Below are 57671 nucleotides of genomic sequence, written 5' to 3'. Positions count from 1 at the left end.
AAAGCGAGATCGGTAGACCGATCAGCGTCATCTGGCGCTGGACCTGAATGAGAACAGCACTGGCGGCTTTCATTTGAGAACCCCCAGAAGACCCGAAGCAATGGCCGGTCCTGCAGTGACCAGGATGCCACCAATCACCATCATGATGCCGCGTTGTGGATCGAGCCTGCCTGTGAAGGCTCCCCAACCACCATAGACGACCAAACCAAGACCAAGCGCGATGGCGAAGATCTTGCCAAAGCCTTCGGCCAGAAGTTCGAGGAAGGAGACAACCGGATCCCACCAGTTGCCACCTGTAGTGTCTTGCGCAAAAGCGGGTTCGGTCATGGCCAATGTGGCAAGGCCAGCGATGACAGCGATTTTGAGAAGGTTGCGTTTATCCATGTTCTGTTTTCCTTGTCGTCAAATCGTCAAATCGTCAAAACGGTGAGGACGCCCAGCGTGAAGACGACGGCGACCAGATTGAGAGCGGTGAGGATGGAGATCAGCTTGACCATCTTGCGAAAGCGGTCCTGCGCCATATCAGCAAGGCGGGCGGCTTCCTGCATGGCAGACAGACGTTCCCGCACGGCATCAGTCAGGGCTTCATTCTTGAAGTCCTCGATGGCGGCAGTGACTTCGTTGGTGAAGGTTTCTGCCTGTGCCTGGATGATCCCGGACAGGGTGCGGTTATGCTGATCGATCAGGCGGCGATGCTCGTCGAGCACGACCTTGTGGATGGTGTAGATCATGAGCACCGGGTCACCGTCCTCGACGGTGACCTGATGAACTTTCCACAAATGGGTGCGCAGCTCTTCGATGCTGTCCATGGTCAGGGGCGGCGGAGGAGCCTCATCAAGAACGCTGGCCATTACAGCACCGCCTGTTCCATGGAGGCCCCAATGCTACGCCAGGTCATCATCAGGCGCTGGCGCGACATCAAGGGGAAGTCTGCGTGGCTGCCTGCTTCATCGAAGGTCAGGCGGGCACGCATCATCTGTTCAATGTCATGGCCAAAGGTTTCTTTGCGAACCTCGGGTAAACGGACCAGCGCGTGAATGCGGTTCTTGTTTTTCTTGTAAAGTCCGGAATGCTCGAAGCTCTCGACTTCGCCAGATGCGTTCTTGCGTTCGATCCGCCCGAAATATTCATTGAGCCAGACGACGACCGGAATATCGGGAACGCTCTGCAAGACCTGATGCAGCCCTTGCATGGTATCATTAAGCGCCTGGCCACCTGTCAGGATCGTATGAAGCCGGACTTCATGACCGGCATCGGCCAGCATTTGCAGGGCCTGTGCTTCAACCATATAGCCAAGCAGCGGCAGGAAGGTGCTGGCCCCGTTATCGATCACCACAACCCCGTCTTCCGGGCCGATCATGATCTGTTCGATCAGGGCATCGAAATAGCGCGGGTTGATCTCGTCAGGACGTTCGCCCAGGCGAATGGTTTCGACGGGGAATGCCTTGTATCCGGCAAAGGTCTGGTTGACCGGATCGGTATCATAGCAATGAAGCGGGGTGTCGCGTTTGAGGTAATGCTGCGCGAGAAGGCTTGCGACAAACGACTTGCCGACCCCGCCCTTGCCCTGAAGGGTAAGATTAATCAACGCCATCGGCGATAACTCCATCTGAAATAATAATTTTGATGCCCAGCACAGTGGCGAGGCGGAACATGTGGGCTGCTGACAGATCCGTCCTGCCAGCCTCAAAGTCTCGATAGGTGCGTTCGCACACGCCGATACATTCACCTGCACCAGCTTGGGTGAGGTGTTTGCTCTCGCGGGCTTGCCGCAGGCGGGTGTGAAGAGTGAGGTAATCTGATTTCCAGGAGTTCACGGAGTTTCCTCCGTGTTGTCCGAGGACCCTTCCCACAAGCGATCAAGCTCTTCTTGCTCTTCGGCCTTGAGGCTTGGGAGCAAATTGCTTGTGGCTGGCTTCGACTTCTCAGTGAGGTAGTTCTGGATTGGTTTGCTGGTGCGCCCAGTGGATTGCGCAGAGGTATTGCGTGTGGACTTCGAGGCTTCAGTACGCAGTCGTTTAACGCGGTCATAGAATGACCTGCGAGACATTGTGATACGTCCCGATGCGCTCAGTTCTTCGTAGATTGTTCTGACCAGAATGCCTTGCTCAAGCTTGCCGAGAATTTCATCTCGCAAAGCAAGGATTTCGATCTTCGCCTGACCCCATTCGGCTGGCATTGTAGGACCCCCATCATGCCGTTAACGACTTGACAAGGATCGGAAATGTATGGTCTCAATTCTCTACCGAGTGCACCAAAATCTGATGTTTCTCGGGGAAAAGAATTGGGCAAACAGGTATGCCCCCGCAACCAACATCAAAAAAGCTCGCCCTTGTGGCGGGCTTTTTTAATGTTCGATTGCCGGGTGCAAATGGATTGGAACATCGCAAACAGGCCAATGCCTGTTTGCAGGTTCTTTGCGAAGGCCACAGGCCGGAGCTGAGCGAGCAAAGCGAGCGCTAATCCTGCCCCCGCAACCAATAAAAAGACCCTGTCACCTTCGGTGGCAGGGTCTTTTATTACCCGCAGGAACAGTCTTTGAACCTTCGATCTTCCTGCGTTCTGAGCCTTCTCATAATTGGTGGTTTCGAAGGAACGGTGCACCCAGTGGGTGCACGTAAGTCCTGAGAAAGGCCGCATATAAAAGTGCCAATGGAATAATCTTACAAAAAACTTATATTGTGCAATTAAGGCAATATTAGTACATAGCAGACAGTTATCAGAGACCATGAGGAAATCATCTTTTCACGAGGTGCTCGATAGCTCAATATAGACCTATTCAGTTTATCGAGTAGTCATTAGACAGAATTTTTCTGCGCTGAACCACAAACGACCATTGTTGATGGTCAAGCAAAAAAGAACCTGATAAATGAAAGTGTTGTTTGATCATCAGATTTTTGGATGGCAGGAGTACGGTGGTATCGGAAGATACGCAGTTGAGTTGGCCTCAAGCCTTTCTGTAGTAACAGACTGCAAGGTGTCTATCATCGCCCCCCTCTATATTAATAAATACTTAGCTGAAGCACCGAGTACATTACAAATTCACGGTGTTTCAGTTCCGTCATTTCATAGGTGTGGTCGAATTTATCGATTTTTAAATTTTTGGATGTCGCGTGTTTTCATACGGCGATTTAGGCCAGATATTGTTCACGAGACATACTATTCGAAATTTGCTACGTCTTCTGGCTCTTCGAAGACTGTCCTGACTGTCTATGATATGATCCACGAAAAATTTCAGGAAAATTTTTCTCTAGCCGACCCGACTATTCGCGAAAAAGAAGCTGCAATACGTAGGGCCGACCATATTATTTGTATATCCGACAACACTAAGAAAGATTTAATGGATATATATTCTGTGTCCTCAGAGAATATTTCTGTCGTTTATCCTGGAATAAGTCAATCAAACGAAGTTACGGTGAAAGAAACCTGTGACAATCAGGTCAGACCGTTTTTATTTTATGTAGGAAGTCGCGCTGGATACAAAAATTTTTCCTCCTTCATAACTGCTGTGGCAGGATCGGCAGCACTGATAGAGAAATACGATATAGTTTGTTTCGGTGGTGGTGCTTTTTCACATGCGGAGCTTGAGAAGATAAGAGCGCTCGGTTTTTCTGCAGGGCAAGTCAAGCAAGTTTCTGGTTCTGATGAAATGCTGATACGTTTATATGCAAATGCAACTGCGTTTATTTACCCATCAATATATGAGGGTTTTGGGATTCCCCCACTTGAAGCAATGCGTGAAGGTTGTCCCGTCGTATGTAGTTGCACAAGCTCCTTACCGGAGGTGGTTGGTGATGCTGCTGAAATGTTTGATCCTTACAGTACTTCGGACATAAGAAAATCTATTGAGCGAGTGCTCGATAGCGAAGATTTGAGGCGCGTATTGATTGCAAGAGGGAAAGAGCGTGCTAGGCAGTTCAGTACTGCTAAATGTGCACAAGACACGTTGAGCGTGTATCGCGCTGTTCTGCAAAAATAAGTCTTCAGCTGGGTTAATTGAGCAATAATATTCGGGCTGAAGTAATGTGGCTGTCCGAGAAAAATGTTCTTGAGAAATATGATGCAGGCAGACTGAACAAGATCCAAAGCAAAAAGGAACCAGCATCCGGATCCATTGTCATTTTGGCTCAAGTTTTCTCACGTCTGGTAGTTTTGCTTCGCCGCATTCGATGTAATTTTCAGCCATATGCCAATCGTATTGGGAATTTATGTCAAATCCTTCAAGGTCGCAGCTTACAAATGGAACTATGACTTCCCCAGCAATAGATCCATTTTGCAAGGCAACACGGCTCCACGCAATTTCAAGACTAGCGTTCTGTACATAGATTGGTGGTAATGACGCGTATTGACTGCTGTGCCAAGGCGTATCCCCATTTTTGAATGGAAGAACTGGTTTCATATATTGCCCGTCTATGATCCACATTTTTCCTGGGTGCTGGGAGCACTTTTCAACTGCTCGGATTGAGCAAGCGTGTGGATGGGTGGTGAAAGTAGCCCATGCCCTAGAAATTGTTTGGGGCAGGCGAAATGGGCTGGTTGGGCGTAATATACTAAACGCATCATATTCGCGGCCCATGTTCTTTAGTGCTGTGAGCATCATTACCACCCAATCGATATCGGGAGATTTATCGCCCGATATTGACGGCGGCCTTAAAACAGGAACTTCTGCTCCGTATTCGCGCGCGATTTGTGCATACTGCTCGTTATCGGTTGCGCAGATAACAGCGTCAAAGACACCACTGTCTATTGCTGCGCATATGCTGTATGCCAACAAAGGGTGGCCGTTTAATTCCTTTATATTCTTTCCTGGAACCCTTTTAGATCCGGAGCGGGCTGGGATGAATGCGACTGCACTTGGTTTCATAAAGCTAGATCCTGTCGGTGCGGGTCAGGAATGTAATGTTTTTTAATTCGGAATATACGTCTAAAGCCTCAACTCCGGGTTCTCGGGTTCCGTTGCTGGAGGACCCAAATCCGCCGAATGGCATGTGTGGCTCACTTCCGTAAGTGCCGAGATTTACATTGGCAACCCCAGCCTTAACGCGCTGCGCGAACCACATTGCCCGGTCAACATTTGAAGTGTGAATAGACGAAGTTAGTCCATATTCACTATCGTTTGCTAACTTTAGCGCTTCTTCCATAGTGTTTACTGGTAGGAGTATCGCCACGGGGCCAAATATCTCGTGGCGGCATAGATCACTCGATGGCGCAAGCCCTTCAATAACAGTTGGCTCAATATAGTATCCTTCTGAGAGACCTATGTTCTCAGGGGCTTTGCCTCCGCACAAGACGGTTCCGCCATCCTCAATAGCCTTAGATATTGCGCCAATTATGGATAGGTGCTGACGTTTGTTTATTACAGGACCAAGGTCATCTCCCGGTGCAACACCAAGTTTTAGTAATTTAGCTTTGGCGACCAGTTTGTTACGAAATTCCTCATAGACATCATTGAAAACAATAAGCCTGCTGCCAGCAGCACAACGCTGACCTGCATTGCTGAAAGCCGAAAGAGCTGCCCAATGTACCGCCTTCTCGATATCTGCATCGTCGCAAACTACAAACGGGTTCTTGCCACCAAGCTCAAGGGAGACACGGGCCAGTCGCTTTCCAGCAGTTGCAGCGATGCTGCGTCCCACAATTGTCGAGCCGGTAAAGCTTATGATTGAGATATTAGGGTTCTCGACAATAGCAGTACCCGCGTTTGCGCCTGACCCTTGAATCACATTCATTACACCGTCGGGTAGGCCCGCTTCCTTGGCAATTTCGGCAAAAATAATTGCGATTTGAGGGGAATCCTCTGCTGCTTTGATTACAATAGTATTGCCACATATAAGAGCTGGGAAGGTTTTCCAGGCCAAATTTGCAATTGGTGTATTTGCTGGGACGATAAGGCCGGCGATTCCTCGAGGTTGGCGAACTGTATGGCTATACTTCCCCGGTACGGCAGAGGTAAGTGAGCGTCCGTGAAGACGCATGCCTTCGCCAGCAAAGTACTCACCTTGCAAAATTGCACCCGCTACTTCACCTTGAGCGTCTTGAGGTGGCTTTCCAGTTTCAACCGCGATGCAAGCTGCCATTTCACCAGCTCGTTGCTTCATTCTAGCGACTATGTCGAGGAGGATTTGCCCTCTCCGCACAGGCGTGGTTTCCGACCATTCACAGAACGACTTCCGTGCTGCATCAACTGCATTGTCGACATCTTCTTTAGATGATGCGGCGACCTTGCTCATCAATCGACCGTTATGCGGGTTGTGCTTGTCCAACCACTCGCCGTTGGTCGAAGCTACTTTCTTTCCACTAATCCAGTTTGGGATATATATCAATTTATCACTCATTTTATTATATTGCAGTCCATCCACCATCGATTATCAGATTTGATCCCGTCATGTAGCTTGAAGCTTCGCTCGCCAAGAATAGCATCGGGCCATTATATTCGTCGCGATTTGCCATACGCCCAATTGGAATTCTGTCACAGTAAGCAGTGAGGAAATCCTTTTCTTGGTTATTAAAAACCCCGGCGATAGTTAACGAGTTTACCCTGACGCCAGATTTAGCCCAATAAGCAGCGAGATAGCGTGTGAGATTAATGACACCGGACTTTGAAGCGGAGTAGGCGACTGGTTTGAAAAAAACCTCTCCGCGTTTGCGGCGGAAATCATAAATGCTCTGGTCGGGGGAAACAATTCCATAAATGGATGAAACATTTATGATAGAGCCTTTTCCAGCCTTGGCCATTGCTGACCCAAAAACCTGGCAAGAAAGGTATGTTCCTTTGAGATTTACATCAATAACCTGATCCCAAGAGTCTTCGGGGTACTCTTCAAATGGACCATTTTCCTCTGGCGGTGAAGATGGAGGTGAATCAATAGCCGCATTGTTGATTAAAACGGTTGGCACTCCAAAACGTTCTGTGATTTGCGCGAGGGCTTTCGAGAGCATCCTTTTGTTAGTCACGTCGCTCTTACAGAACCAGTATGTGTCGGGGTATTGCAACTGAAGAGAGTTACATTTAGCCGTAGAGAGTACATCAAGTCCTATTACTTTGGCGCCATTCATCAGGAAAGCTGAAGCGTATTCGTTTCCAAGTTGACCAGAAGTTCCGGTTATCAGGACAATATCATTGCTGACATCGAAAGTGTTTTTAGCGAGCATTTAGAACATACCTAACGTTTGCCTGTTAAGCGCTTATGTTGATTTTTTTTGAATGATATAACATATCGCATATTTCGCGAACTGCGCCAAAACCTCCGGACTTCTCCGTTCTAAACAGTATGTGCGGATCAATCTCATCGTAAGAATCCGCAACACCAACACCAGCAGCGACAAGGTCAAATGCAGGTATGTCGTTTATATCATTGCCAACGAACATTGTTTCCTGTGGAGTGACATTCAGTTCATCGCAAATCTCAAGAACACATGCCGCTTTGTCTGCAACTGACTGCCTACAAGCTATCTTAAGTTTGTTTGCTCTTTGTGTCACAACAGGGTTGGTTTCGGTCGATACTATGTATGCTTTGATGCCTACTTCATGAATACGAGATAAGCCAAGCCCATCGCTTCTCCAGCATGCAACTGACTCACTGCCATTTTGATCAACAAAAACCCTGTTGTCAGTAAAGACTCCGTCAAAATCGAAAACAACCAGTTGGATCGATGCCAACAAGTTTTGGTTCGTCATAACGTTGTATTTCATCACCAATTTTCTATATCAGAGGGTTTAATAGCTGATCCCTTGACGATATCATTTTTAGCGATACGTCCGATAACTCTGTTGGATTCACGAACAGGTATATGTTGATCTTTGAAAATCCTGCCCGACAGCGAGTCCATATCTATAACTTCTCCTGCCTTAATATCGCGATAGGCGGTCAGTGACTTCCCAAGTTTCTTGAAAACATACTCCGATCCCAGTTCTTCTACGGGCTTTGGTGGCATCATTTGTGGGGTGCGTCTGATGTCACGAACAAATTTTCTGAACCCCTCATTTTCAAGCGCAAAGCTGTGATCTGTACCTTTCCAAGCTCGGTTAAGAGTTACATGTTTTTCAAACACTCTCGCCCCCTTCATGAATGCAAGAGGTCCAGGCAGAATTCCGTTAAAATGATCAGAATATCCAATTGTGCATTGGGGGAAGTTTTCTATCAGGCTGTCGATATTGTTTAGGCCAAGCCGATCGTGGTCACACGGGTACTCAGACACACAGTGCAAAATTGCGATGTCATCATGGTGAGACAGCAATGCCTCAACGCTGGCGCGAATCTGATCAGTCTTGCCGCCGCCGATGCTCATGGCGACGGGCTTTTTGGTTTTTCCTATTTTGTGAATCAGGGGAAGATTGCCAATATCAAACGATGCGATTTTAATGGCATCGGCATTGACATCGTCGCTGCACAAAACATCGAGACTTGGCTCGTCAAACGGAGTTGACATAAATTTGACGCCATGCTGTTCACAGTCTTCTTTGAGTATTGGGAGCCACTTCGGATCCAATTCAAGCTTTTCACGGTGATGCCCGTAGACGTCTGCAAAAGCGTTCTCGCTGTCGTAGTGGGATTCATACGCTTCTTTGGAAAAAAGGTATTTATTATTGCGAGTCTGGAATTTTATTACGTCAGCCCCAGCTGCAGAAAAAACCTTTATGTATTCACGCGCAAGATCGATATCGCCTTGGTGATTCTGCCCTACCTCTGCAATGATAATTGCGTTGTCACCAATCTCTTCTTTTCGAAACATTAGGTATCACCATTCTTGAGATTTAATAAGTGGGAGTTGTAGCTGGTTTTTTACGACAAATGCAATACTCCACGTTCTCGGGGAATGCGTCGTAAAGCTTTTTGTAACCGAGGTGTTTTCTTCTGGGAGTGTTGGTTTCTAGGTTGACGTAACTTAATGAATATCGTTGCGGATGTCGTTTGTGAAGTTAGTGTTTTCAATGTGTTACGGCGTAATGCATCATTTCTACTTTGGATCCGCACGCTCAATAATTAAGCATGCAAATTACGTGGCCGTGTATTCAAGCTGATGATGCATACAATTTGCAACGATATTGAAGTTGCCCATAGATGTAAAATGTATCGGCTTCTTGCTCTGTTTGGGTTGGGGCTTAATTTGGAATTGATGTTTCCACCTGGGCTGCTTGATTTACGTAGGGTCACGCCAAACGTAAGTCCGTACACAAAGTTTCAAACCTTAACTTTCTATCTTCTGCTATGCCGAGCACGTAATATCAAGGCCGACAAGCTGGATACTTGTACCTACATAGAGCGGATTTCAATGGATGCACTTCTAATTGACGGCTTATCGCGGATTGAGGTCCTTTTACAGCATGATGCTCGAGTTTCAGCTATCTCTAGAAGGCCTCGAAACGCTTTTTAAATCTTTAAATAACCGCAACTCCGTCACTATACCTCAAAATGGAACATTCAAGGCGCTGCAATTAACGCGTGAAGCTAAAGGGTACTATAGTGGCTTTGTAATAGTCCGAAATTTAACAGTTTATCCGATGTTGTAATCTGGCGCGTGAACTGCAAATTTGGACTTTACGGTGGTATATCGCTGCTTTAAAAATCGTTGATAAATTCATTCAAAAAACAAGGTCATTGCTTCGAGGGTTATATAAAAGAAATCAATAAAAATGGAGGTTTCTCTCAAATTTGTTAATTTGGAATCTTGATGTGGGAGATTGTTCATTTGTACGGAAGCCGGATAATTTTGTTGTCGTCAAGTAATAGTTTCGTTGATTGTAGTAATGACAAAAAGGAGGGGCTCTTATGAAGGCGGTTATTCTTGCTGGTGGGTTTGGAACCAGGATTTCTGAGGAGACCTTTGCAAAGCCAAAGCCAATGATTGAGATTGGTGATAGACCCATCATTTGGCACATAATGCAAAACTATTCTGCTCATGGCGTTAATGAGTTCATTGTCTGTTGCGGTTACAAAGGTTACGTAATCAAAGAATATTTTGCCAATTACTTCCTGCACATGTCCGATATTACATTTCATATGGACGAAAACAGGATGGAGGTGCATGAAAAACATGCTGAACCTTGGAAAGTCACATTAGTTGATACTGGGGACAATGTGATGACTGGCGGGCGGGTTAAGCGGGTTGCAGATTACCTAGTAGATGAAGAAGTGTTCTGTTTGACCTACGGTGACGGGGTTAGTGACATCAACATCAAGGAGTCCATTAAGTTTCACAATGATCACGGAAAGCTTGCCACGGTTGCGGCCGTAAGGCCGCCGGGGCGCTACGGTGCTCTTGAGTGTGACGGGGACCTGATCAAAGGTTATACGGAAAAGCCACGCGGCGATGGTGGGCTCATCAACGGTGGCTTCTTTGTGCTGTCACCAAAATGTATTGATTTAATTGATGGCGATAGCACCAGCTGGGAGGGGGAGCCTATGACTAGGCTCGCTGAAATGGGGCAAATCATGGCTTACAGGCACTTTGGTTTTTGGCATGCGATGGATACTTTGCGAGACAAAAATTACCTTGAAGGCTTGTGGAGAAGCGGGCAAGCGCCTTGGAAAAACTGGAAATGATTCATAATCAAAATCCTAACAAGGAGTTCTGGCGTGCGAAGCGGGTTCTGGTAACGGGTCATACCGGATTCAAAGGTGGGTGGCTCACCATTTGGCTAAATCGTCTCGGTGCGAATGTAACCGCAGTCAGTCTTCCTCCATCCACAACACCAAGTTTGTTTGACCTAGCAGATGTGTCGGCTTTATGTGAAAGCCATTTTTGTAACGTGAATGACGCCGAAAAGGTGAAATCACTAGTTAAGCAGGCAAAGCCTCAAATTGTGTTTCACATGGCTGCGCAAGCTCTTGTGCGGGCTGGCTACGAAGATCCACTTGAAACGTTTGCGACGAATGTTCAGGGAACAGCAAATGTTCTTGATGCACTGCGCCAATGTCAGGACGTGCGTTGTGTTGTGGCTATAACTACGGACAAGGTTTATCAGAACCTTGAGCATCCTTTTCCGTATCGCGAAACGGATCGGCTTGGTGGGCACGATCCATACAGTGCAAGCAAAGCCGCTTGCGAAATGATAATTAACAGCTACCGTGATTCATTTTTGGCAGAACAAAATGTTGCAGTTGCCAGTGCTCGTGCCGGAAATGTTATTGGTGGTGGCGATTGGTCATCAGATCGACTTATTCCTGACTTGGTTCGTGCATGGGGTTCCGGGGGGCAAGTAAGTATTCGCAGGCCGCAGGCAGTTCGTCCTTGGCAACATGTGTTGGAGCCGCTTGCTGGGTACCTAAGACTTGCTGAGAAAATGTGGCATCATCCGAATCTCGCCTCTTCATATAATTTTGGCCCAAATACGCATGAGGCTGCAACAGTGAAGGAGGTTGTTGATATGGCAAAGACTGCCTTCGGAGATGGTGCGGATGTTTATTGGGGAGATGGTGACGAGGGCCCGCATGAGGCTGGCTGGTTGGCGCTTGAAGTGGCGAAAGCAAGGAGCGTTCTTGGCGTAAAATCTAGATGGACACTAGAGCAATCGGTAATGCGCACTGTCAAATGGTACATTGATTGCGAAAACGGAAGCAATGCTAGGGCGGCATGTCAGAATGACATTGATGCCTACGAATCTTTGTAGGATGGGACGTATATTGCAAAATCTTGTATTCGAAGACACCTGTCTAACTGGTCTAAAAACAGTTGAGCGAAAAATGCGCAGTGACACGCGAGGATTCTTGTCGCGCCTTTTCTGTGCAGAGGAACTATTGTACGCTGGGTGGCGGAAGCCAATAGCACAAGTAAATCATGTAAGAACCAAAAAAAAGGGGGCGATACGGGGAATGCACTTTCAGTTTCCCCCCCATGCTGAAATGAAGCTGGTAACTTGTGTTAAAGGAGCTGTTGTTGATGTTGCTGTTGATTTACGTGCAGGTTCACCAACTTTCTTAAAATGGTACATGGAAAAGCTATCTGCAGTTAACGGGCGTGCATTATTGATCCCGGAAGGATTTGCTCATGGATATCAAACCATTGATGTTGAATGTGAACTTGTATATTTGCATAGTGCCGGTTATGAACCCGCTGCGGAAGGAGGGGTTAACCCGTTTGATCCTACCCTGTCGATTTCTTGGCCATTGCAAATCAGCGAAATATCAGAGCGCGATAGGAACCACACAATGATTGACGAGTCATTTAAGGGCATACAGCTATGAATTGCCGTCATTGCAAAAACACAATAAAGCATGGATTTCTTGACCTTGGTTTTGCTCCACCCTCAAATGAATATTTAAATGAAAAAGACTTGTTTCGTGTTGAGAGGTATTTTCCTTTACGTCTGAGTGTTTGCGAAAAATGTTGGCTGGTTCAAACTGAAGATTATGCCAAAGCAGATGAATTATTTGATGCGGATTACGCTTATTTTTCGAGTACCTCGCGCAGCTGGTTAGCGCACGCAAAGCAGTATTCGGAAGACATTACAAATAAACTCAACCTTTCTGGGGATAGTTTTGTAATAGAAATCGCTTCAAATGATGGATATCTTCTTAAAAATTTTGTTGATGCTGGGGTCCCTTGTCTTGGGATTGAGCCAACATCAAGTACTGCTGTTGCCGCGGAAAAAATCGGCATCCCAGTTTTGCAAGAATTTTTTGGCGAGAGACTTGGTGCGCGGCTTGCTCAAGAGGGCCGCCAAGCAGATCTTATTTGCGGAAACAATGTATACGCGCACGTTCCAGATATAAATGATTTCACACTAGGGTTAAAAAGAGCCTTAAAACCTGACGGGACTATAACACTTGAGTTCCCGCATTTGATGCAGATGATTGCACAAGCGCAATTTGATACCGCGTACCATGAGCATTTCTCGTATTTGTCTCTTTCCACTGTAGAGAGCATTTTCAATACAGCAGGATTAAGTATATGGGATGTTGAGGAGTTGCAAACTCACGGTGGAAGTCTCAGGGTTTATGGCCAGCACATTGATGGTGGGCGGGAACAAACTGCGGCAGTTTCCGAGCTGTTGCATGAGGAGGACCGTTTTGGGCTCAGGAAAATTGAAACTTACGCGGACTTCCAGGCACGTGCCGACACCGTCAAGGACGATCTGATTTTGTTTTTAATTGAACAAAAGCGCACAGGAAAAAAGGTGGTAGGATATGGAGCGGCGGCAAAAGGCAACACCATTCTTAATTACGCAGGAATCAAGACTGATTTATTGCCTTTTATTTGTGATGCTGCCGCTTCAAAGCAGGGTAAGTTTATGCCTGGTAGTCATATACCTATTTATCCCCCGTCTGCTCTTGAAGAGTATGAACCGGACTACGTTTTGGTTTTACCTTGGAACATCGCAGCGGAGGTAAAAGAACAAAATAAGCATCTATCCAAGTTCAACACAAAGTTTGTTACGGCTGTGCCAAAGCTGGAAATTAAATGAAAAGTCGCATACTTTATACAAAACCATCAATTACGGATCTTGAGGTTAGTTACGCAACTGATGCTGCGGCTAACGGATGGGGTGACAAATGTTACGACTACATCAACCGATTTGAGAGAGAGTTTAGTGCGTTTCTTGGGGTTGATTTTGCCGTTGCAACCTCAAGCTGCACTGGGGCCCTCCATATGGGAATGGCGGCTTTGGGAGTTGGCCCAGGTGATGAAGTAATTCTCGCTGATACAAACTGGATCGCAACTGCATCTCCCATTGTTAATCTGGGTGCTACGCCGGTCTTTGTTGATGTCCTTCCTGACAGCTGGTGCATTAATCCATCTCTTATTGAAAACGCAATTACAGAGCGCACAAAGGCAATTGTTGCAACCCATATTTATGGGAATCTATGCGATACGGATGCGCTTCTCGCAATCGGAGAAAAGTACTCATTACCTGTCATTGAAGATTCTGCGGAAGCACTAGGGTCTGTTTACAAAGGCAAACGCGCCGGGTCTATGGGGGCATTTGGAACATTTTCATTTCATGGGACAAAAACCATAACAACCGGAGAGGGTGGCATTTTTGTCACAAATGACAGTAGCCTATATGAAAATGTTTTGACTCTGAGCAACCACGGTCGAGCGAAGGGGCAAGTTAAACAATTTTGGCCAGACATGGTCGGATTTAAGTACAAAATGTCCAATATTCAGGCGGCTATCGGCTGTGCGCAATTGGAACGAATACAAGAGCTATGTGAGCGCAAGCGCGAGATCCTTACCTATTACAAGCACGGCCTAGCCGATATTCATTCCGTTTCCATGAATCCTGAGCCGGAAGGCACAGTGAACGGAGCGTGGATGCCAACCGTAGTTTTTGAAGCGGTAACAGGAATTACCCGCGAGAATCTTCAAAGTGCATTTGCTCGTGAAAATATTGATGCGCGTGTGTTTTTCTATCCGCTATCTGGGATGCCGATGTTTAGTAAAAATCCCGAAAATGTGGTTTCCTACGACATCCCGGAGCGGGCGATCAATCTGCCTAGTTATCATGATATCACAAATGAAGAACAGGACCGTGTTATCGATGTTATTCGGAAGTTGATAAATGGCTGATGGCGTGAGCTATGTGTTGTGGGGAAGCGCTGGACATGCAAAAGTTCTTGCTAGCCTGATTGCTCTCCGTGGGGGGAGGGTCATCGCTTTATTTGACAACAATCCAAATGCGAAAAGTTCCATTGAAGGTGTGCCATTAGTTGGTGGCCATGATAATTTTGTAACATGGGCACAAGGCGGCAGTCTGAATAGCGGTCTTCGTGGCCTAGTAGCAATCGGAGGTCACACGGGACTCGCTCGTGTGAATATTCAGAAACTTTTTCTTGATCATGGTGTGCTTGTCGAACCGATTGTTCATCCAGATGCAACGTTGTGCGCGACCGCGTCTTTAGGGGCTGGAACACAGGTTCTTGCGCGGGCTACTGTGGCATCTGAGGCCACCTTGGGTGACGGATGTATCGTCAACCATGGCGCAGTGGTTGACCACGAATGTGTAATTGGTGATGGGGTTCATATTGCGCCCGGGGCAACGCTTTGTGGATGTATCACTGTTGAGAGAAATGTAATGATTGGGGCAGGAAGTGTTGTATTGCCTAGGGTTGTTATTGGTGCTAGCTCTGTAATCGGTGCTGGAGCTGTCGTTACAAAAGACGTTCCTGCAGGGACTACAGTCGTTGGCAATCCAGCACGCATCATCAGGCAATTTAAGTCATAACGTACGCTTTACCAGGGTTTTAGCTGTGAACGAATACGAAAAATTCAAGAACGAATGCGCTGCAGAAGTAGAGTTTCAGGGCGCAAGCAAAGATGCTTGGCGCGCAGCTAGAAACTTTATGGATACCGTTGATCCCCTAAAATACTCATACCATTTCGAATGGCTCGGTCGGCCAATTATTCAATACCCTCAAGATATGGCTGCGATGCAGGAGATCATATGGTCAGCGCAGCCCGATTTAATTATTGAGACCGGGATTGCCCATGGCGGTTCACTTATTTTTTTCGCTGCAATGCTTGAACTCAATGCCGCCTGCGGGGGGGATAACGACGCAGAAGTTCTTGGAATCGATATTGATATTAGGGCTCATAATCGCGCCGCTATTGAGGCACATCCAATGTCGCGTCGAATTACTATGTTTGAAGGTTCGTCCATCAGTAGTGACATGATTGCCAAAGTTCATGAATTCGCCAAGGACAAAAAGCGAATACTTTTGGTTCTGGATTCAAATCATACCCATGATCATGTTGCTGCTGAGCTAAATGCATATTCGGACTTGGTAAAAAAAGGCAGCTACCTTGTGGTGTTTGACACTGTTGTTGAAGACATGCCAGAGGATGCTTTTCCAAATCGCCCATGGGGAAAGGGAGATAATCCCAAAACGGCCGTATGGGAATTTCTTGAGTCAACCGACAGATTTGAGATTGATAAAAGTATCCAGAATAAGCTGCTGTTGACCGTGGCACCCGATGGCTATCTGCGGTGTGTTAAAGACTAGGGTTCAACATGTCAGGACTTCTTAGAATTCTCAAGAATTTGATCAGGCCTTATTTTGAAGTGGCGCAAGTCAAGGTCGGCAAAAGAAAGCCCAAGGCAGCTTTACCCAATTGGGAAAGCATAATTGGATCAGATAGCGAACTGTGGAATGCATCATTACAAAGCTCCGCTGATGGGAAACGTGTGTTGATGGCCAGTGCCATAGGTGGTCACCCGCAGTTTACGGTGCTGGAGAGCTCACTAAATGCCGCATTGGTACTTCGAGGAGCTAATGTGGACGTAATGCTGTGCGATGCTGCGATGCCAGCGTGTCAGCGTGCAAAAGTTGCGTCTATAAAACCGTCTGACATGATTGACGGGAAATTGAAAGATGTATTCTGTTCAGGGTGTGTGGCGACTGGGAACGCGGTTTTCTCTGCCCCCGGGATTCCCAGAATAAAAATGAGTGACTGGATAAGTGACGCAGAACGAGAAGAGGCAAAAACGCTCTGTTCGAATATCGACGTTGCAGATATCCCTGGCTATGTTCATGATGGTCTACCTATCGGCGAGCATGCTCTTGCAGGGGCGCTGAGGTACTACGGAGTTGGCGATTTATCTGAAGAGCCCGAAGGTGAGGAGGTTTTGCGGCTATACCTTGAGGCTTCCCTGCTCACCGCGTTTTGTACAAAGAGCCTCATCAAAGCTAAAAACTATGACGTTGTTGTGAACAACCACGGGATATACGTGCCGCATGGTATCGTTAGTGCAGTTTGCCGCAAAGAAAACGTGCGGACTGCGTCGTGGAATCTTGCTTACCGCAAACAGTGTGCAATTTTCAGTCATAACGACACCTATCATCACACCTTAATGGACGAGCCCACAACCGATTGGGAAAATATGAACTGGTCGGAAAAGCAGGATAGGGAGATATCAGAATATCTCGAAAGCAGGCGGAAAGGTAGTCGCGACTGGATTTGGTTCAACCGAGATGCCGATAATGATATCGATGGCTTTGCTTCTCGTGTTGGGCTGGACTGGAGCCGTCCAGTAATCGGAATGTTGACGAATGTTGTATGGGACGCACAACTGCATTACCCGGCCAATGCCTTTCCGGGCATGGTTGACTGGGTGTTGCGTACGGTTGAATACTTTAAAGAACGCTCTGACCTGCAATTGTTAATTAGAGTTCATCCTGGGGAACTTGCTCCACCTGGTGGGTCTACAGTTTCAAGGCAGCCTATTGCCGAAGAAATCCGTAGTGTTTTTGGCAACTTACCTGAAAACGTATTTATTATCGGTCCTGAAAGTAGTGTAAGTACATACGCGGCCATGGATCGGTGTGACAGTGTTCTTATTTACGGTACTAAAACAGGAGTTGAACTGACCAGTGTTGGGATACCGGTTGTTGTCGGCGGTGAGGCGTGGATTCGCAACAAGGGGCTGACCATGGATGCTACCAGCGCCGAGAACTATTTTTCCCATCTAGACAAATTACCGTTACGTAAGAGGATGGAAGAAAAGGATATAGTTAGGGCCAAGAAATACGCATATCATTTCTTTTTCCGTCGGATGATTCCTCTCCCGTTTCTCAAACCTACACCTCAAGCATGGCCTCCTTTTGAACTATCTTTGGGTGATATCAGTGAGTTGAAGGAACAGAAGCACAAGGGGCTGGATGTTATATGCGATGGCATTCTATATGGCTCACCATTTATATATCAGGCAGAACATTTAGGTTTACATGATGAGTAATGAGATAACAGTTTCACGCGTCGCTCGCGCGTTCAAAAAAGTTTTTGGTGGTGGAAATCCCATAGAAAATATGAAGACCCTCGGCTCTTCACTAAACTTAATCGAGCAATACAAGAAAAACGGTCAAATTCCTTGGTCGCCTGGGTATTCCAAATTTAAGAACATGTCGATGGTTGAGGCGATCAACGATCGAAACTTGATGGATGTGCTTAAGAATGGCAAGCCACTTCCCAAGGGTTACGGTTACCGCATAGATGAGCGCCTGCTTGAGTGCCCGTGGGCGCTTTCGAAAATCACGCCTGGAGAAGGAATGGTGCTCGATGCCGGATCTGTGCTTAACGAACCGATGTTTCTTGACTCTCCCCAAATCCGGGAAAAGACAGTTTTTGTTTATTCACTTGAAATGGACAAGGTCATCCTTGATCCCCGCCTATCTTATATTCATGGCGATTTTCGAAATCCTGTCTTAAGAGAAGGGTTGTTTGATGAAATCGTATGTATAAGCACGGTTGAGCATATCGGAATGTGGCCAATTCCGAAGCCCCCATATGCAGAAAACCTAAAAAAGCTGCAACCAGAAAAAGATCTTTATGCCTATCGCGGTGTAATGAAAACTTTTCATGACCTTCTTAAGCCCGGTGGCAGATTGCTGTTAACTGTTCCGTACGGAAAGCATGAGGACCAGGATTGGCTTCAGGTTTTTGGTTCAGAACAAGTTGAGGATGTTAAGAAGTCGTTTGGTGGCAACTGTGTTTCCGAGACATATTATCGTTATGCGAGCGATGGTTGGCACACAGCTAATGCCGATGAATGTTCGGAACTTGAATTCTTTAATATTGTCCGAACTCCCGAATTCGGTTCAGACTTTGCCGCTGCCGCCCGTTCGATAGCTTGTCTTGAGCTCGCGAGAGAAAAATGAGTGCTCAAGAGCAAGAAAAGATCACCGTTGCCATTGACGCTCAGATATCGGCAACGGCGTCTGGTGGTACAGAAACAGCGCTTTTGTCGTTAATTTCTGCCCTTGGCAGTAATGATATAAGTGACAGGTTTATTCTTCTGGGACTTAAAGGTCATCACCGTGAGCTTGAGCCCTTTATGCCCAATGGCATGGGGAAAATTGTATGGCCGGGGAGCTATCGGTGGTTCGATCCATCCAAGGACAACTCAGGTCGCGCTGCGTCACCGATTAAAGAACATTCAAGTGAAGGGCTCGCTAGGGCGATAGCTTCTTATATCAATCGCTACAGAGCAGTTGGGCTACCGATGGGCGCAAGGGCGAAAAGGGTATCCAGATTTATGGGCCCATTCCGGCGTTTTGCTCCCTATGCTTATAGCTTGTATCGCGGATTGCGTGATAAGACATCGCGGCCATTGACGAGAGAGCTTGCTGATTCAGTTCTTGCAGAAAACGATGTACGCGTGGTGCATTTTCCCTATCCGTTGCACTTCGAGACCAAGTTGCCATTTGTTTATGAACCTTGGGGACTACCACACCATCACCAGCCAGATTACTTTCGCCCCGGTGAAGCGGAGTGGATGGATGCTCTGTTTGAGGATGGCTGCAGCAAAGCTGCGATGGTTGTTACTGCCACTCGTTGGGTGAAGGCAGATATTATTGAGAAATATGGGGTTCACCCCGACAAGATAGCGGTGATACCGCGCCAACCAAGATTCGATCATGCGAACAATTTTATGGACAAACAGCAAGCTCTGGTTGGAGTGCCCGAAAAATTTGCACTCTTTCCGTCAGCCGCTTGGACTACCAAAAACCATATCCGCCTAATTCGAGCTATCTCTATGTTAAGAAACGAATACGGGATTAGCCTGAATTTGGTGTGTACCGGTAGGACGGACACCCCAGATTTTGAAAAAATTAGGGAACTCATTCGTGATCAAGAATTGGAAGACCAAGTAGTATTCTTGGGGGTTGTCCCTGTTGAGCGACTAAACACTCTATATAAATGCGCCCAGTTTTTGGTCCACCCTTCAATCTTCGAAGGATTGGGGCTTCCACTGCTTGAAGCGTTCCACAACGGGCTCCCGGTAGTAGCGTCCAATGCAGCATGCATTCCAGAAGTCGTTGGTGAAGGCGCATTGTTATTTGATCCCTTTGACGAGCGCGATATCGTCCGGGCTCTGCTAGAGGTAATGGAAAAACCTGAAAAACTTGCTGACTTAAGAACTAAGGGTGCTCATCAACTCATTGAGGGTTTTCCAAGTCACGCAAAAATGGCAATGATGTTCGACACGGTTTATCGGCATGCGTGCAATGCGCCCTTGGACCGTCATCAGAAGTCACTGCTTGCCGAAATGCTATCTTAAAAATACATACTTTGTAGGATTACAGATGAATACTGGGCTCCTCCCAGAAGACAACGGCGATGCATCTAGTGCAGTTAGCGACAAAGACCTGCGGTCGCACGCCTTTGGACCGATAAAAATAGCTCCCGAAAGTGATGTGCTTATTATTAAGCCCAGCAATCTTATTGGCCGACTTGGCATACCACAAGTATGGGAATACAAGCACCTCCTTAAGTACTTTGTTCTTCGCTCAATTCGTGGGCGCTATCGGGCGACTTCATTGGGATATGGCTGGATATTGTTCCGGCCAATACTGCTTTGTTTGGTCTATGTTTTGATCTTCGGATACTTGGTGGGGATCGAAACCGGGGCAACCCCATACCCGCTTTTCGTGTTTGTGGGAATAAGCCTCTACTTGTTTTTTTCAGGTATTGTGTCTGACACAGCGGCATCCCTGACCAACAATGCATCAATCATGAGTAAGGTTTATTATCCGCGGTTGATTGCACCCCTTACTTCATTGTTTGTTAACTTTACCGACGTAGCGGCGTCCTTCGTGGTCATTGGTGCACTTATGGTATTCTACCAAGTATTGCCCGGTTCCAATGTCATATTCTTTCCTCTTTATATGCTAGGGCTCGCCGTGGCTTCATTTGCCCTTGGTCTCGTGCTTGCGGCACATTCGATCAAGCGCCGTGACATAATGATGGGGCTCCCGGTTATTTTGAGGGTAATGGTTTACGCTATGCCGTGTGTGTACCCCATCACAATGGTCCCGGAATCGCTTTTGAATTTTTATTACATGAATCCAATGGCTTCCCTGATCCAAGGTATCCGCTGGTCATTGTTTGGTGACTTACCGCCACCTGCTTGGTCTGTGATATCAGCAGTAATTTTTATATTTGCTCTGATGTATTATGGGCTAGCCGCATTTACTCGCGCAGAGCGCACCATGGTAGATAGTCTCTAGATAAGGCGATTTAATGAGTGATACTGTCATAAGCGTCCGGGGTCTCGGTAAAAGTTATGCTGTAGATGGAGGCGTCCATTGGGCGTTGCGTGACGTCAACTTTGACGTGCAGCGAGGAGATGTTGTTGGGATAGTTGGACGCAATGGAGCTGGTAAAACGACGCTTCTTCGCGTCTTATCGCGCATTACCGATCCGACGGAGGGCGAAGCAAGAGTAAAGGGTAGAGTGGGTACGCTTCTGGAGACTGGCACGGGATTCCACCCAGACCTCACAGGCCGTGAGAACATTTTCATGAATGGCGCAATTTTGGGGATGAAGTCTGCAGAAATAAAAGCGAAGCTTGAGGAAATTGTAAGCTTTGCGGGCATTGGAAAATTTATCAATGCGAGAGTTAAATCCTATTCATCCGGAATGCGTTCCCGGTTGACATTTTCCATTGCGGCCCATTTAGAAACAGAAATTCTGATGGTTGATGAGGTGTTGGCAGTCGGGGACATCGCGTTCCAGGAAAAATGTCTCAACAAGATGGACCAGTTGACCAATCATCAGGAGCGAACAATCCTATTCGTGAGCCACAGCATGGGGGCAGTGCAGTCATTGTGTAACCGCGGTATCCTAATTGAAAACAGTTCCGTCTATCTCGACGGCGACACGGAGACCATCGTTAAGGGCTACAGTTCGCTGCTTTTAGGTGCAGGTGGGCAAGCCGACCTCAGCAACTATTCAGGCCGCCCGGGCTCTGGTACGATCAGGTTTACTAGAATGACTGTCGAAAACCTTGACGGAAAAACCGTCAACAGCATTCCTGCTGGAGATGGAGCACGCATTGTTTTTGACTATGTTAGTAACTTGGATAGTGATACAGACGACGTAATCATAACACTCGTGGTTTCTGGTAGCAAAGGCGCCAGACTATTTGGCTTGCCAAGCGATATTATCCGTTCGGAGTTAAGCGTGGGCAAAGAAAGCGGAAAATTCGTTTGCACAATACCTAACCTACCGCTGCTTCCAGGAAATTACGATATTATCGCTAGTTGTATCGTTAATCGCGATTTGGCAGACAAAATAACGAATGTCTGCCATGTGACTGTCTCAGAGAGCGATTTTTACGGAACAGGCCGGCTGCAGCAAAGTAGTTTTGGTGACATCCTTACTGACTTTAAGTGGCAAGTAGAAAATTAAAGCACTTCGTCAAGAACTATCATGCTTCTTTGGGATAACTTTAGAATAGCGGGGCGGTCATATGTATAGTGGTGGTTTCTCCATATATAGGGAGACCTTCCCTTTGTTGCAAAAGTTTCTGGATGCCTATCATTCTGATTTTACTCCTGCACCGCAAACTTTGATATTTGGCGACTCTGTAGCGTTAAGGGTCGCCAAGGATGACAGCGACCAGCGATCCCTTGAGACAATGGTAGCGGACCTTGTTGGCGAAGAGAAAGTCTGTTTTATTTCGCATTCTGCGTACAACTCTCTAGTTTACAGTCAGTTTTGCAACGCTATAGCTTCGCTCCCCAGCAAGCCACTCAGCGTTGTCGTTCCCATAAATCTGAGGTCTTTTTCTCCCTCATGGGATCTCGATCCAAAATATCAGTTTGTTTGGGAGGCTGCAGTATTGGCCGATCTTGCCAACAATAAACAAGAACCTAGGCCTTTCATTAACAGCACCCCAGTGGCGGATGCAATTTATCAATCTATTCCTGTGCATTTATTTGAGCCAGAGCCGCGTACAATCAGGTCATATTTGGATGTAATTGAAGCAAAAATAGGTCCTGGTAGTAAAATGGAGTGGAGAATTAGGTTAAAAGATATTTTCGAGCTGTTTTACTGTCATCAAATTTATCAAAAACACAGAAAGCTGAAATATCTTAGATGGATATATAAAACACTAACTAGGATGAATATTGGTGTTGGTTTCTACATTACTCCAATCAATTACTGCGCAGGAGAAAAATATGCTGGAAACCGGTTTGTCCGAAGGGTTAAACGCAACATCGAAGTAATTAAGAATGATCTTCGAAGCATCGGTGTAGATATTGTCGAAGAAAAAGATCTAATAAGACTAGAGCGCGGAAAACCTACTTCAATACTTGTTGATAAGGCGTTTGATTGCGATCAGGAAAACTTTTTTTCTCCACATAACGCGACTGAACACATTAAATCCAATGCCAGACGTGATCTCGCGGAAGTAATAGTAAAAATCTCTCGTGTTGTCGCAGCAAGAGCGTAATGAACGCTTTTTTTATTTTTTGTTGTAAAGTTTTGTAGAATCAAATGACACCCAAAAACGAAAACACACTGATATCGATTGGATTACCTGTTTATAATGGGGCGGATACCGTTGAGAGAGCCCTTGCCTCGCTGGTAGATCAAAAATACTCGAATGTGCAAATAATAATTTCCGATAACGCGTCAACCGACAATACGCTCGAAATATGTGAGCGATTTGCAAATATCGACTCAAGAATAACCATTATAAAAAAATATAGTAATGAAGGGGCGTTGGAAAATTTTAAGACAGTACTGAAGGCTGCTGATGGTGAGTTCTTCATGTGGGCCGCAGCAGATGATTGCTGGGACGAAAATTTTGTTGTTAGGCTGCTTCCTATATTGCAAGCGGACCCGGAATGCGGAGTAGCAATGTGTGCAGTGCGATTGGTTAACCCGCATAGGAAACTGATCAACCATGTCCGCTTTGACGGGGACCTCGATCCAGCAAACTTAAGTCCCTACTCGCTGTCATCGAAAATGGCACTGGGAGCGAAGTACAATCTGTTTATATACGGCTTGTTCAGGCGTGAGATTCTAGCGGAATCAATTGATGATTTTCCTGATGTTCTCGGAGGGGATCGTCAGTACATTATTTTTCTCTCAATGATAACAAAATTTGCGTACCTTGACGAAGTTTTACTTGAACGGACTCATCAAGAAAAGAACGCAGAAAAATATATTAGTGAGTTTTCCCGGATTTTAACTCCGTTTAACCAGATTAGATCTTTTGTTAAAATAACAGCGAAATCGTTAAAGATTTGCCGGAGTCAGAGGTATGAGATTCCGCTAATTTGCTTTTCCTATATTCTCTTCATTTTAAAACAGTACTTTATTACTGTATTACTACCACAGGCTAACAAGGATATTAAAATAATGACCATGCGCATTATAAGCAAAAAGGGGTTGGCGACAATACTTCTGTTTCTCGCCTTAGGTGGGGTCGCGTCAGTGTATTCTGGCGTATTCGATAAGCAGGTGGCTGCAGTTGCCTTTGGCTCCGCTGCTTTGTTTTTAATTCAGCTGGCGGCCATCAAGCGCTGGTTTATATCGTATAACAATGCCGCCCTCCGAAAGCTTGATGAAAACGTGTTCTCGGAATCCCGTGGTTTCTCCGCGCGAGACTCGCTCTTTCTTGCGAAGGAGATGAGATATCTGACTGATACGCTCATTCATGCGAGGCTCGTACCAGCAGAAAATGAGACAAACAGCGAAATGCCAGTTTACGCCACCCAACAACTGGATCGACAGCGTAAAATGCTGGAGTTCACTAGAAATTTGGAACAAAGCAAAATCAGGGAAGTCTATTTGGCTGAACTGTTCGCTGGTATCGAAAAGACGTCGGTCCCGATTGGGGTCATAAATGAGTTGTCTGGACATCCGAATAAGGCCGACATGCTCTATGTCGCATCAGTAGCCAAGCATACAGGGGCGAAAAAGATCTTTGAGTTCGGCACCTATATGGGCCGGACCACTTTTGCATTTGCTCACAACAACCCTGAAGCTGAGGTTGTGACATTGAACTTACCGGCCAAGGATGATCCAAACTACGCACCCTACATTGGTGTACTCCTCAAAGGGACCGAAGAAGAGAAAAGAGTTACAAGAATAGAAGTGGACTCGCAGTCATTTGATACTGCCCCTCATAGCAAGAAATATGACTTTATTTTCGTCGATGCGGGACACACTTACGACTTGGTGAAAAACGACACTGAGAAAGCCTTTGAGCTTTTGAAGCCAGGTGGAATTATAATGTGGCACGACTATGCTCCGAAATCGGATGGATTGGTGAGGTACTTCAAGGAGCTGACACAAGATTGCCCGCTGTTCCGGATTAGGTCGACTTGCCTGTTGGTGTATGTCGATGGCATTGATGTGTTTGATCATGAATTGCACAAAATGCCAGAGACATTGGAATCAGCATACAGGAAAAACAATCCCCTCATTCCGGAATCTCTGTATCATTTACAGTAGGTAACGTAGCCCAGTGGATATTATTCGGCTTCCGCTGGATATATAAACTGGGCTCCGCTCTCTATGCCTTCGCATATAACATCCAGGCCCTTGTACCTTCCTGGCCGCAGGTCGTCCATCGACGATAGGTTCACTCTGTAGGGGGGCCAGCCGGAGAGGGGCTCCATAAAATCAAGCGGAATCATACGCCTGAAAAAGAAATGAAAAGCGTACTTAAAGCCGCGGTGAATAGTATCTTTGTCAAGCTCGCCGGAGTAGGGCAGCTCGTTCAGGAATTCAAAATATTCCTCTGGCGAGCTGGCATCCTTTGTTAACTGTTTCCCGCGTATCCACGCTTCCCCCGCTACAATAACTGGTTTTCCCATGCATGTTATTTCAATGCCGGTCTTCGTTCCATAAATCAGTGCGGCATTGAAATGGGGAATAATTGCATATGTGCTAACCGGGTTTGCTGAGCCTATTACAAATACGTTGTCGGGCAACTTCGGGAATGCTCTTGTGATAATTTCCTCGACCGTCTCACGTGATTTGATTGCCCCTGTTCGCTCGGCAGGGTGTACTCGGATAACCAGCTGCATTTCCGGCCTATTGGCAAAATACTCTATGCTATCTAGCAACCAATTGGTCATTGTTGGGAAGGCATTTGGGCGGTAGTGCAGCTGTGCGTCCCATATCACATTTGTAAGCAACCCAATCACGGGTAATTCAGATTTAACCCCAAGCTCGCGAAGTGCCTGCCCACCGGAAAATTCAGGTCGGTCATGAAACCATATCCAGTCGTCTTTTCCGATAGCTCGGCCGGCTAGGTAAGATCGGGTTTTCTCAAGTAACTCGGGGGTCAAGTGTACCCCTTCCCAGAGCGATACCGGTTCATCCATCATGGTATGATGGTATGTGGTGTCGTGGCTAAAAATAAAACATTTCTTGCGATATGCCGGGTTCCAAGTGACAACCCGCACGCCCATAGATCGCGCCGTTTCGGCGATAATACCCTGCGGGACATATATTCCATGATGCGCTACGACCACGTCAATATTTAGGTCGCTTAAAATCTTCTTCGTGGCTCTCAGGGTTAGTATTGCTGCTTCAAAATAGCGACGTAAAATGGCTTCTGCATGTGGCTCATCTTCAAGTGAGCCTTTTGCAAAATAGCGGAGAGCCCCCGCCATTGCATGCTCGCCTAATGCTATGCCGTCGTCCTTGAACGATGATATACAATCAAACGGCAAGGATTCTGCTATAGATGTTGCGTCCTTACGGTCTTTCTCGTTGAGCATTTGACCATAGCTACGCACTGGAATGCCGAGTGTATCGAACATTCGTGCAGAGGGCTTAAAGCAACCAATACACACAGATTTGCTCGGCCCGCGCTGTGCAAATTCACCATCGTTGGAGTACCAGCCGGCTTCACAAGCAAGGCAGGCGGGAAGATCTCTGTCGCAAAGCAGTGCGTGGACGTTGTTGCCGCGCAACGTGAGAGCTGCGGCGATGCAGCTGTCAACTGCATTCACTGCCAAGTGTGAACCGACGCTGGTTGCCATCAAAATGTTTTTCCCCGAACCCTCTATAGAGGGTTCGGGCGGCCAGTCATCTGGCGTATTCTCAATGAAATCATTCCAGCGCGGATAACCTCGGGTGCTTGCACGCAGTACGCGATATGCAATACGCAGTGAACGCATATAGGTGCTGTTCTTCATTCTATTGAGTTTCCGCCAAGCGATCATTGTTGATTGTCTTCTGTCATTATCTCAGGAGAGAATATCTTTGATCCTAGCGGCAATTGTCTTAGCATTCAGGCCGTGGGATTCCAGAACCTCATCGTTTGTTCCAAATGAGGGTACATCTTCTATTCCAAGCTGATGGCAAGACAGTTTTCTGTCTGTACTAGCGATTGCAAGCTGCGCGAGAACCCGTTCCCCTTGCCCACCAGAAATATAGTGGTTATCAAGTGTGATGACATGATTTATCGGCCCTAATTCGTGCAGAAGCCAGTCGCCGTCGATGCGATTGAGCCAAGGTAGGTTGATTACCTTCAGACTTATACCTTCCGTTTCTAGCAATTTGGCAGCAATTACGGCCTGTGACAGCATAACTGGCCCGTACGAGATTATTGCCGCATCGGTCCCATTAGTCAGAGACACACCCTGCCCTTCGTTGAGGGAATAATCTGCCGGTAGTTCAAACGGTATTTCGCAGGGGATGGAAACAAGCCTCAGGAAGGAACTGTCCTGATTCTTATTGACACAGTAATCAACCGCCATTTCAACTTCTATCTCATTGCAGGGTTCAATCATTACTAGACCGGGTACCCCGCCAAGAGCAGAGATATCGCGTACTGACTGATGTGAGTGCCCGGGGCCTCCTGGAAGGACGCCGGATAGAGAGCCTACATAAACAACTTTGGTTTTTTCGGTAGCGTTGTTGTAAATTTGTTCATTTGGGCGGGTTGAAAGAAAGCATGAAAAGGAATGGCAAATCGGCAGGGCACCATTTAGGGCTAGTCCGCCTGCTTGAGAAACCATATCCATTTCTGCAATACCGCATTCAATGAATCTGTCGGGGAACCTGTCTTTAAACGGCATCAGACCGGTATCCAAGATAAGGTCTGCATCCAACGCAACTATTTTGGAGTTCTGCTCGGCTTGCTTTAGCAGTGCATTACTGTAGGCGGGAATGAGCTTCTGAGTATTTGTGCTGCTACTGATAGCGGCGGGTTGCTCGTAAGTCAGAACTTCGATACCGTTGGCCCCTAGGGAATCGAGCTGTTCATTAATGGTATCAAGAAGTTCTTGGGCTCCGCGTGTATAGTCGCTCCCTCCGGGAGCGCCTGAATGGAAACGATACATTTCTGCGTCTGATTCCATTGCAGTGTGTTCCATGAAAGAAATGCCTTTACCTTTTATGGTATCAGCAATGAAAACCTTTGGTTGATCTGTTATATCCCTAGCTTTTTCCAGTGCGGTTGAAAATGAGCGGAAATCGTGGCCGTCAACACGCGAAACATGCCAGCCAAAGGAGGCAAACTTGGACTCTAGGTCTCCAAGGTCACTGGTTTGTGTAAGTAGCTTATCTGATTGTAATTTGTTGTGATCAACAATAACATGCAACTCGCTGGTTTTGTCATTCGCAGCTGACACAAGGGACTCCCAAATCTGTCCCTCTTGTAGTTCTCCATCCCCAGTCATTACAAAAGCGCGGCCGGAAACACCATTCATCCGATTAGCAAATATCATCCCCTTGGCCTTGGAAATGCCCATACCCAGCGAACCGGTGTTAGTAATCATGTTGGGAGTACGTATATCAGGATGACCAGGCAACCCGTTTTTGCGCCGAAGGCTATGAATAAGTTCAAAGTCAAGTTCCCCTAGCCCGATTAGCAGTGAATACAAGCCTGGAGCATCGTGGCCTTTAGAGGAGAAGAATATATCCCCATTGTCGCCTCTTTTCCTCCGTAATGTCATCTCGTTAAGATATAGCCACGAAATGATATCTAAGGATGAAAAGCTTGAGCCTATGTGACCAGAACCTGCTCGGGCGATCATATACAATGTGTTGAGACGGCACATGTTTGCAAACAGGGAGGTCCGAATACTTAAATCAGGACTAATATTAAGTGCTCGATTAAACTCTTCCTTAGGAATAAAATAAAGGGTGCCTTCTACTGCACTGCCAATTAAGTCGCCCAACGAACAATCCTTCCTGTTCTTGTTTATGCAATGTGGAATTAAAATCAGGAGGCTCTTAAGTAACCGCCAAAGGTTAAAGTTCTAGTCCTGCTTTTGTGGTAATCTTTGCCTGGTGAAGCAATCGGGCTTGCTCTGCGCATTCTCCGGAATTGGCCGAAGCGTTCTTAGGGAGCATTGCAGATGCTTCCGATAATAAACGCTGTAGCACTCGCGTTATAATGTTAACCAACACAATCTAGCTTGTCATTTGTTCAAGTACTTATCTAGCAAAAAAGTTTCTACTAATCCGAAGGATCAGGGGAGACGAGAACACTTCACTAAATTAATGACCGCCCAATGACGGGCGGCAATATAATGTCGTTACCAATTCCCGAGCAAAGTGCATCAAATGTTGATTTTTTTCAATAGCATTATCAATAATTTTTGGTTTATTCAGCGCACTCAATGTGTGACAATCTCCCCAGTTGGCGGCAAAGATTTTATGTCAATATTGATCGGTAATTAAGTTGTCTTGAATGTCACGGCTTCTGCAGGAAAGAAGCCGGTTAATATGAATGAGGTGATATGAAGCGTGCTTTAATTTTTGGTGTATCAGGTCAGGATGGCTCATATTTATCTCGGCTATTATTAAACAAGGGTTATGAAGTTCATGGAACTTCGCGTGATGCTACTGTTAGCTCTTTTGTAAATTTATCTAAACTGAAAATCAAAGAGCATGTTCATCTTCACTCAATGAGTCCGGTTGATTTTAGAAGTGTTCTTCAGACCATTGAGATTGTTGAACCCGACGAAATATACAACCTTGCCGGACAGAGTTCTGTCGGTCTTTCATTTGAGCAGCCTGTCGAGACTTTGGAAAGTGTTGCGATGGGAACTCTGAACATGCTGGAGGCTATAAGGTTTCTTGGTTCAAAATGCAGATTTTACAACGCATCATCTTCGGAATGTTTTGGTGAAGCTGAAACTGGAGGGAGCTCGGAGAGCTCCCCGTTTAGACCAAGGAGTCCCTATGCTGTCGCAAAAGCTACTGCATTTTGGGAGGTAAGTAGTTACCGAGAAGCATACGACCTTTTTGCGTGCTCGGGAATACTGTTTAACCATGAGTCAAGTCTCCGTCCTGAGCGGTTTGTAACAAAAAAAATTATCAAGGGTGCCCTTGATGTTAAAAAGGGAAAGATAGAGTCAATATCTCTTGGTGACTTGTCGGTTGAGCGTGATTGGGGCTGGGCACCAGAATACGTGGAAGCAATGTGGTTAATGTTGCAGCAGCAGCAGCCAGACGACTTTGTAATCGGGACAGGCGTCTCTAATTCGATACAGGAGTTTGTGGAGCTTGCATTTGATCATCTTGGCCTTAATTGGAAAGACCATGTGAAGCTGAGTGATGGATTTAAGCGTCCATCAGACATTAGGGTAAGTCGTGCAAACCCAGAGAAGGCGTTCAATGTTCTGGGTTGGAAATCGACTATCGACTTGGACGGTATCGTAAAAAAAATGTTAGAAAATGAGTGTTGATCTACTTACGGCTGCCAATTTTTGATGCGGTGAATCTTTAATGAAGTTTTAGCTATGAAGATATCAATTATTACAGTTTCGTATAACTCTGTTGGGACGATAGAGGAAACCATAAAATCCGTTATTTCTCAACAAGGCGTTGATCTTGAGTATATAGTGATTGACGGAGGGTCGACAGACGGAACTTTGGGGGTAATCGATAAGTATCGAGACAGAATCACCAGCGTGGTCTCCGAGGCCGATGAAGGCATCTACGATGCTATGAATAAAGGAATCCTGATGGCTAAAGGTCACGTAGTAGGATTGCTGAATTCTGATGACACGTATTCGGACAGTTTTGTGCTGTTTAAAGTTATTGATAAATTCAAGAGTGAAAAAATAGATTGCTGTTATGGCGATATAGTTTGTGTCAACAAAGACAATACACAGCAGGTAACCAGGTACTGGAAATCCGGAGAATTTAGCTCGCGTCTGCGATTGATAGGATGGTATCCGCCCCACCCAGCCTTCTTTTCCACCAAGGATATGTACGATAATTTTGGAAGATTTAATACCGGTTATAAGATTGCTGCAGATGCTGATTTAATGTTTAGATTTATATTCAAGCATAAAGCAAAGGTAGAATATATACCTGAGGTGCTTGTTAGAATGAAGAATGGAGGCGTGTCAGATGGGGGTGTCGGTTCTATTGTAAGGCAAAATATTGAAATAATAGAATCAATAAAAAATCTTGAAATTGGTTCTTCTATATTTATGTTCTTATTATATAAAATTTTTTCTCGAATCTCCCAATTTTTAAACATACGCCGTGTTTCTTAGTTTATTTTTTTTCTTTTTCTATATCGAATTTTTCTCGGAGTAACGGAAAACAAAAAGAAGTTCTTCCGGTTCCACTTAGCCCCTGCTTTGATTCGACGGATGGTGCTGGCAAAGCTGGTATGAATTAGAGCTACTGCAATCCATTTTCCACCTTAAGATGAATCACACTAATAGGTTCGTTATAAAGCCGATGTCGAAAAAGTATCCGCGTTGCTGATGGAGGCTGCATATTTAATCAGTGATCTGATCCCACTGATATTGGTCACTCCGGCAACTGCCAAAGAGTGTTGGCCCGATGGGGGCCGGTGTGACATCCAGAGAGAGGTTGTTATCAATAGGGCGGGGAAATCCCCGCCCTTTGAGTCTACGCATTTGTGGGAAATTAGCTGCGTGGCTTGAGGTTTTCCGGATCATAGATCGGTTTGTAGCCGATGCCATATACTTCGACCGGATAGATCTCGTCCATATAAGATACGATCAGTTTGCGACCTTCCTGGCAGTAATCCCATGGCAGGTAGGCAAGGGCGATGTTTTTGCCAACACTTGGGCCAAAGGCGATCGAGGTGGTGTAGGAACGACGGCCCAACTCATCAATCAGGGTTTTGCCAGTTTCCGGATCCATCACCGGCAGACGTCCGACCGGATAACGGGCAACACCATTGGCATCGACATTATCGGTCATGATCAGCGTGCAGAGCATGGCCGGTTGATGATCGCGTTCGCGATATTCAACGTGCTTTGCCTTACCGCGGAAGTCGGCTTCCTTGACCTTCGGGCGGGCCAGATCGGCTTCCAGCAGGTTGTACTGGGTGTGCAAATCTGCGTTCTGCAGGCGCAGTGACTTTTCCAGACGGCGTGAGTTGGCATAGGTTTCAACGCCCACTGCCAGAACGCCAATGCCGCGCAACGCATCCCAGACAGCCAGGCCGTCTTCATAACGCATGTGAAGTTCCCAGCCCTGTTCACCGACATAGGAAATGCGGAAGGCCGAGACAGTCTTGCCGGCAATCTTGATCTGACGGATGGCGGCAAACGGGAAGTTTTCCACATTGAGCGCCTCGGGGTCTTCGACAACCTTTTTAAGGTTTTCACGCGCGTTCGGGCCCCAGATGCCGATGGTGGTGAAATCTTCGGTCACATCGGTGATGGTGACATCCCAACCTTTGTCCTGGGCGGTGCGGCGCATATAGGTCAGGTCACGCGGGCCGGCATCAGCACCGTTTACCAGACGGCAGCGGTCCTCCATGCGGAAGACGGTGAAGTCGGCACGCACCATGCCTTCGTCATCAAGCATGTGGGTATAGATACCCTTGCCGATGTTGGCATCCCCACCGATCTTCGCAGCACAGAGCCATTCCATCAGTTCGACGTGGTCGGGGCCGGAAATGTCGGTCATGTGGAAGTGCGACAGGTTGATGATGCCGCAATCGTCACTCATTGCCAGCTGTTCTGCGTTGGACACACGCCAGAAGTGGCGGTTGTCCCATTCATGTTCACGGACCGGAACGCGGTCGGCGTATTTTTCAAGAAGGTGCTCGTTGGCGGCATAGCCATGTGCACGTTCCCAGCCGCCCAGTTCCATGAAGTAACCGCCAAGTTCCACTTCGCGTTCGTAGAACGGTGAACGACGGATGCCGCGCGCATTGGCGAACGGCTCGCGCGGGTGGACCGGCGGGTTGTAGATCTTTTTCGCCGTTTCGTAGCAACGGTCGTGGATATACTGTTCGTTCAGCTGGAACTTGTTAAAGCGCGAGAAATCGACCGAGGCGTGGTCGATATGCGTGCGGCCATGGGTCATCCAGTCAGCAATCAGTTTGCCCATGCCGGGCCCGTCTTTAATCCAGATGCCTACTGCGTACCAAAGGCCGCGCAGGTTCTGGCTTTCACCCATCGATGGGCCACCGTCGGCCGAGGACTGCAACAGGCCGTTGAACGAGTGGCTTTCGTTAAAGCCAAGCTCGGTCAGGATCGGTGTCAGTTCCATGGCGCGTTCAAGCGGTTCCATGACGTCTTCGAGTTCAAGGTCGCGCTGCGACGGGGACAGGCGTGCCTGATCCTTTTCAAGGATGTCGCGCGGATGGACCAGACGCGGGTTTTCCTCGTAATAGTAGCCCCATTCGATCTGGCCACCCTCAGTGCTTTTGGGGTCGCCGGTGTCGCGCATATAGGCCGAGTTGCCCTGGTCACGCAGAAGCGGATAACCGATTTCAACACCGGTACCTTCGAACTGGTTGTACGGCCCGAAGAAGGTCAGCGGATGGTCAACCGGCATGACGGGAAGGTCTTCGCCGGCCATTTCAGCAATCAGACGGCCCCAGAGACCGGCACAGACAACAACATAGTCGGCATGGATCGTACCGCGTTCGGTGACCACACCCTTGATGCGGCCATCTTCGGTGATCAGTTCAAGGGCCGAGGTGTTGGAAAATATCTTGAGCTTGCCAGATGCAACGCCCTGATCGATCAGTTTGCCAGCAACGGTTTGGGAGCGCGGAATAACAAGACCGGCATCCGGGTCCCACATTGCACCCATGATCTGGTCTTCTTCGAGAAGCGGGAATTTTTCCTTGGCTTCAGCGGACGAGATAATTTTGACGTTGGTGCCAAATGCCTTGCCGGAATCAACGCGGCGTTTGAGTTCGCCCATGCGTTCATGGTCACCGACACGTGCGACTTCCAGACCACCGATGCGCGCGTAATGGCCCATCTTTTCATAGAAATCCATGGAATACATGGTGGTCCAGGTGGTCAGCTGATCATGGCTGGTGGCATAGCAGAAGTCGGATGCGTGGGCGGTCGAGCCGATATCGGTCGGAATGCCCGATTTGTCGATGCCAACAATGTCATCCCAGCCGTTTTCGATCAGGTGATGCGCCACCGAGGAACCAACAATACCCCCGAGACCGACGATGACGACTTTGGCCTTGCTTGGAAATGCGCTCATTTCTCTCAATCCTTCTTTCCGAGATGTTTGTCAGTGCTCGGCATGGCGAAAACGCGTCAGGGACCGGTCAAAGCCGGCCCCTTTGCGAAGTTTACTACAAAGTGAAGACAACCGTTCGGTGATCGTTAAGCATCACCCTGCCTTCAAGATGGTATTTGACGGCGCGGGCGAGAACCCGGGATTCGATATCGCGACCAGCCGCGACGAAATCATCTGCGGACATGGCGTGGTTCACGCGTTCGGTTTCCTGTTCAATGATCGGGCCTTCATCGAGATCCGGCGTGACATAGTGTGCAGTTGCCCCGATCAGTTTCACCCCGCGCTCGTAAGCCTGATGATAGGGCTTTGCGCCCTTGAAGCTTGGCAGGAACGAGTGGTGAATGTTGATGATCATGCCATAGAACTGGCTGGAAAGCTCGTTGGTCAGGACTTGCATGTAACGCGCAAGGACGACCAGTTCAGACTTGGTTTCCTTGATCAGGTCGGCAAGCTTGGCTTCCTGTTCAGCCTTGTTTTCCTTGTTCACTGGCCAGTGGTAGAAGGGAATGCCCTCCTGATCGGCGACCTTGCGGGCATCTTCGTGGTTCGAAACGATGGCCGCCACTTCGGCGTCGAGCCAGCCCACCTTGATTTGGTAAAGAAGGTGCAGCATCGCATGGTCGAATTTCGAAACCATGATGATGATTCTCGGACGGCGTGCAACTTCATCAATCTTGAGCTTCAGGTTAAAGCGATCCACCGCCGGGTTCAGCGACAGGGCAACAGATTCCTTGTCGATATCTGCCGGTGTGATAATCGCAACACGCAGGAAGAACTTGTTGGTGTGGCGGTCCCAGAACTGGTTGGACTCGGCGATATTGGCGCCGCGCGTGGCCAGAGCAGAGGTAACTGTCGCAACGATGCCCGGCTGATCATCACAGGCAACACGAAGGATATAAGAGGTATCATTCACTGGTTTGGTTCCGTCTTGATGTCTCGTGTTGAATGTTAAAGCTGGTTTTCCAGCTGCGGCAGGATTTCAAACAGATCACCGACAATGCCGTAATCTGCGACCTGGAAGATCGGCGCTTCTTCATCGGTATTGATGGCAACGATAATCTTGGAATCCTTCATACCTGCCAGATGCTGGATCGCGCCGGAAATACCACATGCGATATATAGGTCGGGTGCAACGACTTTACCCGTCTGACCAACCTGAAGATCGTTGGGGGCATAGCCCGCATCGACAGCCGCACGCGATGCGCCAACGGCGGCGCCAAGTTTGTCTGCCAGTGGCGTGATAACGGATTTGAACTTGTCTTCCGAACCAAGGGCACGGCCACCGGAAACAATAATCTTGGCAGAACCCAGTTCCGGCCGATCATTTTCCGACAGAATGTTTTCAAGGAAGGAAGATTTCCTGCTATTCGCACTGCCCGCGTCAACCGGCTTGATTTCGACAGCGCCTTCGCCAGCCTCGGCTGCGCCAAAGCTTGAGGTGCGGATGGTGAGCACTTTCTTGGCGTCTGTGCTTTGCACCACTTCGATGGCGTTGCCGGCATAGATCGGGCGTTTGAAGGTATCGGCATCGACAACTTCCATGACCTCAGACACCTGCATGACATCGAGCAGGGCGGCAACACGCGGCAGGATGTTTTTGCCATTCGCCGTTGCAGCAGCAACGATGGTGTCGTAATCGCCCGCAAGTGAAACGATCAGTCCGGCTGCATTTTCGGCAAGATGGTTTGCCAGGGCGTCGTTGTCAGCGACCATTACGCTTCGAATACCGGCAAGTTTGGATGCCTGATCGGCAACCGCACCAATGCCCGAGCCCGCGACAAGAATATCAATATCGCCGCCGATCTGGGTTGCAGCGCTCAGGGCCTTTGCGGTCTGTTCGGACAGGGTGGCGTTATCGTGTTCGGCAAAAAGAAGAATAGCCATGATTTCAATCTCCGCCTGGGTCAGATGACGCCAGCTTCATTCTTGAGTTTGTCGGTGAGTTCGGCAACATCGGCAACCTTGATGCCCGCCTTGCGCGTTGCGGGTTCTTCAACCCGGATAAGGCGCAGACGCGGGGCAACGGTAACGCCAAAGTCAGCGGCGGTTTTGCTATCGAGCGGCTTTTTCTTTGCCTTCATGATATTGGGAAGCGACGCATAGCGCGGCTCGTTCAGGCGAAGGTCGGCGGTGACAATTGCCGGCAGGCTGACACTGATGGCCTGAAGACCGCCATCCACCTCGCGGGTTACCTTGGCGTGATCAGCCGAGAGTTCCAGCTTGGAGGCGAAAGTTGCCTGTGACCAGCCAAGCAGGGCCGAAAGCATCTGTCCGGTCTGGTTGGCATCGTCGTCAATCGCCTGTTTGCCCAGAATGACAAGGCCGGGTTCCTCGGCGTTCACAACACCTTTGAGGATTTTCGCGACGTCAAGCGGCTCAACCGGACCATCAACCGTGACCAGGATGGCGCGATCAGCACCCATGGCAAGGGCGGTGCGCAGGGTTTCCTGTGCCTGTGCCGGACCAATTGAAACGGCGACGATTTCGTCAGCCTGGCCGGATTCCTTAAGACGAATGGCTTCTTCAACCGCGATCTCGTCGAAGGGGTTCATCGACATTTTGACATTGGCCAAGTCGACACCGGAACCATCCGCCTTGACGCGGATTTTCACGTTGTAGTCAACGACCCGTTTGACCGGTACGAGAACCTTCATCATTTCCCTCTCTGACGAAATCCGGATCAAACAAACTTTTGGCCCGGTGTGGGTGCGTATTGCAGCAACCCGATTTAAGTTTCAAAGACTGGAAGCGTTACGCGATGCGACACTACCGGAGGCGATATTGAGCGTGGTGCAATTCTGGATGCCGAGTTTCCGGGGTCGGGGCAATCTGGACAGGTTTCTGGCGATCGTTTCGGGGCGCGAATGTACTGTTTGCCGATTTTGGCATCTTGATCGCAATCCGATTGTTGATTCTGCCGTGACCCTGTGTTTCTCTTGCTTAGCCGACATACCCTTCGGTATCATGAAAAGTAATCTGGCGACTTTTTGCGCCAAAAAATAGAATGTTTGCGTCAAAGTGAGATTACCGCTACGACAAAGCCGGTAACCTTGTCTGTATCGGAGGAACCGATGCTCAAGAAGCCTGAAGCACGTGCCCAGACTGCGCCGCGTTTAACCGTCGGTTTTATCCTCGCAAAACGCTTTACGTTGTGCGCCTTTGCCAACTTTGTCGATGTCTTGCGCCTTGCGGCAGACGAAGGTGATCGTAGTCGTCCGATCCTGTGTAAATGGACGGTTTTGTCGGACACGATGGACCCGATCACATCAAGTAGCGGCATCGCGGTTCAGCCCAAGGAACGTTTGGGCGATCCACGGCGGTTCAATTATATCGTGGTTGTTGGCGGGCTGATGGATGACGCCGAAAAGCTGAGCCCCGCCTATCAGAAATTCCTGCATGAAGCGGCCGAAGCCGGGGTGCCACTTGTTGGTGTTTGCACTGGGGTCTTTATGCTGCATGAGGCCGGGCTTCTTGACGGGTATCGTTGCTGTGTCAGTTGGTTCCATCATTCCGAAGTGGTCGAGCAGTTCGAAGGGCTTGACCCGGTTACCGAGCAAATCTTTGTGGTCGACCGTGACCGGTTGACCTGTTCGGGCGGGGTTAGCTCCGCGCATCTGGCGGCCTATTTGGTGGATAAGCATGTCGGGCGGGCGCAGGCGAACAAAAGCCTGCATATCATGATCATTGATGATGCGCTTCAGGCGGAAAAGCCCCAGCCGGGCATTCCATTGGATTTGAAAACGCAGGATCAGATCGTGCAGCGCGCACTTTTGATCATGCAGCAAAATATCGATATGCCGATTTCCGTTCAGGAAATTGCGCGGCGCATGGGCAACAGCAAACGCCAGATCGAACGGCATTTCAGAATGGCGCTGGATACATCGCCCCAGGTGGCGTTCCTTAATATCCGGCTTGATCTGGCTCAGCACCTGATCGAGAAAAGCGACAAGTCTGTCGCGCAGATTGCGGTTGATTGCGGTTTTTGTGATTCTTCGCACCTTAGTCGGATGTTCCGCCGTCGTTATGGCTGTACGCCACAGGCCCTGCGCCGCCCGATCCCGGATTCACTGGCCACAAGTGCGATGGTCGAAGACGCACCACAACTTGATGCCGGCGCATAAGAAACGAAAACGCCCTGCTTACTGTGATGGTAAGCAGGGCGTTTGAATTGGTGCGCTTAAGATCGCAGAGATATCACATCTCGACCTCGACATCGGAAAGCGGGGTCGAGCAGCAAATCAGTATCTTGCCCTGATCAATTTCGCGCTGACGGATGCCGCCACCATGGTTCATGTCGACTTCACCGGACACCAGTTTGGATTTGCAAGTGCCGCAAATGCCACGCTGACAGGATGACATCGGCATCAGGCCGGCTTCCTTGGCGGCCGACAGAATGGTCATGCCCGGGCTGCATTCAACCACGTGGCCGGTCTTGCTGAAGCTGACGCGGAAGGTTTGTTCGCTGATCTCCGGTGCGACAGAGGCGTGTTCTTCGAATGTGCCCGCGGTTTCAGCGCCAAAATCAAAGCTTTCTTCATAGTACTTGCCCATGTCGAAGCCTGCTTCTTCGAGCATGTGGCGAACACCCTCCATGAAGCGAGCGGGACCACAGCAAAATACCTTGCGATCCTTGAAGTCAGGCGACATCAGCGACAGCATCGGCAAGCTCAGGCGGCCGGTATAACCGGTCCACTGATGGCTTGCAGACGCGCTGTCGCAGGTCAGTGCCACCTTCAGGGTCGGGTTCTGTGCTGCCAGCAGGGCGAGCTCGTCACGGAAAATCAGATCAGACGGCGTACGTGCTGCATGAACGAAATGAAGGTCGGTTGGTTCGGACAGGTCACAGGCGGTGCGTGTCATCGACATCATCGGGGTGATGCCGCTGCCAGCCGAAATGAACAACAGCTTTTCTTCGCCCGTGGCATCAGCGGTGAATTCGCCGCCCGGACCGGAAACGTTGATTTCCTTGCCCGGAAGCATGTTGTCATGCAGCCAGTTCGACCCCGGGCCACCCGGAACCCGTTTGACCGTAATTTCAAGACGGTATGGACGCGCTGCCGAAGCCGAGATCGTGTAACACCGGGTAATCATGCCATCAACAGGCAGTTCGAACGTCATGAACTGACCGGGGTAGAAACGAAACGCGCGCGGTTCACGTGCGGAAAAGACAAAGGTCTTTACGTCGTGCGTTTCCTGACGCACCTGACGGCAAACAAGGACGTCGTCATTTTCCGGGTCCCAAAGCGGGACCCGGGTAACTTCGGTCAGAATTTCTTCGACCGGGGCTTGATCGCCCTTGTTGCTGTCGGTGGTATTCTTGTCGGTCATTCTGCGGCAATCCCGGCTTTGGTCGTTGCGAAGTGATCTTCCAGACGCTTGATATACCAGTCACAGAATGCTTCGACATGCGGTTCGGTAAACTTGGAATAGGGGCCCGGTTCGTATGCAGGCTGTTCGCTGCCAATCTGGGCAAGGCGCACAAGGTCTGCATCCTGCTGATTGGTCATGTTCCACACATGGGTGAGGTTATCAAGCGTGTAATCCTCGTTCTCATGTGCGTCCTTGTGAACCAGCCAGGTGGTCCGAACCAGCGTTTTGTTCGGTGCCAGCGGCAGGACAGAGAAGGTCACGACATGATCAGCCATGAAGTGGTGCCAGGAGTTCGGGTGGGTCCAGAAGCTGAGCCCGCCAAGTTTGGCATCGGTGAAATTGCCAAGCAGTTTTTTGGATGCCGATTTTGTATCAAGGGTGTGTGATTCGCCTTCGCGCATCAGCGGCAGCCGCATGGTGCGGAAACCGGTCACGCTCGACAATTGATCCTGTTCGGCAGACGGCAGACCGCAGGCTTCCCAGCGCGCATGGTCATTGGCGATGGTCTGGGTGTATTTCGCAACGTCTTCGGAGCGGCGCTGATCAAGTTCATCAGGCGAGAAACCGAAACCGAATTCTGACAGCGGCACGGTCAACTGCGGATGGTTGCCTTCGCAGTGATAGCACTCGCGGTTGTTTTCCATGGTCAGCTTCCAGTTTCCTTCCTCGATCAGTTCGGAAACGTGGGCCACCTTGCAATTCGCAAGGTCATGCGGTGCAAGATAGGGTTCCATGACCTTGGCCATTTCTTCGATATCGGTCGGCGCATCCTTGGCAAGACAGATAAAGATCAGGCCCGCAATGGAACGCACATGAACCGATTTGAGACCATGACAGGATTTGTCAAAGCCTGATCCCATGTGTTCAGCAAGGATAAGATCGCCATCCTCGTTGTAGGTCCAGCCATGATAACGGCAGACGATATTGCCAATCGTGGTCTGGCGTTCGTCGATCAGTTTCGCACCACGGTGACGGCAAACGTTATGGAAGGCACGAATGCCCATATCGTCGCCACGCAGGATCAGGATCGACGCCCCGCCGATCTCGACCGTGATGCAATCGCCCGGCTCCGGCAGTTCCGGCTCTACGCCAACAAAGATCCAGTGCTGGCCAAAGATCACTTCCATATCCAGATCCAGAATGTCCTGATCGCTGTAGAACGGCGCTTCAAGGCTTTTGAATGTCTGGCGGCGGGCGACGAGTTTTTGAATGTCAGAAGAATGCATGGTCGGATACCTCGGCTTCTCTCAATGGTATCTGGATGGAATCCTGTGCATGGCTAGCCGTTTGCATCAGGGCGTAAGCATATCACCGATCACATTCGTCGGTGTACAGACAATTGAAACCGGTTGTTTCCGGCCTCGGGCTTATTTCCTGGACGTCTTCAGTGGCTATCTGCGCGCGAGAAAGTTGGTATAGCCAAGGTAACTGACAGTTTTGCGTCCGCACGAAATGTAATGGTGCCGAACGCAGGAAACCGTTTGCCGCAACACCATGGTGGTTGGCACGATTGGTATTCGCACCCAAAAGCGGATACGAACATGGTTTCACGTACAATGTACGTGCCTGTTTGCGGGCCGTCAGTTGCACCCAAAGTCTCCCTCTACTCCGCCGGCAGGTAACCTGCTCTTTGGCACGCCCACGATAAAGAGTGAGCGATCAGAAAATCTATTTCTAAATGAGGTCGCTAAGGGAGAAAGCATAAGTCAATTGGGCAGTAGTTTTGCGACGCAGTTATCATTGTCGGGCACACGATACCGGCTAGGTGGCCTTTGTCTGGAGAAATTTCAATGTGCAACAGCAGTTTTCCTCGCTTTTTTTGACGCCAATCGACCGCAATGGCATCATCATGACAATAGACCGTGAAAATTGGGGATTCGGGTGATGAAAGTCGGCATTGTCGGGGCCGGAATGGTTGGTAGTTCGGCGGGCTATGCGCTTGCCGTCATGGGACTCGCAAGTTCGGTGGTTCTGGTCGATCAGAACCACGATCTGGCCGTCGCCCAAGCCGAAGACATTGCGCACGCAGTGCCGTTCCTATCCTCGACAATTGTCGAGGCGGCCGACTATGTCGGTCTTGCCGGGGCATCGGTGATTATTCTTGCCGCCGGGGTCAGTCAGAAACCCGGTGAAAGCAGGCTGGCTTTGCTGGAAAGAAACGCCGCCGTTTTCAAGGACGTGGTCGGCAATGTTCTTGCGGTGGCGCCTGACGCAATTCTCCTGATTGCGTCGAACCCGGTCGATATCATGACGCAGATCACCCAACGGATTTCCGGGCTACCTGCCAACCGCGTGATCGGTTCGGGGACGATCCTTGATACGGCCCGTTTCCGCAGTCTTTTGGGACGTCATCTAGGTATTTCGCCGCAGTCGGTTCATGCCTATGTCCTTGGCGAACATGGCGACAGCGAAGTCTTGGCCTGGTCGAACGCCAAGGTGGGATCGCTTTCACTGGCCGATATTGCCGCCCAGGTCGGTTCCCCGATTACAGAGCATGTGTGTGCCACCATTGATGATGGCGTGCGCAATGCGGCCTATAAAATCATCAAGGGCAAAGGGGCGACCTATTACGGGATCGGGGCCGGGTTGGCGCGGATCATCAAGGCGATTGCTCAGGATCAGCATGACGTTCTGACCGTATCGTGCGTGACCCCCGAAATCGTCGGGGTCAAGGATGTTGCCCTGTCCATTCCCCGCGTGGTCGGGGGGCAAGGCATTGAGACCGATCTGATGCCTGAACTTGTCAGTGCAGAGCGTGACGGCCTTGAAAAAAGTGCGCGGCTTTTGAAGGGCAGTATTGAGTCAATCCGGCTGTAACATGGTCTGTTATGTGCCTACGGCGGCAGCAGGTCGACGTTTGCTGCGCATCGCGCGCAATGTCGTACCAAAGGCCTGCGCATAGGCCCGGCTGAGTGCCGCGTGGCTTTTGAACCCGGTCTGAAGGGCGATGTCGGCAAGCTTCATGTCGGTTGAGCGGGCCAGATCACGGGCCCGGCCAAGACGCAGCATTTGATAATATTTACCCGGTGCCATCTGCAAATTGTCCTGAAAGGCGCGATCCAGACTGCGCAGCGAACACCCGGCGTGGGTCGCAATGGATTTCAGTGCAACCGGCGTTTCGATATGGGCGATCATTTCGGCAACCGCACGTCGGACATGATCCGCGCCAGGACCACGCAACCGGTCTGCGCCGCGTCCAGATATACTGGGGTCGCCGTGCCGCTGATGGCGGACATCATAGACAAACAGATTGCTGACATCAAAGGCAACCGCTGGCCCATATTGCCGCGCGAGGATGTGCAGCATCATTTCCATGACGGTTGCAGCCCCCCCGGATGTGATCATTTTACCATCTTCAACAAAGCGATCCGTCAATACGGTGACATCGGGGAACTGTTCACGGAACTGATCAAGTTCCTGCCAATGGATGGTTGCCGATTTGCCCGCCAACATATTGCACGACGCCAGCAACCAGGCGGCGGTATCGACACCAATCACCGTGCGCGCATGTTGCGCAGCATTTTGCAATCGTGCCCGGGTGCGTGACGATAAATGATGGCGCATGTCATAACCCGAAATCACCACAAGATAATCGATATGTGTCGGGTCAGGGATGGCATTGAGGGCTGCCTTTGGTGTGATGACAAGATCACTGGAACTTGTCGCCGGGGATCCGTCGATTGTGCAGATATCCCAGCTGATCTCCGGCCCGCCCGGCAGACCTGCGGCCGCGCGTAACGGTTCCAGCGCACTGGCCAGAACCAGATTGGAAAATCCGTCAAACAGGACAAAGACAAATCGGTGATGCGTGCTTGGCATGATCAGAAAAGTAAATGACGGAATATGTAAAATCAATATCGGCAATCGAGATATCCTGATGGCAGAGAATGATTGCAAAAAACAGTGAGGCCATCATGCCGCTTTCGATGAACAAGGAAGTCTTCATTACCGCCGCCGTAACCGGTTCGGGCGGAACCCAAGACAAATCCCCGCACGTGCCAAGATCGCCTGAACAGATCGCCAATAGTACGATTGACGCGGCCAAGGCCGGGGCGGCCGTGGTGCATTGCCATGTGCGTGATCCCGAAACCGGGGCACCGTCACGTGATTTGAAATATTATCGCGAGCTGACCGAACGGGTGCGGGCAGCCGATGTCGATGTTGTCCTGAACCTGACCGCCGGCATGGGCGGCGATATCGTCTTTGGCTCTACCGAGGCACCGCTTCCGGTCAATGAAGCTGCAACCGACATGATCGGGGCGTCCGAGCGCATGGCGCATATCGCCGATTGCCTGCCCGAGATTTGCACCCTTGATTGCGGCACCATGAACTTCGCCGAGGCCGATTATGTCATGACCAACACGCCGGGCATGCTGCGTGCGATGGGGCAGATGATGACCGACCTTGGCGTTAAACCCGAGATCGAGGCATTTGATACCGGCCATCTGTGGTTTGCCAAGCAACTGGTGTCCGAAGGCATTCTTGAAAGCCCGGCGCTGGTGCAGCTTTGCATGGGTATTCCTTGGGGCGCGCCAAATGATCTTAATACCTTTATGGCGATGGTGAATAACGTGCCGTCTAATTGGAATTGGTCGGCCTTTTCCATCGGTCGCGATCAGATGCCCTATGTTGCCGCATCGGTTCTGGCCGGGGGCAATGTGCGGGTAGGTCTGGAAGACAATATCTATTTGTCCAAAGGGGTGCTTGCCACCAACGCCCAGCTGGTTGAGCGCGCGGTTGGCATTATCGAAGGCATGGGTGCCACCGTGATTGGCCCGGATGCTGTTCGCAAGAAGCTTGGCCTGACCAAGCGGGAGCCACGCTAATGTCCACGAGCTCAAACAAAAAAGCTGCCATCATTGGCGGTGGTGTCATTGGTGGCGGCTGGGCCGCGCGGTTTTTGCTAAATGGCTGGGATGTGGCGGTTTTCGATCCGGATCCGCAGGCAGAACGCAAGATCAACGAAGTTCTGGCAAACGCACGCAGAAGTTTGCCTGCACTTTATGATCGCTCCCTGCCAGACGAAGGCAAACTGACCTTCCATGACGATATGGCAAGGGCGGTGGCCGGGGCGCAGTGGATTCAGGAAAGCGTGCCGGAGCAACTTGCGCTTAAGCACAAGATCCTTGCCCAAATTCAGGCCCATGCCCCGTCGGACTGCCTGATTGGATCTTCGACGTCGGGCTTCAAGCCAAGCGAGTTGCAGCAAGGTTCAATCAAACCTGAACAGATCGTCGTCGCCCATCCATTCAACCCGGTTTATCTGCTGCCATTGATCGAGGTCGTGCCATCGGCGGCGACCGACGCAGCAACGATTGAAGGTGGCTGTGACGTGTTGCGGTCTGTCGGGCTGAAGCCACTTGTCGTGCGCAAGGAAATTGACGCCCATATTGCCGACCGGTTGCTTGAAGCGGTTTGGCGCGAAGGGCTGTGGCTTGTTCATGACGAGGTCGCCACGACCGAGGAAATTGATGACGCCATCCGGTATGGCTTTGGCCTGCGCTGGGCGCAGATGGGCTTGTTTGAGACCTATCGCATTGCGGGGGGCGAGGCCGGGATGGAACATTTCATCGGGCAGTTCGGACCGGCACTTAAATGGCCTTGGACGAAGCTGATGGATGTGCCGGAACTGACCCCGGAACTGACAGCCCGTATTGCGCAGCAATCAGATGATCAGTCCGGTCATATGAGCATCCGTGACCTTGAACGCCTGCGCGATGATAATCTTGTCGGCATGATGCGCGCGCTCAAGAAATCGGGGAGTGGTGCTGGTGGCACGATCAATGATCACGAAGCGTCGCTTCCCGAACCGATGCCGATCAACGATCTTCCGGTGACCGGTGATCGCCAGATTCCGCAAAGCTGGACGGATTATAACGGGCACATGAACGAAGCCCATTATGTTGAGGTCAGTTCACAGGCAAGCGACCGTTTCATGGAAATGGTCGGGGCGGATGCAAATTATATTGCCAGTGGCGGCAGCTATTTCACGGTTGAAACCCATGTCTGCTATTTGCAGGAAATCAGTGCAGGCGACCATATCCGTGTGACCACCCAACTGATCAAGGGCGAAGGCAAGAAGCTTCATCTGTTCCATCGTCTGATCAATGATGACGGGGCTGTTGCCGCAACCGTCGAAACCCTGTTGCTGCATGTCGACCTTAAAACCCGCCGCACATCCGAGCCTGGTGGCGTGGTGGCAACCAATTTGGCCGAAATGGCAAAACGTCATGCAAGCCTGCCCAAGCCAGATCAGCTTGGTCGTGCAATCGGTTAGTCTAGACGCGCGATCCGTTTTGCGTGGAACCAGTTCACAATAACGCTGTGTGATGCCCCTGCAGTCTTTAACTGCGGGGGCTTCCGCGTTAGGCTAGCCGATCACGTCTTTGACCAAGGATCCGTTGATGGCCAATTCCGATCAGGTTTCCCCCGAAGTGACCTATGACCCGATGCCAGAGGAAGAAGGCATTCGTGCCTTTATCGCCAAATGCGACGGGTTCTATCCCCCCGACGCGGTGGCGGCATCAATTGATCAGCAGCGCAGTTGGTATGATGCGTTATGCGCCGAATTCGCTTTTCCACATCCGGACGGCATGCAGGTCGAAGACGATGTGATTGCCGATGTTCCGGTGCGCCATTATCGCCCTGCCGACTGCACCTCTCACCACAAGATTGTCTACATGCATGGCGGTGGTTTTGTCGTCGGGTCGCGCGACAGCCATGATGCGATTTGCGCCGAAATCGCCGAGGCAGCAAAGGCCGAACTAATCGCGATTGATTACCGTCTTGCGCCGGAACATATCTGGCCCGCTCAGCATGAAGACTGCCATCGCGTGACCCAAAGCATCCTGGCGTCCGGCAAGAAGATTGTTCTGGTGGGCGACAGTGCCGGTGGCATGCTGGCCGCAGGCATTGCCGTTCGGGCTCGCGAAGAAGGTTTTGGCGATCGCGTGTTGGGGCAGGCATTGATCTATCCGGCCCTTGGCGGTGACTTGAACTGGCCAAGCTATGGGCAGATGGCAAATGCGCCGGGGCTCAGTACCGACGACGTGATTTACTATCGTGATGTGCTGAAGGCACCGATGGATGATCCGTTTGCCCATGCGCTGTCGGTTGATGACCTGCGGGGCTTGCCACCAACCTTTATCACGGCGGCCTATTTTGATCCGCTGCGCGATGATGGCCGCGAATATACCGCCCGTCTTGCCCGTGCGGGCATTTCCGTTCAATACCGTGAAGAACCCCAAATGATCCACGGCTGGCTGCGTGCCGGGCATATGAGCCCAGGGGCGAAAACCGCGTTCGGGCATCTGTGCGATGCCATTGCCGCTATGGTTGCTTAGAAATAGCAAAAAGGGCCGGATAACCGGCCCTTTTTTCGTAAAGATGGTTACATGAAGTTGCGGGGAATAGCTTTTTCCCAAGTCTTTTCAAAGACCTGTTCACTGCCCTCATAGCCAATCACCCAGGCGGACACATACCAATTGTCGCGGTCACATGTCAGTTCTGCGTGACAGTCGGTCCGCACTGACCAGTCATCGCGTTCCAGATCGCAGGTCCAGGCGGCTTCGCCCTTAACCGAGGTTGGGTCAAGCGGATTGATCGTCCAGGTTTCGCTGCGTACTTCGCGCGTCGACAGGCGTGAGTCAGGGTGCTCAAAAAGACCGGTATCTTCATAGATGCGATAACGGGTTTCGTTCTGCGTCAGATTGCGTTGAACACTGCGTTCCGTCCGGCCCGGTTTGTGTTCGATATATTTCGGCAGCGGATCGGGATTGTCCGGTTCCTTCACCTCAATCTTCTCGTGCGCGCCGAGCAGCGGCAGATCAAAAGCAATAGAAGATGGTGATACAGTTAGGCCCGCGTCAAAGGGTGCTGGCAGGATCATTGGCCAATAGGATGTTGAAAGCGCAAGACGGATGCGATGCCCGGCGTTGAAGCGATAGCCGCAGGCATCAAGAACCAGCGTAATGGTCACCTTCTTGCCGCGCGGCATCGGTTTGGGATCGTTATAATTGGTTTCAAGATCGCGATGGGCAAGGTTCAGAACCCCGAACGACACACGGGTTGATGTACCATCAGGATGCACATCGACCAGACGTGCGCACAGGTTCGACCAGTCTGCATCGCATTCAACATCAACGCGCAAAACCGGATGTCCCAGAAGGTCAATCTCGGCCTCAAGCGGTGCGGTTTCAAAGACCAGCGATCCGGCGTCATCCGGACGCTGATCAATGGCCATTTCGGCATCTGGTTTCAGCGTGAAATATTCACCCGATGCGGTTCCGGTATCGAGCGGTGATTTCAAATAAATGTCAGCAGCAGGGGTACTTTCGTTACCTGCCTCGAAGGCAAGCCTGCCGTCATTGACATAAAGGGTTTGGGTTTCCGGTTCGGACCATGTGTCCTTGGCGATCCAGAAGCCCGGATCAAAGTCACGCCGAGCAGCCGGTTTCGGGCCATCGAGGATGTAAGCGCGCATCTGGGGCAGGTCATCCATACCGTTATCATCACCCCGCAGCCATTTGTTCCACCATTTGATGGCTTCGCCCGTGAAGTCGGCACGCGGCTTTGGCCAGGCGAAATGCGGGTATTTATGTACCCACGGGCCGATAAGGGCCTTGGACCTGTCTGGCATACCTTCAATCGCGCGCATTGGCGTGTTGCGATAGCCATCCGCCCACCCGGCCAGAACCATCGACGGGATTTTGACGGCATCAAAATCCTCGCAGATCGAGGCATGCTTCCAGAAATCATCGCGGGTCTGGTGTTGAAGCCATTCTTCCAAAAAGAACGGCTCTTCCTTAAGGCGGTGCAACCACATTGCCCGCCAGTCATCACCAACCAATGCCGGGTCAGGTGAGCGTGACTGATAGGCCAGCATTGTTCCCGCCCATGACAGTTGTGCAGAGAGGTGACAGCCATTTTTATAGTGAATGTCGTCGTTATAGCGGTCCACCGTTGATGCGATGGAAATCACCGCCTTGAGCGCAGGCGGATTGAGGGCAGCAACCTGCAGGCAGTTAAATCCGCCCCAGGAAATCCCCATCATGCCGACCGATCCGTTACACCACGGCTGATCGGCAATCCATGCAATCAGCTCACACGCATTGGTCAGTTCAAGTTCGGTATATTCACCGTCAATCACACCATCTGATTCACCTGATCCGCGAATATCAATCCGCACGCCGGCAATGCCGGCCTTGGCAAATTCGGGATAGGTCGACTCATCGCGCGCACAGGTCCCATCACCCTTGCGATAGGGCAGAAACTCAAACACCGCCGGGACCGGATCATTCTCGGCATTTTCGGGCATCCACATGCGGGCAGCCAATCGGGTGCCGTCTGCGATGGTGATAAAGGTGTTTTCAATAACAGTGAAGTTTCGTTCGGACATAGTGGGGCGTCGTCCTTTTGGTGGCGAGTTGTAGGTGTGGGGCTTATTCAAAAAGGCGACCCTGATGATTGGCCGCCTTTTTGTGTTTCGCACGGCTTTTAGTGACCGGCACTTTCCATTTTGCGCGTGGCCAAAACTTTTTCCAGCCAACCCAATTCCATTTCCGGCACCGATTTCAAAAGAAGGTCGGTGTAATCGTCAAATGGCGGGTTCAGGACCTCAGACCGCGGGCCGAAATCGACCAGCTTGCCCTGCAGCATCACCGCAACAGAATCAGCAATCGCACGCACAATTGCGATGTCATGGGTGATGAACAGATAGGACACCTGACGTTCTTTTTGCAGACGCAGCAAAAGATCAAGGATGCCTTCGGCAACCAGTGGATCAAGGGCCGAGGTCGGCTCGTCGCACAGGATCAATTCCGGCTGTGCAGCCAGGGCACGTGCGATCGCCACACGTTGCTTCTGCCCGCCGGAAAGTTCGGCAGGATAACGGTCATAGAAAGCTTCGCCCATCTCGATTTCATCAAGAAGTTTGATGACTTCCTTTTTGCGCTCCGCACCGCGCATGCCGAAATAGAACTGCAACGGGCGGCCAATGATCTGCCCAACGGTCTGGCGCGGGTTCATCGCGGTATCAGCCATTTGATAGATCAGCTGGATACGGCGCAAATGATCGCGTGACCGGTTCTTTTGTGCGTTTGACAACTTCTCATCACCGAATTTGACGCTGCCCTTGAAGGGCGGCAGGAGTCCGGTGATGACACGTGCCAGTGTGGATTTACCCGAACCGGATTCCCCGACTACGGCCAGTGTCTGACCACGCGGGACATGCAGCGATACATCATGAAGAACCTGCACCCCGTTGCCATAGGCAGCCGAGATGTTTTCAACCTTTAGCAACGCGTCCGTCTGATCGCGGGCTTCGGTCTGTTTGGTCTGGCGGACATTGACCAGCGCCTTGGTGTATTCCTGACGCGGGTTTTCAATGATCTGCTGTACCGGTCCGTATTCGATGGTGTCGCCGTTGCGCAGCACCATGATGTCATCAGAAATCTGGGCAACAACGGCCAGATCATGCGTGATGTAAAGGGCGGCTGTGCCGGTCATTTCAATCGCGTTCTTGATCGCGGCCAGAACATCAATCTGGGTGGTCACGTCAAGAGCCGTGGTTGGTTCGTCAAAGACAATGAGTTCCGGTTTGGAACAGAGCGCCATGGCGGTCATGGCACGTTGTAGCTGTCCCCCCGATACCTGATGGGGGAACCGATTACCGAAATTCTTCGGGTCCGGAAGACCAAGAATTTCAAACAGATAGTCGGCCCGTTTGCGGGCCTCGTCGCGGCTCATCAGGCCGTGTTCGACCGTGGCTTCAATGACCTGATCGCCCAGCTTGTGCGCCGGGTTGAAAGATGCCGCAGCCGATTGGGCAACATAACAGACACGTGCCCCGCGGATCTTGCGGATCCCCTTTTTGTCGAGCGGCAGGATGTCCTTGCCATCAAGCAGGACTTCACCGCCTGTGATGCGCACACCACCCCGGCCATAGGCCAAAGCGGCAAGGCCGATGGTCGATTTACCCGCACCGGATTCCCCGATCAGGCCAAGGACCTTGCCCTTTTGCAGATCAAAGGAAACACCATGGACAATCTCGATATCCATCGGGGCTTCGCCCGGCGGGAAGATGGTCGCGCCAATGCGCAGATCGCGTACCGATAAAAGATCAGACATCGCCGCGGCCTCCTTTCAGGCTGGAAGTACGTTTCAGCAACCAGTCGACAACCATGTTGACACAGACGGCCAAGGCCGCAATCGCGCCACCCGGAATAAGGGCAGCCTGAATGCCAAAGATGATGCCATCCTTGTTGTCCTTGACCATACCACCCCAGTCCGCAGCCGGCGGCTGAATGCCAAGACCCAGGAAGGAAAGAGTCGACAGGAACAGGATCGAAAAGGCGAAACGCAGCCCGAACTCTGCCAAAAGCGGCGAAAGCGTATTGGGCAGAATTTCGCGGAAGATGATCCACATCCGGCCTTCACCGCGCAGTTTGGCGGCCTCGACAAATTCCATAACCGCAACATCAAGGGCAACCGCACGGCCCAGTCGATAGACGCGCGTTGAATCCAGAATGGCCATCACGGCAATCAGGATGAAGATGTTCTGCGGCAGAACCGCCAGCACCACGAGGGCGAAAATCAGGGTCGGGATCGACATCATCAAATCGTTGAGGCGCGACAGTCCCTGATCAATCGGGCCACCGGAAACAGCGGCCGTAAAGCTCAGGAAAATGCCGATTGAGAACGACAGAATAGATGCCGCAAGCGACACAAACAGGGTTGTCTGCGCACCGTAAATCAGGCGTGACAGAAGATCACGGCCAAGGTTGTCGGTGCCCAGAAGATAAAGATCACTGGCCGGTTCCCAAACACCCGCAACAATTTCGCGTTCCCCATAGGGCGCGATGAGCGGGGCAAAGACGGCACAGCCAAAAGCAAACAGAATGCCCAGAATTCCGATCCAGGCGGTCAGCGGGATTTCACGTAATCTCATCGCGGATGCCTCAGTCTCGGATTGGCGACAATGGCGACGATATCGGCCACCATATTGAGCAGGATATAAACCGCCGCAAAGATAAGCCCGCAGGCCTGCACGACGGGCATGTCCCGTACTGTCACGGCATCAACCATATACTGGCCCATGCCGGGATAGACGAAGACAACCTCGACCACGACAACGCCCACCACCAGATAGGCAAGGTTAAGTGCCACCACATTGACAATCGGGGCGATGGCGTTGGGGGCAGCGTGTTTGACGATCGCCTTGAAGGCGCCAAGGCCTTTAAGCTCGGCCGTTTCCATATAGGCCGATGACATGACACTGATGATGGCAGCACGAGTCATGCGCATCATGTGTGCCAGAACGACCATCACCAGTGTTGCTGTCGGCAGGGCAATCGCGGCCAGACGTTCCGACCAGCCCATATTGTCATAGACAGTGGACGGGAAGGTTGCGACCCCCATCTGAACGGCAAAGAACACGATCAGGATATAGCCGATGAAGAATTCCGGCAGTGAGATCGCGGCAAGCGACAGAACGTTAATCACGCGATCAGGAATGCGGTTGCGATAGTGAACCGCCACCATGCCAAGCCCGACTGCAAGCGGGACCGAAATCGCCGCAGCGAAGAAGGCAAGAAACAGCGAGTTGCCAAGGCGTTTGGTGATTTGTTCGGTTACCGGCGCGCCACTGGCCCAGCTATTGCCAAAGTCGCCTTGAATAACACCACCAAGCCATTCGAAATAGCGCGTGGTGATCGGGCGATCCAGGCCAAGGTCTTCGCGAATGTTCGCAATCGCCTGCGGTGTCGCAGACTGCCCAAGATAGGTTTCGGCGAAATCGCCCGGAAGGGCTTCGACGCCGGCAAAAATCAGGACTGAAACAGCCCAAAGCAACAACACACTCAAGCCCAGTCGTTCGGCAATAAGTACCGATAACGGATGGGTTTCTTTCAGTCTGTGTCGCGCGGCTCGCACGCCGGCCAAGGGATTGGCCATGAACACATACTCCCCCTTAGTGGCCTGAACGGAAATTCAAGACGGGTGGGACGGCAAAGGATGGTTTGCCTCCATCTGGAAATTTCGATCAGACCGTAGTCTTAAACAAACAGGTGACAACAAGTAGGGGACCACGACCAAAATGGCCGTGATCCCGCAAGTCTATAATCAAGGGGATGCAAGGCATCCCGACTGACTAGCTGTTGATCCACAGACGCGAAGCAACATAACCGTTCGACATATCGTTCCCGATATCATCGACAAAGCCGGAAACGTTGGTCGTGGTTGCGTTCACGAAGTCATTGAACATCGGCAGGATAAGACCACCGGTGTCACGGACCATCAGGGCCATGTCGTGATACATTTCCTTACGCTTGGCCTGATCAAGCTCAGCACGCGCTTCGAGAAGAATCTTGTCGAAGTTGGTGTTGAAGAAGCGGGTGTCGTTCCAGTCCGCGCTCGAGAGATAGGCCGTCGAATACATCTGATCCTGGGTCGGACGACCACCCCAGTAAGAGGTCGAGAACGGCTGAACGTTCCAGACGTTCGACCAGTAACCGTCACCCGGCTCACGCTTGATTTCGATATCGATCCCGGCCTTTTTGGCGGTTTCCTGATAGAGAACCGCCGCATCGACAGCACCCGGGAAGGCGACGTCAGACGTGCGCAGAAGAACCGAACCGTCATGGCCGGACTTCTTGAAGTGGAAGGCTGCCTTGTCCGGATCATAGGAACGCTGTTCGATGCCTTCCGGGAACAGGGCATAGGTTTCGTTGATCGGGAAGTCGTTGCCGACCTTGCCGTAACCGCCAAGGATCTTTTCGACCATGGTTTCGCGGTCCATCGCGTATTTCAGCGCCAGACGCAGGTCGTTATTGTCGAACGGTGCGGTGTTGCAATGCATGATGAAGACATAGTGGCCACGGCCCGAAGTGGTCTGAATTTCAACATTCGGTGCACGTTTCAGAAGGCCAACGGTCTTCGGATCAACGCGGTTGATGAAGTGAACCTGACCCGATGAAAGGGCCGCCATACGTGCGGTGGCATCGTTCATCACGATCATTTCGACAGAATCAACAAAGCCGCGATCGGTGCGCCAGTCATTTTCGTTTTTCACGAAGGTTGCGCGCACGCCGGCTTCGAAGTTGTCGATCTTGAACGGACCGGTACCGATACCGGCACTCGGGTTATCGTAACCGCCGCCCGGCTGGATCACGAGGTGATAGTCACTCAGCAGCAGCGGAAGATCGGCATTGCCTTCGGAAAGGGTCAGAACAAGATCGCCGCCCTTGTTTTCGATGCCCTTGATCGAACCCAGAACACCCAGTGCGCCGGACTCGGACTTTTCGTCGGTGTGGCGGTTCAGGGTTTTGACAACATCGTCGATGGTCAGTTCGGAGCCGTCATGGAACTCGACGCCCTTGCGGATTTTGAACGTCCAGACAGATGCGTCGGCATTCGGTTCCCAGGACTCAGCAAGCGACGGGACGGCAAGGCCGCTGGTCGGGTGCGATTCAACCAGGGTGTCGCCCCAGTTACGGTTCATGGCAAAGGTGAATTGCGAAGAGGATTTTGCCGGATCAATAACGTCGGTCGAAGCCCCGCCCTGAAGGCCAAGTTTCAGATGCCCGCCGCGCTTTGGTTCCTGTGCCATGGCGGCCTTGCCATAAAGGCTTGTGGCAGCGGCAAGGGTCAGGCCGGCGGCCATCGAACGGCCGATGAATTCACGACGGTTCATTTCAGATGCTGTGACGCGTGACGCGAAATACTTGATAGGGTCAGTCATCCCTGTTCCTTCTCTGATGCTTTTGATTTTGCTGAATTATTTTAATGGTGTGGCAGATCCTACCCGCGATTTGGTTGTGCTTGGTTGTGCAGGTTGGGGTGTCGTTCAGACACAAACGGGCATGCAGCATGAAGATGTGCTGTTGCGCCATGGCACCGTTATTGCGCAGTTGATCAACTCCCCCGTTGGCCACAATAATTTTCCCTTTCGGGTATGTGCACGGCCATGGATGCCTGCCTTTCACAAGACGGATCCAGCAAATATGTCCATTCAGAACTTATGGTGTTCTGATCTGGAGGCACATGTTGTGTGGGACAGACAGTGCACAAATCGCGCACATCGTGACACGAGTTTGGGGGCTTCATCAAGCCAAGTGCGCATGGCCGTGCGATTTTTCGGCATCCGAGGATAGAGTTTCACCATGTGAAACTCTCTGAAAAATAGAATAGAAATCCGATGGATTTTGCCAAGAAACGCCTTGCCAATTAAGGGGTTTACGGGTGGAAAAGCCGATGGGTTGGACAGGCTGATTTTGATTGAGAAAAAATTTTTAAAATTTTCAAGTTCGAACATCGAAAATTCGCTTAAAGGCACCGGATGTTTTGTTTGGAAACCTGAAAAATAATCATCTGGCGATTCGACTTTAGGCGCAGTTTCCCAATGTGGTCAGGTCAATTTTCGGCAACGAGTACTGTCAAACCGTGTGACGGAATTTTACGGCAAATATTGCAGCATTGCTTGTGCGCACTTTCGAAAGCCCGTTTTTGATTTTGTAGACAGTCAATGTTAGGTTCTTTTCGCTGCCCTGATATTTCGTGAAACCACGGACTTCAGGGGTGGTGCACATAACGGAGGAATGAATGTATCAGAAGATGCTCGTGCCTGTCGATTTGGCCCACGTTGAAAAATTGGACAAAGCAATTAAAACGGCGGTCGATCTAGCCAAGCATTACAAGGCCGAGATAAGCCTTCTCGGTGTCGGTACCAATACGCCGTCATCGGTGGCACATACGCCAAAGGAATTTGAACAGAAACTTCAGGCTTTCGCCGAGGATCTGGCGTCCAAGCATGGTGTAAGCACCAAGGCAGTCGCGCATATTTCGCATGATCCGGCGGTGGATCTCAGCAAGGAACTTGTCGCCAAGGCCGACGAGCTTGGTGCCGACGTCATCGTCATGGCATCGCACGTGCCCGGTATTGCCGACCATATTTTTGCGTCTCATGGCGGATATGTCGCGTCACACTCGGATCTTTCTGTATTCCTCGTGCGTTAGAGGATGCGGGCGAACTTTTACGGCTAGGGGTAGCTGTATAATCATTTAACCTAGGGAGTTTCAAATGGGGTCTGAAGCTGACACGGGCATTGAAAGCCCGGACGGTGCAGCGAACCCGATTGATACAGAATATGAAATCGGGCAAGACAATATCCAAGCAGAGATCGGGCCATTTGGACTGGATGTCCATAACCCGGTCTTTCTGATTTCGGGTCTTGCGATTGTTGCATTCGTCTTTCTCACCCTGGCCTTTCAGGAAAGTGTCGGGCCGATGTTCAACGACCTGCGTGGTTGGCTGACATCGTCGCTTGACTGGTTCTTCCTGTCTGCTGCCAACGTATTTGTTGTGTTGTGTCTGTTTCTGATTGTCTCGCCGCTTGGCCGTGTGCGCCTTGGTGGTGCGGATGCAACACCGGATTATTCCTATGCCGGCTGGTTTGCCATGCTGTTTGCTGCAGGCATGGGCATCGGTCTTATGTTCTATGGTGTGTCAGAACCGATTTCGCACTTCACATCCTCGATGGGTGGAATTGCTGTCGGTGAAGATGGTCTTCGTACCGATTGGGCGCCGCTTGGTGCGGCCGCCGGTGATGCCGATGCTGCATTTGATCTTGGCATGGCTGCAACCATTTTCCACTGGGGTCTTCACCCGTGGGCGATCTATGCCACTGTCGCACTGGCACTGGCACTGTTTTCGTTTAACAAGGGCCTGCCGCTGACCATTCGTTCGATCTTCTATCCGATCTTCGGCGAGCGTGTTTGGGGTTGGACCGGTCACCTTATTGATATCCTGGCCGTATTTGCGACGCTGTTTGGTCTTGCAACGTCGCTTGGTTTCGGTGCGGAACAGGCCAATGCCGGGCTTGATTACCTGTTTGGCATTTCGGTTTCCGATACATCGAAGGTTTTCCTGATTATCGGGATTACCGGTGTTGCACTTATTTCGGTGCTGGCGGGGCTTGATGCCGGGGTGAAGCGTCTGTCGGAAATCAACATGATCCTCGCAGCACTTCTGTTGCTGTTTGTGGTTCTGGTTGGTCCGACGATGGAAATCATCACCGGTTTCTTCTCGAGCCTGCTGTCGTATGCGCAATATCTTCCGGCACTTTCAAACCCGGTCGGTCGTGAAGACGCCAACTTCAGCCAGGGCTGGACGTCCTTCTATTGGGCTTGGTGGATTTCCTGGTCACCGTTTGTCGGCATGTTCATTGCGCGTGTTTCGCGTGGTCGTACCGTGCGTGAATTCATCACCTGCGTTCTGATTATTCCGTCGCTGGTGTGTGTTCTGTGGATGACGGCCTTTGGCGGCACCGCGGTGCATATGGTGACCGAAGGCGTTACCGCCATTGCCGAAGCAGGTCTGCCGATCAAACTGTTCACCATGCTCGATCAGCTTCCGCTGCAAGCCATCACCTCCTTCATCGGGATTGTTCTGGTGATCGTGTTCTTCGTGACCTCGTCTGACTCTGGCTCGCTTGTGATTGATACCATCACCGCAGGCGGCAAGGTCGATGCTCCGGTCCCGCAGCGCGTCTTCTGGTGCACCTTCGAAGGTCTGGTTGCGATTGCATTGTTGCTGGGCGGTGGCCTTGGATCATTGCAGGCGATGGCGGTTTCGACCGGCTTCCCGTTTGCGATTGTCCTTCTGATGGCCTGCTATTCGATCATCCAGGGTCTGCGAACCGAACCCAAGGCCGTCGGTGCAAATTCCGAAGCGACGGTCAGCAAGGACTAGAATATCGACATATGCGTATCTCGCCGCTTGGCGGTTATGATACCTGGTCAAAGAAAAGGGGCACCAACTGGTGCCCCTTTTTCATTTCGCGCAAGCATGGTGCGTCTGGTGGTATGTGAGCAATGCCGATGTGCTTACTGCGCGGCCGGTGTCAGCTCGATAACCATGTTGCCGTCATTGTCCTTGAGAACAAGACGCCCATCAACAACGTCCCAGCTACTCACCAAGACGAATGCGCCGCTAAAGGCATTTTCGATCTGCATAGCGTTGTCGGCGATGCACATCTTTCGTGTCATGGCGAGCTGCGCGACACCCAGTGACGATCCCGCTTGTTCGTAACTACCTGAATACTGATTGCAGC

The 57671-nt window shown here is 50.3% G+C and carries 51 protein-coding genes (2 of these 51 only partly in view); 24 read left to right on the top strand and 27 right to left on the bottom strand.

Annotation, left to right across the window (positions count from 1 at the left end; translation table 11 throughout):
* The 7 genes from FHI25_RS20080 to FHI25_RS20050 form a co-directional block, all read right to left on the bottom strand.
* Window positions 1-73, bottom strand: partial view of a hypothetical protein gene (locus tag FHI25_RS20080; RefSeq protein ID WP_068518715.1) — the 5' end (the start) only. It extends 227 nt beyond the left edge of the window; only the first 73 of its 300 coding nucleotides appear in the window; its start codon is at window positions 71-73; the stop codon falls past the left edge of the window.
* Window positions 70-384 (bottom strand): TrbC/VirB2 family protein, encoded by a 315-nt coding sequence (locus FHI25_RS20075; RefSeq protein WP_068518714.1) that lies wholly within the window; start codon window positions 382-384, stop codon window positions 70-72. The genes FHI25_RS20080 and FHI25_RS20075 overlap by 4 nt, the downstream gene beginning before the upstream one ends.
* 26 nt (window positions 385-410) lie before the next feature.
* On the bottom strand, window positions 411-851 hold the full coding sequence (locus tag FHI25_RS20070) for a hypothetical protein (protein WP_068518713.1): 441 nt from the start codon (window positions 849-851) through the stop codon (window positions 411-413).
* The gene (locus FHI25_RS20065; RefSeq protein WP_068518712.1) at window positions 851-1594 is read right to left on the bottom strand and encodes a conjugal transfer protein TraL; all 744 of its coding nucleotides are present in this window, start codon (window positions 1592-1594) and stop codon (window positions 851-853) included. The genes FHI25_RS20070 and FHI25_RS20065 overlap by 1 nt, the downstream gene beginning before the upstream one ends.
* Window positions 1581-1817, bottom strand: a complete 237-nt coding sequence (locus FHI25_RS20060) for a helix-turn-helix transcriptional regulator (protein WP_068518711.1) — start codon at window positions 1815-1817, stop codon at window positions 1581-1583. The genes FHI25_RS20065 and FHI25_RS20060 overlap by 14 nt, the downstream gene beginning before the upstream one ends.
* Window positions 1814-2179, bottom strand: coding sequence for a hypothetical protein (locus FHI25_RS20055; RefSeq protein WP_068518710.1), 366 nt, complete (start codon window positions 2177-2179; stop codon window positions 1814-1816). The genes FHI25_RS20060 and FHI25_RS20055 overlap by 4 nt, the downstream gene beginning before the upstream one ends.
* 137 nt (window positions 2180-2316) lie before the next feature.
* Window positions 2317-2730 carry a hypothetical protein gene (locus FHI25_RS20050; RefSeq protein ID WP_210520837.1) on the bottom strand — a complete coding sequence of 138 codons (414 nt, stop codon included), beginning with the start codon at window positions 2728-2730 and terminating at the stop codon, window positions 2317-2319.
* 139 nt (window positions 2731-2869) lie between these two features.
* Between FHI25_RS20050 and FHI25_RS20045 the strand changes: the two genes are divergently transcribed.
* The gene (locus FHI25_RS20045; RefSeq protein WP_210520835.1) at window positions 2870-3979 is read left to right on the top strand and encodes a glycosyltransferase family 1 protein; all 1110 of its coding nucleotides are present in this window, start codon (window positions 2870-2872) and stop codon (window positions 3977-3979) included.
* A 138-nt stretch (window positions 3980-4117) separates the two neighbouring features.
* On the opposite strand, the gene FHI25_RS20040 is transcribed toward FHI25_RS20045, so the two are convergent.
* The 5 genes from FHI25_RS20040 to FHI25_RS20020 are packed head-to-tail and all read right to left on the bottom strand — an operon-like array spanning window position 4118 to window position 8733.
* Window positions 4118-4864, bottom strand: coding sequence for an acylneuraminate cytidylyltransferase family protein (locus tag FHI25_RS20040; RefSeq protein ID WP_210520833.1), 747 nt, complete (start codon window positions 4862-4864; stop codon window positions 4118-4120).
* A 4-nt stretch (window positions 4865-4868) separates the two neighbouring features.
* Entirely contained in the window at window positions 4869-6335 is a 1467-nt protein-coding gene (locus FHI25_RS20035) for an aldehyde dehydrogenase family protein (RefSeq protein ID WP_210520832.1), read from the bottom strand.
* A gap of 4 nt (window positions 6336-6339) precedes the next feature.
* Entirely contained in the window at window positions 6340-7152 is an 813-nt protein-coding gene (locus FHI25_RS20030; RefSeq protein ID WP_210520830.1) for an SDR family oxidoreductase, read from the bottom strand.
* Between the two features lie 25 nt (window positions 7153-7177).
* Window positions 7178-7693 carry an HAD family hydrolase gene (locus FHI25_RS20025; protein ID WP_210520828.1) on the bottom strand — a complete coding sequence of 172 codons (516 nt, stop codon included), beginning with the start codon at window positions 7691-7693 and terminating at the stop codon, window positions 7178-7180.
* Window positions 7693-8733 carry an N-acetylneuraminate synthase family protein gene (locus FHI25_RS20020; protein ID WP_210520825.1) on the bottom strand — a complete coding sequence of 347 codons (1041 nt, stop codon included), beginning with the start codon at window positions 8731-8733 and terminating at the stop codon, window positions 7693-7695. The genes FHI25_RS20025 and FHI25_RS20020 overlap by 1 nt, the downstream gene beginning before the upstream one ends.
* 1037 nt (window positions 8734-9770) lie before the next feature.
* On the opposite strand from FHI25_RS20020, the gene rfbF reads away from it, so the two are divergent.
* The 14 genes from rfbF to FHI25_RS19950 all read left to right on the top strand — a co-directional run bounded on the left by rfbF (window position 9771) and on the right by FHI25_RS19950 (window position 25191).
* Complete coding sequence (gene rfbF, locus FHI25_RS20015) at window positions 9771-10544, top strand: glucose-1-phosphate cytidylyltransferase (RefSeq protein WP_210520823.1); 774 nt, start codon at window positions 9771-9773, stop codon at window positions 10542-10544.
* A complete protein-coding gene (rfbG, locus tag FHI25_RS20010; RefSeq protein WP_246879249.1) occupies window positions 10526-11611 on the top strand; it encodes a CDP-glucose 4,6-dehydratase in 1086 nt (361 codons plus the stop codon). The genes rfbF and rfbG overlap by 19 nt, the downstream gene beginning before the upstream one ends.
* Before the next feature lie 13 nt (window positions 11612-11624).
* The gene (locus FHI25_RS20005) at window positions 11625-12185 is read left to right on the top strand and encodes a dTDP-4-dehydrorhamnose 3,5-epimerase family protein (protein ID WP_246879248.1); all 561 of its coding nucleotides are present in this window, start codon (window positions 11625-11627) and stop codon (window positions 12183-12185) included.
* A complete protein-coding gene (locus tag FHI25_RS20000; RefSeq protein WP_210520822.1) occupies window positions 12182-13405 on the top strand; it encodes a class I SAM-dependent methyltransferase in 1224 nt (407 codons plus the stop codon). Before FHI25_RS20005 ends, FHI25_RS20000 begins: the two co-directional genes overlap by 4 nt.
* Window positions 13402-14511, top strand: a complete 1110-nt coding sequence (locus FHI25_RS19995; protein WP_210520820.1) for a DegT/DnrJ/EryC1/StrS family aminotransferase — start codon at window positions 13402-13404, stop codon at window positions 14509-14511. The genes FHI25_RS20000 and FHI25_RS19995 overlap by 4 nt, the downstream gene beginning before the upstream one ends.
* The gene (locus FHI25_RS19990; protein WP_210520818.1) at window positions 14504-15166 is read left to right on the top strand and encodes a NeuD/PglB/VioB family sugar acetyltransferase; all 663 of its coding nucleotides are present in this window, start codon (window positions 14504-14506) and stop codon (window positions 15164-15166) included. The genes FHI25_RS19995 and FHI25_RS19990 overlap by 8 nt, the downstream gene beginning before the upstream one ends.
* Before the next feature lie 25 nt (window positions 15167-15191).
* Window positions 15192-15944, top strand: a complete 753-nt coding sequence (locus FHI25_RS19985; protein ID WP_349238039.1) for a cephalosporin hydroxylase family protein — start codon at window positions 15192-15194, stop codon at window positions 15942-15944.
* An 8-nt stretch (window positions 15945-15952) separates the two neighbouring features.
* On the top strand, window positions 15953-17677 hold the full coding sequence (locus tag FHI25_RS19980) for a capsule biosynthesis protein (RefSeq protein ID WP_210520812.1): 1725 nt from the start codon (window positions 15953-15955) through the stop codon (window positions 17675-17677).
* Window positions 17667-18596 (top strand): class I SAM-dependent methyltransferase, encoded by a 930-nt coding sequence (locus FHI25_RS19975; protein ID WP_210520810.1) that lies wholly within the window; start codon window positions 17667-17669, stop codon window positions 18594-18596. Before FHI25_RS19980 ends, FHI25_RS19975 begins: the two co-directional genes overlap by 11 nt.
* Window positions 18593-19999: a glycosyltransferase gene (locus FHI25_RS19970; protein WP_210520808.1), complete on the top strand. Its 1407-nt coding sequence runs from the start codon at window positions 18593-18595 to the stop codon at window positions 19997-19999. The genes FHI25_RS19975 and FHI25_RS19970 overlap by 4 nt, the downstream gene beginning before the upstream one ends.
* Window positions 20000-20024: 25 nt before the next feature.
* Window positions 20025-20948, top strand: a complete 924-nt coding sequence (locus tag FHI25_RS19965; RefSeq protein ID WP_210520806.1) for an ABC transporter permease — start codon at window positions 20025-20027, stop codon at window positions 20946-20948.
* Between the two features lie 13 nt (window positions 20949-20961).
* Window positions 20962-22131 carry an ABC transporter ATP-binding protein gene (locus tag FHI25_RS19960; RefSeq protein WP_210520804.1) on the top strand — a complete coding sequence of 390 codons (1170 nt, stop codon included), beginning with the start codon at window positions 20962-20964 and terminating at the stop codon, window positions 22129-22131.
* Window positions 22132-22192: 61 nt separating this feature from the next.
* Window positions 22193-23179, top strand: coding sequence for a hypothetical protein (locus FHI25_RS19955; protein ID WP_210520802.1), 987 nt, complete (start codon window positions 22193-22195; stop codon window positions 23177-23179).
* 44 nt (window positions 23180-23223) lie between these two features.
* Window positions 23224-25191, top strand: a complete 1968-nt coding sequence (locus FHI25_RS19950) for a glycosyltransferase (protein WP_210520800.1) — start codon at window positions 23224-23226, stop codon at window positions 25189-25191.
* A gap of 20 nt (window positions 25192-25211) precedes the next feature.
* On the opposite strand, the gene FHI25_RS19945 is transcribed toward FHI25_RS19950, so the two are convergent.
* A complete protein-coding gene (locus FHI25_RS19945) occupies window positions 25212-26888 on the bottom strand; it encodes a capsule biosynthesis protein (protein WP_210520798.1) in 1677 nt (558 codons plus the stop codon).
* Window positions 26889-26939: 51 nt separating this feature from the next.
* The gene (locus tag FHI25_RS19940) at window positions 26940-28877 is read right to left on the bottom strand and encodes a transketolase C-terminal domain-containing protein (protein ID WP_246879247.1); all 1938 of its coding nucleotides are present in this window, start codon (window positions 28875-28877) and stop codon (window positions 26940-26942) included.
* A gap of 564 nt (window positions 28878-29441) precedes the next feature.
* Here FHI25_RS19940 and FHI25_RS19935 point away from each other — a divergent pair.
* Together FHI25_RS19935 and FHI25_RS19930 are read left to right on the top strand one after the other, a co-directional pair.
* Window positions 29442-30392 carry a GDP-mannose 4,6-dehydratase gene (locus FHI25_RS19935; protein ID WP_210520796.1) on the top strand — a complete coding sequence of 317 codons (951 nt, stop codon included), beginning with the start codon at window positions 29442-29444 and terminating at the stop codon, window positions 30390-30392.
* Between the two features lie 54 nt (window positions 30393-30446).
* Complete coding sequence (locus FHI25_RS19930; protein WP_210520794.1) at window positions 30447-31211, top strand: glycosyltransferase family 2 protein; 765 nt, start codon at window positions 30447-30449, stop codon at window positions 31209-31211.
* A 382-nt stretch (window positions 31212-31593) separates the two neighbouring features.
* Here the strand turns inward: FHI25_RS19930 and FHI25_RS19925 are convergent, their stop codons facing one another.
* From FHI25_RS19925 to FHI25_RS19910, 4 genes are all read right to left on the bottom strand, one after another.
* Window positions 31594-34155: an FAD-dependent oxidoreductase gene (locus FHI25_RS19925; protein ID WP_210520791.1), complete on the bottom strand. Its 2562-nt coding sequence runs from the start codon at window positions 34153-34155 to the stop codon at window positions 31594-31596.
* Window positions 34156-34249: 94 nt separating this feature from the next.
* The gene (purU, locus tag FHI25_RS19920) at window positions 34250-35107 is read right to left on the bottom strand and encodes a formyltetrahydrofolate deformylase (RefSeq protein WP_008889668.1); all 858 of its coding nucleotides are present in this window, start codon (window positions 35105-35107) and stop codon (window positions 34250-34252) included.
* A 35-nt stretch (window positions 35108-35142) separates the two neighbouring features.
* Window positions 35143-36078, bottom strand: a complete 936-nt coding sequence (locus FHI25_RS19915; RefSeq protein ID WP_210520788.1) for an FAD-binding protein — start codon at window positions 36076-36078, stop codon at window positions 35143-35145.
* A 20-nt stretch (window positions 36079-36098) separates the two neighbouring features.
* Window positions 36099-36848 (bottom strand): electron transfer flavoprotein subunit beta/FixA family protein, encoded by a 750-nt coding sequence (locus FHI25_RS19910; RefSeq protein ID WP_197147624.1) that lies wholly within the window; start codon window positions 36846-36848, stop codon window positions 36099-36101.
* 417 nt (window positions 36849-37265) lie between these two features.
* Between FHI25_RS19910 and FHI25_RS19905 the strand changes: the two genes are divergently transcribed.
* Entirely contained in the window at window positions 37266-38315 is a 1050-nt protein-coding gene (locus FHI25_RS19905) for a GlxA family transcriptional regulator (RefSeq protein WP_210520786.1), read from the top strand.
* Between the two features lie 73 nt (window positions 38316-38388).
* Here FHI25_RS19905 and FHI25_RS19900 read toward each other — a convergent pair whose 3' ends face one another.
* The gene (locus tag FHI25_RS19900; protein ID WP_008889672.1) at window positions 38389-39522 is read right to left on the bottom strand and encodes a hybrid-cluster NAD(P)-dependent oxidoreductase; all 1134 of its coding nucleotides are present in this window, start codon (window positions 39520-39522) and stop codon (window positions 38389-38391) included.
* Complete coding sequence (locus FHI25_RS19895; RefSeq protein WP_210520784.1) at window positions 39519-40790, bottom strand: aromatic ring-hydroxylating dioxygenase subunit alpha; 1272 nt, start codon at window positions 40788-40790, stop codon at window positions 39519-39521. The genes FHI25_RS19900 and FHI25_RS19895 overlap by 4 nt, the downstream gene beginning before the upstream one ends.
* A 658-nt stretch (window positions 40791-41448) precedes the next feature.
* Between FHI25_RS19895 and FHI25_RS19890 the strand changes: the two genes are divergently transcribed.
* Window positions 41449-42381 carry an L-lactate dehydrogenase gene (locus tag FHI25_RS19890; RefSeq protein ID WP_210520782.1) on the top strand — a complete coding sequence of 311 codons (933 nt, stop codon included), beginning with the start codon at window positions 41449-41451 and terminating at the stop codon, window positions 42379-42381.
* A 9-nt stretch (window positions 42382-42390) separates the two neighbouring features.
* Here FHI25_RS19890 and FHI25_RS19885 read toward each other — a convergent pair whose 3' ends face one another.
* The gene (locus FHI25_RS19885) at window positions 42391-43428 is read right to left on the bottom strand and encodes a GlxA family transcriptional regulator (RefSeq protein WP_210520780.1); all 1038 of its coding nucleotides are present in this window, start codon (window positions 43426-43428) and stop codon (window positions 42391-42393) included.
* Window positions 43429-43451: 23 nt separating this feature from the next.
* Between FHI25_RS19885 and FHI25_RS19880 the strand changes: the two genes are divergently transcribed.
* The 3 genes from FHI25_RS19880 (at window position 43452) to FHI25_RS19870 (ending at window position 46907) form a co-directional block, all read left to right on the top strand.
* The gene (locus FHI25_RS19880; protein WP_246879246.1) at window positions 43452-44390 is read left to right on the top strand and encodes a 3-keto-5-aminohexanoate cleavage protein; all 939 of its coding nucleotides are present in this window, start codon (window positions 43452-43454) and stop codon (window positions 44388-44390) included.
* Window positions 44390-45841 carry a carnitine 3-dehydrogenase gene (locus FHI25_RS19875; RefSeq protein WP_210520777.1) on the top strand — a complete coding sequence of 484 codons (1452 nt, stop codon included), beginning with the start codon at window positions 44390-44392 and terminating at the stop codon, window positions 45839-45841. Before FHI25_RS19880 ends, FHI25_RS19875 begins: the two co-directional genes overlap by 1 nt.
* A gap of 127 nt (window positions 45842-45968) precedes the next feature.
* Window positions 45969-46907 carry an alpha/beta hydrolase gene (locus FHI25_RS19870; RefSeq protein WP_210520775.1) on the top strand — a complete coding sequence of 313 codons (939 nt, stop codon included), beginning with the start codon at window positions 45969-45971 and terminating at the stop codon, window positions 46905-46907.
* A gap of 47 nt (window positions 46908-46954) precedes the next feature.
* On the opposite strand, the gene FHI25_RS19865 is transcribed toward FHI25_RS19870, so the two are convergent.
* The 5 genes from FHI25_RS19865 to FHI25_RS19845 all read right to left on the bottom strand — a co-directional run bounded on the left by FHI25_RS19865 (window position 46955) and on the right by FHI25_RS19845 (window position 54301).
* Complete coding sequence (locus tag FHI25_RS19865) at window positions 46955-48961, bottom strand: CocE/NonD family hydrolase (RefSeq protein WP_210520772.1); 2007 nt, start codon at window positions 48959-48961, stop codon at window positions 46955-46957.
* Between the two features lie 98 nt (window positions 48962-49059).
* On the bottom strand, window positions 49060-50691 hold the full coding sequence (locus FHI25_RS19860) for an ABC transporter ATP-binding protein (protein ID WP_210520770.1): 1632 nt from the start codon (window positions 50689-50691) through the stop codon (window positions 49060-49062).
* Window positions 50684-51511 carry an ABC transporter permease gene (locus FHI25_RS19855; protein ID WP_008889682.1) on the bottom strand — a complete coding sequence of 276 codons (828 nt, stop codon included), beginning with the start codon at window positions 51509-51511 and terminating at the stop codon, window positions 50684-50686. Before FHI25_RS19855 ends, FHI25_RS19860 begins: the two co-directional genes overlap by 8 nt.
* Window positions 51508-52515, bottom strand: coding sequence for an ABC transporter permease (locus FHI25_RS19850; RefSeq protein ID WP_210520767.1), 1008 nt, complete (start codon window positions 52513-52515; stop codon window positions 51508-51510). The genes FHI25_RS19855 and FHI25_RS19850 overlap by 4 nt, the downstream gene beginning before the upstream one ends.
* Before the next feature lie 196 nt (window positions 52516-52711).
* On the bottom strand, window positions 52712-54301 hold the full coding sequence (locus FHI25_RS19845) for an ABC transporter substrate-binding protein (protein ID WP_210520765.1): 1590 nt from the start codon (window positions 54299-54301) through the stop codon (window positions 52712-52714).
* Between the two features lie 860 nt (window positions 54302-55161).
* Between FHI25_RS19845 and FHI25_RS19840 the strand changes: the two genes are divergently transcribed.
* Both FHI25_RS19840 and FHI25_RS19835 read left to right on the top strand, forming a co-directional pair.
* Complete coding sequence (locus FHI25_RS19840) at window positions 55162-55575, top strand: universal stress protein (protein ID WP_063089282.1); 414 nt, start codon at window positions 55162-55164, stop codon at window positions 55573-55575.
* Window positions 55576-55639: 64 nt separating this feature from the next.
* Entirely contained in the window at window positions 55640-57310 is a 1671-nt protein-coding gene (locus tag FHI25_RS19835) for a BCCT family transporter (protein WP_064788661.1), read from the top strand.
* A gap of 134 nt (window positions 57311-57444) precedes the next feature.
* Here the strand turns inward: FHI25_RS19835 and FHI25_RS19830 are convergent, their stop codons facing one another.
* Window positions 57445-57671, bottom strand: the final stretch of a protein-coding gene (locus tag FHI25_RS19830) for an META domain-containing protein (RefSeq protein ID WP_210520763.1). Its footprint extends 232 nt past the window's final position; the window shows 227 of its 459 coding nt (coding positions 233-459); the start codon falls outside the window, past its right edge; its stop codon occupies window positions 57445-57447.

Source organism: Thalassospira sp. ER-Se-21-Dark (assembly GCF_017922435.1).
Taxonomy (GTDB): domain Bacteria; phylum Pseudomonadota; class Alphaproteobacteria; order Rhodospirillales; family Thalassospiraceae; genus Thalassospira.
The sequence above is the reverse complement of the archived record's forward strand: the minus strand, read 5'-3'. Positions and strand labels throughout refer to the sequence as shown.

Excerpts from the sequence above, each read along its gene's own strand:
- FHI25_RS19990 (WP_210520818.1), top strand. The coding sequence starts at position 14,504 with ATGGCTGATGGCGTGAGCTATGTGTTGTGGGGAAGCGCTGGACATGCA.
- FHI25_RS19870 (WP_210520775.1), top strand. The coding sequence starts at position 45,969 with ATGGCCAATTCCGATCAGGTTTCCCCCGAAGTGACCTATGACCCGATG.
- FHI25_RS19855 (WP_008889682.1), bottom strand. The coding sequence starts at position 51,511 with ATGAGATTACGTGAAATCCCGCTGACCGCCTGGATCGGAATTCTGGGC.
- FHI25_RS19910 (WP_197147624.1), bottom strand. The coding sequence starts at position 36,848 with ATGAAGGTTCTCGTACCGGTCAAACGGGTCGTTGACTACAACGTGAAA.
- FHI25_RS19975 (WP_210520810.1), top strand. The coding sequence starts at position 17,667 with ATGATGAGTAATGAGATAACAGTTTCACGCGTCGCTCGCGCGTTCAAA.
- FHI25_RS19905 (WP_210520786.1), top strand. The coding sequence starts at position 37,266 with ATGCTCAAGAAGCCTGAAGCACGTGCCCAGACTGCGCCGCGTTTAACC.
- FHI25_RS19850 (WP_210520767.1), bottom strand. The coding sequence starts at position 52,515 with ATGGCCAATCCCTTGGCCGGCGTGCGAGCCGCGCGACACAGACTGAAA.
- FHI25_RS19965 (WP_210520806.1), top strand. The coding sequence starts at position 20,025 with ATGAATACTGGGCTCCTCCCAGAAGACAACGGCGATGCATCTAGTGCA.
- FHI25_RS20025 (WP_210520828.1), bottom strand. The coding sequence starts at position 7,693 with ATGAAATACAACGTTATGACGAACCAAAACTTGTTGGCATCGATCCAA.
- FHI25_RS19890 (WP_210520782.1), top strand. The coding sequence starts at position 41,449 with ATGAAAGTCGGCATTGTCGGGGCCGGAATGGTTGGTAGTTCGGCGGGC.
- FHI25_RS19875 (WP_210520777.1), top strand. The coding sequence starts at position 44,390 with ATGTCCACGAGCTCAAACAAAAAAGCTGCCATCATTGGCGGTGGTGTC.
- FHI25_RS19900 (WP_008889672.1), bottom strand. The coding sequence starts at position 39,522 with ATGACCGACAAGAATACCACCGACAGCAACAAGGGCGATCAAGCCCCG.
- FHI25_RS19945 (WP_210520798.1), bottom strand. The coding sequence starts at position 26,888 with ATGAAGAACAGCACCTATATGCGTTCACTGCGTATTGCATATCGCGTA.
- FHI25_RS19950 (WP_210520800.1), top strand. The coding sequence starts at position 23,224 with ATGACACCCAAAAACGAAAACACACTGATATCGATTGGATTACCTGTT.
- FHI25_RS19860 (WP_210520770.1), bottom strand. The coding sequence starts at position 50,691 with ATGTCTGATCTTTTATCGGTACGCGATCTGCGCATTGGCGCGACCATC.
- FHI25_RS20075 (WP_068518714.1), bottom strand. The coding sequence starts at position 384 with ATGGATAAACGCAACCTTCTCAAAATCGCTGTCATCGCTGGCCTTGCC.
- FHI25_RS19955 (WP_210520802.1), top strand. The coding sequence starts at position 22,193 with ATGTATAGTGGTGGTTTCTCCATATATAGGGAGACCTTCCCTTTGTTG.
- FHI25_RS19970 (WP_210520808.1), top strand. The coding sequence starts at position 18,593 with ATGAGTGCTCAAGAGCAAGAAAAGATCACCGTTGCCATTGACGCTCAG.
- FHI25_RS20065 (WP_068518712.1), bottom strand. The coding sequence starts at position 1,594 with ATGGCGTTGATTAATCTTACCCTTCAGGGCAAGGGCGGGGTCGGCAAG.
- FHI25_RS19915 (WP_210520788.1), bottom strand. The coding sequence starts at position 36,078 with ATGGCTATTCTTCTTTTTGCCGAACACGATAACGCCACCCTGTCCGAA.
- FHI25_RS20055 (WP_068518710.1), bottom strand. The coding sequence starts at position 2,179 with ATGCCAGCCGAATGGGGTCAGGCGAAGATCGAAATCCTTGCTTTGCGA.
- FHI25_RS19980 (WP_210520812.1), top strand. The coding sequence starts at position 15,953 with ATGTCAGGACTTCTTAGAATTCTCAAGAATTTGATCAGGCCTTATTTT.
- FHI25_RS19895 (WP_210520784.1), bottom strand. The coding sequence starts at position 40,790 with ATGCATTCTTCTGACATTCAAAAACTCGTCGCCCGCCGCCAGACATTC.
- FHI25_RS19935 (WP_210520796.1), top strand. The coding sequence starts at position 29,442 with ATGAAGCGTGCTTTAATTTTTGGTGTATCAGGTCAGGATGGCTCATAT.
- FHI25_RS20070 (WP_068518713.1), bottom strand. The coding sequence starts at position 851 with ATGGCCAGCGTTCTTGATGAGGCTCCTCCGCCGCCCCTGACCATGGAC.
- rfbF (WP_210520823.1), top strand. The coding sequence starts at position 9,771 with ATGAAGGCGGTTATTCTTGCTGGTGGGTTTGGAACCAGGATTTCTGAG.
- FHI25_RS19840 (WP_063089282.1), top strand. The coding sequence starts at position 55,162 with ATGTATCAGAAGATGCTCGTGCCTGTCGATTTGGCCCACGTTGAAAAA.
- FHI25_RS20040 (WP_210520833.1), bottom strand. The coding sequence starts at position 4,864 with ATGAAACCAAGTGCAGTCGCATTCATCCCAGCCCGCTCCGGATCTAAA.
- FHI25_RS19845 (WP_210520765.1), bottom strand. The coding sequence starts at position 54,301 with ATGACTGACCCTATCAAGTATTTCGCGTCACGCGTCACAGCATCTGAA.
- FHI25_RS19960 (WP_210520804.1), top strand. The coding sequence starts at position 20,962 with ATGAGTGATACTGTCATAAGCGTCCGGGGTCTCGGTAAAAGTTATGCT.
- FHI25_RS19930 (WP_210520794.1), top strand. The coding sequence starts at position 30,447 with ATGAAGATATCAATTATTACAGTTTCGTATAACTCTGTTGGGACGATA.
- FHI25_RS19865 (WP_210520772.1), bottom strand. The coding sequence starts at position 48,961 with ATGTCCGAACGAAACTTCACTGTTATTGAAAACACCTTTATCACCATC.
- FHI25_RS19925 (WP_210520791.1), bottom strand. The coding sequence starts at position 34,155 with ATGAGCGCATTTCCAAGCAAGGCCAAAGTCGTCATCGTCGGTCTCGGG.
- FHI25_RS20050 (WP_210520837.1), bottom strand. The coding sequence starts at position 2,730 with ATGGTCTCTGATAACTGTCTGCTATGTACTAATATTGCCTTAATTGCA.
- FHI25_RS20035 (WP_210520832.1), bottom strand. The coding sequence starts at position 6,335 with ATGAGTGATAAATTGATATATATCCCAAACTGGATTAGTGGAAAGAAA.
- FHI25_RS19835 (WP_064788661.1), top strand. The coding sequence starts at position 55,640 with ATGGGGTCTGAAGCTGACACGGGCATTGAAAGCCCGGACGGTGCAGCG.
- FHI25_RS19880 (WP_246879246.1), top strand. The coding sequence starts at position 43,452 with ATGATTGCAAAAAACAGTGAGGCCATCATGCCGCTTTCGATGAACAAG.
- FHI25_RS19995 (WP_210520820.1), top strand. The coding sequence starts at position 13,402 with ATGAAAAGTCGCATACTTTATACAAAACCATCAATTACGGATCTTGAG.
- FHI25_RS20030 (WP_210520830.1), bottom strand. The coding sequence starts at position 7,152 with ATGCTCGCTAAAAACACTTTCGATGTCAGCAATGATATTGTCCTGATA.
- FHI25_RS20000 (WP_210520822.1), top strand. The coding sequence starts at position 12,182 with ATGAATTGCCGTCATTGCAAAAACACAATAAAGCATGGATTTCTTGAC.
- FHI25_RS20020 (WP_210520825.1), bottom strand. The coding sequence starts at position 8,733 with ATGTTTCGAAAAGAAGAGATTGGTGACAACGCAATTATCATTGCAGAG.
- FHI25_RS20045 (WP_210520835.1), top strand. The coding sequence starts at position 2,870 with ATGAAAGTGTTGTTTGATCATCAGATTTTTGGATGGCAGGAGTACGGT.